Source organism: Streptomyces sp. NPDC020362 (genome assembly GCF_040642095.1).
Taxonomy (GTDB): Bacteria; Actinomycetota; Actinomycetes; order Streptomycetales; family Streptomycetaceae; genus Streptomyces.
Window position 1 is genome coordinate 1 of the sequence record NZ_JBFAET010000069.1, and the last position, 42,827, is coordinate 42,827.

Annotated in this window: 39 protein-coding genes and 3 tRNA genes; 15 read left to right on the forward strand and 27 right to left on the reverse strand. The window is 71.9% G+C overall.

The features are described 5' to 3' along the window. Positions 1-105: 105 nt before the first annotated feature. The 6 genes from AB0H32_RS23850 to ehuB form a co-directional block, all read right to left on the reverse strand. Positions 106-179 (reverse strand) — tRNA-Lys (locus tag AB0H32_RS23850). A gap of 88 nt (positions 180-267) precedes the next feature. Continuing rightward, positions 268-1,026 (reverse strand): IclR family transcriptional regulator C-terminal domain-containing protein, encoded by a 759-nt coding sequence (locus tag AB0H32_RS23855; RefSeq protein ID WP_361124061.1) that lies wholly within the window; start codon positions 1,024-1,026, stop codon positions 268-270. Positions 1,027-1,248: 222 nt separating this feature from the next. Then, complete coding sequence (gene ehuA, locus AB0H32_RS23860; RefSeq protein WP_361124063.1) at positions 1,249-2,031, reverse strand: ectoine/hydroxyectoine ABC transporter ATP-binding protein EhuA; 783 nt, start codon at positions 2,029-2,031, stop codon at positions 1,249-1,251. Further along, positions 2,021-2,671, reverse strand: a complete 651-nt coding sequence (gene ehuD / locus AB0H32_RS23865; RefSeq protein WP_361124065.1) for an ectoine/hydroxyectoine ABC transporter permease subunit EhuD — start codon at positions 2,669-2,671, stop codon at positions 2,021-2,023. The genes ehuA and ehuD overlap by 11 nt, the downstream gene beginning before the upstream one ends. After that, positions 2,668-3,390, reverse strand: coding sequence for an ectoine/hydroxyectoine ABC transporter permease subunit EhuC (gene ehuC / locus AB0H32_RS23870; protein WP_361124067.1), 723 nt, complete (start codon positions 3,388-3,390; stop codon positions 2,668-2,670). Before ehuC ends, ehuD begins: the two co-directional genes overlap by 4 nt. Continuing rightward, a complete protein-coding gene (gene ehuB, locus AB0H32_RS23875) occupies positions 3,387-4,313 on the reverse strand; it encodes an ectoine/hydroxyectoine ABC transporter substrate-binding protein EhuB (RefSeq protein WP_361124069.1) in 927 nt (308 codons plus the stop codon). The genes ehuC and ehuB overlap by 4 nt, the downstream gene beginning before the upstream one ends. 46 nt (positions 4,314-4,359) lie before the next feature. On the opposite strand from ehuB, the gene AB0H32_RS23880 reads away from it, so the two are divergent. After that, positions 4,360-4,854 (forward strand): DUF3830 family protein, encoded by a 495-nt coding sequence (locus AB0H32_RS23880; protein ID WP_361124071.1) that lies wholly within the window; start codon positions 4,360-4,362, stop codon positions 4,852-4,854. A 147-nt stretch (positions 4,855-5,001) separates the two neighbouring features. On the opposite strand, the gene AB0H32_RS23885 is transcribed toward AB0H32_RS23880, so the two are convergent. Continuing rightward, a complete protein-coding gene (locus AB0H32_RS23885; protein ID WP_361124073.1) occupies positions 5,002-6,408 on the reverse strand; it encodes an amidase in 1,407 nt (468 codons plus the stop codon). Positions 6,409-6,424: 16 nt separating this feature from the next. Further along, positions 6,425-7,372 (reverse strand): D-2-hydroxyacid dehydrogenase, encoded by a 948-nt coding sequence (locus AB0H32_RS23890; protein WP_361124133.1) that lies wholly within the window; start codon positions 7,370-7,372, stop codon positions 6,425-6,427. Between the two features lie 135 nt (positions 7,373-7,507). Between AB0H32_RS23890 and AB0H32_RS23895 the strand changes: the two genes are divergently transcribed. From AB0H32_RS23895 to AB0H32_RS23905, 3 genes are all read left to right on the forward strand, one after another. Then, positions 7,508-8,314: a decarboxylase gene (locus AB0H32_RS23895; protein WP_361124075.1), complete on the forward strand. Its 807-nt coding sequence runs from the start codon at positions 7,508-7,510 to the stop codon at positions 8,312-8,314. After that, positions 8,311-9,042 carry a decarboxylase gene (locus tag AB0H32_RS23900; RefSeq protein ID WP_361124077.1) on the forward strand — a complete coding sequence of 244 codons (732 nt, stop codon included), beginning with the start codon at positions 8,311-8,313 and terminating at the stop codon, positions 9,040-9,042. Before AB0H32_RS23895 ends, AB0H32_RS23900 begins: the two co-directional genes overlap by 4 nt. Positions 9,043-9,606: 564 nt before the next feature. Beyond that, the gene (locus AB0H32_RS23905) at positions 9,607-10,695 is read left to right on the forward strand and encodes an LLM class flavin-dependent oxidoreductase (RefSeq protein WP_361124079.1); all 1,089 of its coding nucleotides are present in this window, start codon (positions 9,607-9,609) and stop codon (positions 10,693-10,695) included. Here the strand turns inward: AB0H32_RS23905 and AB0H32_RS23910 are convergent. Next, positions 10,674-12,488, reverse strand: a complete 1,815-nt coding sequence (locus AB0H32_RS23910; RefSeq protein ID WP_361124080.1) for a bifunctional diguanylate cyclase/phosphodiesterase — start codon at positions 12,486-12,488, stop codon at positions 10,674-10,676. The two genes, AB0H32_RS23905 and AB0H32_RS23910, sit on opposite strands and share 22 nt — an antisense overlap. A 327-nt stretch (positions 12,489-12,815) precedes the next feature. Between AB0H32_RS23910 and AB0H32_RS23915 the strand changes: the two genes are divergently transcribed. Further along, positions 12,816-14,069, forward strand: coding sequence for a M6 family metalloprotease domain-containing protein (locus tag AB0H32_RS23915; RefSeq protein WP_361124082.1), 1,254 nt, complete (start codon positions 12,816-12,818; stop codon positions 14,067-14,069). Between the two features lie 146 nt (positions 14,070-14,215). Here the strand turns inward: AB0H32_RS23915 and AB0H32_RS23920 are convergent. The 7 genes from AB0H32_RS23920 to AB0H32_RS23950 form a co-directional block, all read right to left on the reverse strand. Further along, positions 14,216-14,289 (reverse strand) — tRNA-Lys (locus AB0H32_RS23920). Then, positions 14,280-14,864: a hypothetical protein gene (locus tag AB0H32_RS23925; protein ID WP_361124084.1), complete on the reverse strand. Its 585-nt coding sequence runs from the start codon at positions 14,862-14,864 to the stop codon at positions 14,280-14,282. Before AB0H32_RS23925 ends, AB0H32_RS23920 begins: the two co-directional genes overlap by 10 nt. Positions 14,865-15,159: 295 nt before the next feature. Next, positions 15,160-15,531, reverse strand: a complete 372-nt coding sequence (locus AB0H32_RS23930) for a hypothetical protein (protein ID WP_361124086.1) — start codon at positions 15,529-15,531, stop codon at positions 15,160-15,162. Positions 15,532-15,688: 157 nt separating this feature from the next. Then, entirely contained in the window at positions 15,689-17,026 is a 1,338-nt protein-coding gene (locus tag AB0H32_RS23935; protein ID WP_361124088.1) for an AAA domain-containing protein, read from the reverse strand. Then, positions 17,023-18,657: a hypothetical protein gene (locus AB0H32_RS23940; protein ID WP_361124090.1), complete on the reverse strand. Its 1,635-nt coding sequence runs from the start codon at positions 18,655-18,657 to the stop codon at positions 17,023-17,025. Before AB0H32_RS23940 ends, AB0H32_RS23935 begins: the two co-directional genes overlap by 4 nt. Further along, complete coding sequence (locus AB0H32_RS23945) at positions 18,648-19,745, reverse strand: hypothetical protein (protein ID WP_361124135.1); 1,098 nt, start codon at positions 19,743-19,745, stop codon at positions 18,648-18,650. The genes AB0H32_RS23940 and AB0H32_RS23945 overlap by 10 nt, the downstream gene beginning before the upstream one ends. A gap of 1 nt (position 19,746) precedes the next feature. Further along, positions 19,747-20,691 carry a phosphatase PAP2 family protein gene (locus AB0H32_RS23950; protein WP_361124092.1) on the reverse strand — a complete coding sequence of 315 codons (945 nt, stop codon included), beginning with the start codon at positions 20,689-20,691 and terminating at the stop codon, positions 19,747-19,749. Between the two features lie 235 nt (positions 20,692-20,926). Between AB0H32_RS23950 and AB0H32_RS23955 the strand changes: the two genes are divergently transcribed. After that, positions 20,927-21,532 carry a histidine phosphatase family protein gene (locus AB0H32_RS23955; protein ID WP_361124094.1) on the forward strand — a complete coding sequence of 202 codons (606 nt, stop codon included), beginning with the start codon at positions 20,927-20,929 and terminating at the stop codon, positions 21,530-21,532. Between the two features lie 208 nt (positions 21,533-21,740). On the opposite strand, the gene AB0H32_RS23960 is transcribed toward AB0H32_RS23955, so the two are convergent. Continuing rightward, positions 21,741-23,201, reverse strand: a complete 1,461-nt coding sequence (locus tag AB0H32_RS23960) for a hypothetical protein (protein ID WP_361124096.1) — start codon at positions 23,199-23,201, stop codon at positions 21,741-21,743. Between the two features lie 246 nt (positions 23,202-23,447). Here AB0H32_RS23960 and AB0H32_RS23965 point away from each other — a divergent pair, with 246 nt between their 5' ends. Both AB0H32_RS23965 and AB0H32_RS23970 read left to right on the forward strand, forming a co-directional pair. Beyond that, a complete protein-coding gene (locus AB0H32_RS23965; RefSeq protein ID WP_361124098.1) occupies positions 23,448-23,903 on the forward strand; it encodes a hypothetical protein in 456 nt (151 codons plus the stop codon). A 34-nt stretch (positions 23,904-23,937) separates the two neighbouring features. Continuing rightward, on the forward strand, positions 23,938-24,807 hold the full coding sequence (locus AB0H32_RS23970; RefSeq protein ID WP_361124099.1) for a fused MFS/spermidine synthase: 870 nt from the start codon (positions 23,938-23,940) through the stop codon (positions 24,805-24,807). A gap of 48 nt (positions 24,808-24,855) precedes the next feature. On the opposite strand, the gene AB0H32_RS23975 is transcribed toward AB0H32_RS23970, so the two are convergent. From AB0H32_RS23975 to AB0H32_RS23985, 3 genes are all read right to left on the reverse strand, one after another. Beyond that, complete coding sequence (locus AB0H32_RS23975; RefSeq protein ID WP_361124101.1) at positions 24,856-25,464, reverse strand: TetR family transcriptional regulator; 609 nt, start codon at positions 25,462-25,464, stop codon at positions 24,856-24,858. Beyond that, positions 25,461-27,044: an MFS transporter gene (locus AB0H32_RS23980; RefSeq protein WP_361124103.1), complete on the reverse strand. Its 1,584-nt coding sequence runs from the start codon at positions 27,042-27,044 to the stop codon at positions 25,461-25,463. Before AB0H32_RS23980 ends, AB0H32_RS23975 begins: the two co-directional genes overlap by 4 nt. Before the next feature lie 137 nt (positions 27,045-27,181). Next, the gene (locus AB0H32_RS23985) at positions 27,182-27,682 is read right to left on the reverse strand and encodes a hypothetical protein (protein ID WP_361124105.1); all 501 of its coding nucleotides are present in this window, start codon (positions 27,680-27,682) and stop codon (positions 27,182-27,184) included. Positions 27,683-27,821: 139 nt separating this feature from the next. Here AB0H32_RS23985 and AB0H32_RS23990 point away from each other — a divergent pair, with 139 nt between their 5' ends. The 5 genes from AB0H32_RS23990 (at position 27,822) to AB0H32_RS24010 (ending at position 33,570) form a co-directional block, all read left to right on the forward strand. Continuing rightward, positions 27,822-28,541 (forward strand): response regulator transcription factor, encoded by a 720-nt coding sequence (locus AB0H32_RS23990; RefSeq protein ID WP_361124107.1) that lies wholly within the window; start codon positions 27,822-27,824, stop codon positions 28,539-28,541. Continuing rightward, entirely contained in the window at positions 28,538-29,926 is a 1,389-nt protein-coding gene (locus AB0H32_RS23995) for a HAMP domain-containing sensor histidine kinase (RefSeq protein WP_361124109.1), read from the forward strand. Before AB0H32_RS23990 ends, AB0H32_RS23995 begins: the two co-directional genes overlap by 4 nt. A 109-nt stretch (positions 29,927-30,035) precedes the next feature. Next, positions 30,036-31,514 (forward strand): cellulose binding domain-containing protein, encoded by a 1,479-nt coding sequence (locus tag AB0H32_RS24000; protein WP_361124111.1) that lies wholly within the window; start codon positions 30,036-30,038, stop codon positions 31,512-31,514. Between the two features lie 170 nt (positions 31,515-31,684). Further along, the gene (locus AB0H32_RS24005; protein ID WP_361124113.1) at positions 31,685-32,881 is read left to right on the forward strand and encodes a hypothetical protein; all 1,197 of its coding nucleotides are present in this window, start codon (positions 31,685-31,687) and stop codon (positions 32,879-32,881) included. A 128-nt stretch (positions 32,882-33,009) separates the two neighbouring features. Beyond that, a complete protein-coding gene (locus AB0H32_RS24010) occupies positions 33,010-33,570 on the forward strand; it encodes a hypothetical protein (protein WP_361124115.1) in 561 nt (186 codons plus the stop codon). A 70-nt stretch (positions 33,571-33,640) separates the two neighbouring features. On the opposite strand, the gene AB0H32_RS24015 is transcribed toward AB0H32_RS24010, so the two are convergent. The 4 genes from AB0H32_RS24015 to AB0H32_RS24030 all read right to left on the reverse strand — a co-directional run bounded on the left by AB0H32_RS24015 (position 33,641) and on the right by AB0H32_RS24030 (position 38,403). After that, positions 33,641-35,074 carry a GH1 family beta-glucosidase gene (locus tag AB0H32_RS24015; protein ID WP_361124117.1) on the reverse strand — a complete coding sequence of 478 codons (1,434 nt, stop codon included), beginning with the start codon at positions 35,072-35,074 and terminating at the stop codon, positions 33,641-33,643. A gap of 97 nt (positions 35,075-35,171) precedes the next feature. Then, a complete protein-coding gene (locus AB0H32_RS24020) occupies positions 35,172-36,056 on the reverse strand; it encodes a carbohydrate ABC transporter permease (protein WP_361124119.1) in 885 nt (294 codons plus the stop codon). Further along, on the reverse strand, positions 36,053-37,078 hold the full coding sequence (locus AB0H32_RS24025; protein WP_361124121.1) for a sugar ABC transporter permease: 1,026 nt from the start codon (positions 37,076-37,078) through the stop codon (positions 36,053-36,055). The genes AB0H32_RS24020 and AB0H32_RS24025 overlap by 4 nt, the downstream gene beginning before the upstream one ends. Continuing rightward, positions 37,075-38,403 (reverse strand): ABC transporter substrate-binding protein, encoded by a 1,329-nt coding sequence (locus AB0H32_RS24030; RefSeq protein WP_361124123.1) that lies wholly within the window; start codon positions 38,401-38,403, stop codon positions 37,075-37,077. Before AB0H32_RS24030 ends, AB0H32_RS24025 begins: the two co-directional genes overlap by 4 nt. Before the next feature lie 302 nt (positions 38,404-38,705). Between AB0H32_RS24030 and AB0H32_RS24035 the strand changes: the two genes are divergently transcribed. Then, positions 38,706-39,761, forward strand: coding sequence for a LacI family DNA-binding transcriptional regulator (locus tag AB0H32_RS24035; protein WP_361124125.1), 1,056 nt, complete (start codon positions 38,706-38,708; stop codon positions 39,759-39,761). A 17-nt stretch (positions 39,762-39,778) separates the two neighbouring features. On the opposite strand, the gene AB0H32_RS24040 is transcribed toward AB0H32_RS24035, so the two are convergent. Next, a complete protein-coding gene (locus tag AB0H32_RS24040) occupies positions 39,779-40,366 on the reverse strand; it encodes a TetR family transcriptional regulator (protein ID WP_361124127.1) in 588 nt (195 codons plus the stop codon). 82 nt (positions 40,367-40,448) lie between these two features. On the opposite strand from AB0H32_RS24040, the gene AB0H32_RS24045 reads away from it, so the two are divergent. Beyond that, positions 40,449-41,948 carry an MFS transporter gene (locus tag AB0H32_RS24045; RefSeq protein WP_361124129.1) on the forward strand — a complete coding sequence of 500 codons (1,500 nt, stop codon included), beginning with the start codon at positions 40,449-40,451 and terminating at the stop codon, positions 41,946-41,948. Here AB0H32_RS24045 and AB0H32_RS24050 read toward each other — a convergent pair. Together AB0H32_RS24050 and orn are read right to left on the reverse strand one after the other, a co-directional pair. Further along, positions 41,944-42,016: transfer RNA gene (locus AB0H32_RS24050), tRNA-His, on the reverse strand. The two genes, AB0H32_RS24045 and AB0H32_RS24050, sit on opposite strands and share 5 nt — an antisense overlap. Positions 42,017-42,131: 115 nt before the next feature. Then, the gene (gene orn, locus AB0H32_RS24055; RefSeq protein WP_361124131.1) at positions 42,132-42,734 is read right to left on the reverse strand and encodes an oligoribonuclease; all 603 of its coding nucleotides are present in this window, start codon (positions 42,732-42,734) and stop codon (positions 42,132-42,134) included. Positions 42,735-42,827: the final 93 nt, after the last annotated feature.

A 42,827-nucleotide genomic window follows, 5' to 3' on the forward strand; every position in this document is an offset into this window, starting at 1 on the left:
GGCGGTGCGGGTGGCGGAGCCCCCACCGCGCGCGGCACAGCCGCGCAATAACAGCGATGGCGAGCCGGATCCGCGTGATGCGGACGTGGCTCGCCATCGTCATTGTGCGCCGCCAGGGACTCGAACCCCGGACCCGCTGATTAAGAGTCAGCTGCTCTAACCAACTGAGCTAGCGGCGCGTGACTCTCGCCTTCCGCTCTTCGCGGCCGGCGACGAAGAAAATACTACCCGGTCCCCGGGGGTGCTCGTGACCACCCGCGGTGGCTCCTAGATCGTCAGGGACAGCAGCACCGGTGCGGCGCTGCGGTTGAGGGTGTCCGCGGCCTGGCGGAGGCGGTGGGCGTGCTCCACCGGTAGGGACAGGGCCAGGCAGCCCACCGACGCACCCGCGGTGATCGGGACGGCCGCGCAGACCGTGCCGATCGCGTACTCCTGCAGGTCCAGGACGGGCACCGTCGGCGGCTGGGACTCCAGACGGGAGAGCAGCAGCTTGTCGCTGGTGATGGTGCGCGAGGTGAGGCGGGCCATCTTGTGCCGGGAGAGGTGGTCGCGGCGGGCGTTGTGGTCCAGCTGGGTCAGCAGGCTCTTGCCCACGGCGGTGGCGTGGGCGGAGTAGCGGAAGTCGACCCACTCGTTGACCGCGGGGGTGGCCGGTCCGGCGGCGTACTGGGTGACCCTGACCTCGCCGTCCACGTACCGGCTCATGTAGACGGCTGCGCCGACCGAGTCCCGCAGCCGGTCCAGGGTGTGCTGGAGCTTGTCGCGCATGGCCCGCTCGCGGTCGTGCGTCGAGGTGAGGCGGCGCAGGGTGTCGCCGGTGACGTACGCCCCGTCGGTGATCTGCTCGACGTAGCCCTCGCGGCGCAGCATGCGCAGCAGCGCGGTCAGCCGCTCGGGGAGCAGGCCAGTGCGGCGGGCCAGCTGGGTGTCCGTGACGCCGGCGGGGTGACGGGCCACGGTCTCCAATATGCGCAGCGCGTCCTGGGCGGAGTGGTACGGGGCGGTCGGCTCGTGCATCAGCGCCACGGTGTCCCCCTGCGCTCGCCTGTGTGTGGCCGCGAGATCCGGTCGTGGATCCCTATCACGATAACGGGCAAAGGGCCGTTGGGGAGAGGGGGTTGGCGAGATTGTGGTGCCCGCCGCGCCCTTCCCAGCTGCGGTGAAGACCCTCTGGCATATGCCACAGTCATCATCCACCGCCCGGACCTCGGCTCTTCCCGTCCTTGCTTTCGTCCCCCCTTCCCGGTGTCACAGCACCGCGCCGAGGAATTCCCGGGTGCGGTCCTGCTCCGGCTCGCTGAAGATCTTCTCCGGCGGTCCCGACTCGATGACCCGCCCGGAGTCGAACATCAGCACCTGGTCGGAGATGTCCCGGGCGAAACCCATCTCGTGGGTCACGCACAGCATCGTGATGTCGGTGCTGCGTGCGATGTCCCTGAGCAGATCGAGGACGCCCGCGACCAGCTCGGGGTCGAGCGCGGAGGTCACCTCGTCCAGCAGCAGCACGCGCGGCCGCATCGCCAGCGCCCGGGCGATCGCCACCCGCTGCTGCTGGCCGCCGGAGAGCCGGGTGGGCCGCGCGTCGCACTTGTCGGCGAGCCCCACCAGCTCCAGCAGCTCCCGGGCGCGCGCCTCGGCCTCGTCCCTGGACAGGCCGAGCACCTGCACGGGCGCCTCGGTGATGTTCCGCAGCACGCTCATGTTCGGGAACAGGTTGAACTGCTGGAACACCATCCCGATCTTCTTGCGGACCTCCCGGACCTGCTTCTCCGGCGCAGGGAAGAGAGGCTCCCCGTCGACGGTGATCGTGCCCTCGTCCGGCCTGGTGAGCGTCATCAGCAGTCTGAGGATCGTGGTCTTGCCGGAACCGGAGGGGCCGATCAGGGTCACGTGCTTGCCGGACTCGACGGAGAAGTCCAGGTGGTCGAGGACGGTGTTCGCGCCGAAGCGCTTGGTGACGCCGTCCAGCCGGATCAGCTCGGCCGGCCGGGCGTCGGTGACGGACGACTTCGTACGGGTCTCAACGGACAAGGCGTCGCTCCAGGGCTCGCAGAAGAAGGGAGGCCAGGTAGGAGATGAGGATGAAGGCCACCCCGATCACGGTCAGGGGCTCGGTGAACTGGAAGTGCTGCTGGGAGAAGAGCCGGGCACGCCCGAGCATCTCCAGCACGGTGATCACCATCAGCATCGGCGTGTCCTTGAGCATCGCGATCACGTAGTTGCCGAGGGCGGGGATCACCCTGCGGATCGCCTGCGGCAGGATCACCGCGGTCCAGGTCCGGCGCCGGGGCAGGTTCAGCGCCGTCGCCGCCTCCCACTGACCGACCGGAACCGCCTCGATACCGGCCCGGTAGACCTGCATCGTGTACGTCGAGTAGTGCAGGCCGATCGCGAAGACGCCGGTGGCCAGCGCAGAGAAGGTCAGGCCCCACTCGGGCAGCACATAGAACAGGAAGAACAGCTGGACCAGCAGCGGAGTGTTGCGCACGAACTCCGTGACCACCCCGACGGGCCAGCGCACGAATCGGCTCGGCGTCCGCATCAGCAGCGTCCACACCAGTCCCAGGGTGAACGACAGCAGCGAACCCAGGACCAGGATCTGCAGGGTGACCAGCAGCCCGTGCCAGAACTCCGGCATGAAGTCGCTCACGGCGTTCCAGTCCCACTTCATGCGATCCCACCTCCGCCGACACCGGTCGTCTGTGCGCGCTTGAGTTCACGCGCCGCCGAGAACGTGCCGGCGTCCCTGCCGACCCCTGCCTTCAGACGCTTCTCCAGAGCGCGCATCAGCCGCGTGAGCACGAAGGCGATCGCGAAGTAGATCAGCAGCACGTACGTGTAGATCTCCGCGCTCTGCTGCAGGGCCAGCCGCACCAGGTTGGCGCTGAACGTCAGATCGCCCATGCCCATGACCGACACCAGCGCGGTGCCCTTGAGCAGCTCGATCAGCAGGTTGCAGAAGGACGGGACCATCTCCGGCACCGCCTGCGGCAGCAGGATCAGCCTCAGCCGTTGCCAGGGCGTGAAGCCGAGCGCGATGCCGCCCTCCTTCTGCGCCGGGTCGACCGCGTTGAGCGCGCCGCGCACGATCTCCGAGCCGTACGCGCCGTACGTCAGCCCGAGCGCCAGCGCGCCCGCCCACATCGGCACCAGCTGCCAGCCGAAGGCGACGGGTACCACGAAGTACACCCAGAAGATCATCACCAGCGCAGAGGTGCCGCGGAACACCTCGGTGTAGAAGCCGGCGACGAAGCGCACGACCCACAGCCGGTGGGTGCGCGCGATGCCGACGACGAAGGACACCGCCGCGGCCAGCAGCGCGCCGGACACCAGCAGCTGGACAGTGGTCCAGACGCCCTTCAGTACGAGTTCCCACAGTCCCGAGGTCATCCGCCGCACAGCTCCTTCGCGGTGAGGTCGGTCATCTCGGACTTCGTGAAGCCGAAGGGCCTGAGGATCCGGAACAGTTCGCCGCTCTTCTTCAGCTTGCGCAGCTCCACGTTGAAGGCGTCCCGCAGCTTCGTCTCGGACGACCGGAACGCGAACGCACCGCCGTCGACGTGCGGTTTGCCCTTGACCAGCGGCGCGAACGGCCCGGTGGCCTCCGCCTCGGCGGACTTCTTCACCACCTCGCGGGTGGTCAGCGCCGTACCGGCGAAGACGTCGACGCGCCCGGCCTCGACGGCGTTCAGCCCGGCCACCTGGTCCGGGACGATCAGGATGTCGCTCTCCTTGTACCCGGCCTCCACCGCGTACTGGATCTCGGCATAGCCGGTGCCGGTGGCGAACTTCGCCTTCTTCTCCACCACGTCGCGGTAGGTGTGCAGCCCCTTCGGATTACCCTTCCGGACGATGAACGAATCCAGCATCTGGTAGTCCGGATCCGCGAAGATCACCTGCTCGCAGCGCTCGGGATTGACGTACATCCCGGCGGCGACGACATCGAACTGCTGGGAGTTCAGCCCGGGTATCAGCGAGCCGAACTCGGTCGGCACCGGCTGCACCCGGTCCACGCCGAGCCGCTTGAACACCGCCTTCGCCAGCTCCGGCGCCTCCCCGGTGAGACGGCCGTCCTTGTCGATGTACCCGAAGGGGATCTCACCGGCGATCCCGAGCCGTACGACGCCCTGTGCGCGCAGCCGTTCGAGCAGGTCGCCGCCCTTGACGCCGGACGCCGAGGCCACCCGTGTGCAGCCCGTGGCACCCAGCGCGCCCACCGCACCGAGTGCCGCGACCCCCGCGAGCACCGAGCGTCTGCTGTGTCTTTGATCCGACCGGATCGTGTGCACGTCGTTCCCAAGTGGTGGAGCCATGGCGGCGCGGCTACCCAAGCGCACCGGTCGTATGCACCCTGGATTCATGGCCGATCGATTCGTCACCGTCTCGCTCGACAAGCGGGACGTGCACTGCACGGCACGACTGCTGGACGACCGCGCGCCCCTGACCTGCACGGCGGTGTGGGAGGCGCTGCCGCTCGCGGGGGACGTCTTCCACGCCAAGTACGCGCGCAACGAGATCTACGCCCTCTTCCCGCCCTTCGCCTCCACGGAACCCCCACTGGAAAACCCGACGGTCACCCCGATCCCGGGCGACCTCTGCTACTTCTCCTTCGCCGGCACCGAACTGGGCACCAAGGCCTACGGCTACGACCACGAGCTGCGCCCCGGCACCACCGTGGTCGACCTGGCCCTGTTCTACGAACGCAACAACCTGCTGCTCAACGGGGACGTGGGCTGGGTGCCCGGGACCGTCTGGGGCCAGGTCGTGGACGGTCTGGAGCAGATGGCCGAGGCCTGCAACGACCTGTGGCGGACGGGTGCGGCGGGCGAGACGCTGTCCTTCCGGAGGGCGTGACCCGGCCGCCGCCCCCAGGGGCTGCCGCGACGCCACGATGGCGTGACGGCGTGACGGCGTGACGGCGTGACGGCGTGACGCGGTGACGGCGTGACGGCGTGACGGAGTGACGGCGTGACGGAGTGACGCCACGACGGAGTGGCGCCGCTACGCCACGACGGCCGTGACCGGCGGGGCCGAGACCGCCTCGGCCCCGTACAGCGCATGAGCGGCCCGCAGCACGAGATCGTCCCGGTGCCGGGCCGCGACGATCTGCATGCCCACCGGCAACCCGTCGCCGTCGGTGCCCACGGGGACCGTCGCCGCGGGCTGCTGGGTGAGGTTGAACGGATAGGTGAACGGCGTCCAGCCGGTCCAGCGCCGCAGGCCGGACCCCCCGGGCACCTCCTCGCCCGCCTCGAACGCCGTCAGCGGCAGCGTGGGCGTCACCAGCAGGTCGTACCGCTCGTGGAAGCGGCCCATCCGGCGGCCGAGGTCCATACGGACGTCCACCGCGGCCAGATGGTCCAGCGCGCTCGACCTCGCGCCCTGGACGCAGATCTCCCGCAGGCCGGGGTCGAGCAGCTGCCGCCGGTGCGGCGAGAAGCTCTGGGTGAGCCGGGCCGCGCCGCTGAACCACAGGGCGTGGAAGGCCTCCACCGGGTCGCAGAAGTCCGGGTCGGTCTCCTCGACGTAGGCGCCGAGGTCCGCGAGCGACGCCACCGCCCGCCGCACGGCCGCGGCGACCGCCGGGCGGACCGCCACCTGCCCGCCCAGGGACGGTGAGTACGCCACCCGCAGTCCGTGCACGCCCCTGGCCAGCCCCGCCGTGAACGGCTCCGGCGCCGGGGGCAGCGCCGACCAGTCGCGGGCGTCGGGCGCGCCGATGACGTCCATCAGCAGCGCCGCGTCCGCCGCGTCGCGGGTCATCGGGCCCACGTGCGACAGCGTGCCGAAGGGGCTCGCCGGATACAGGGGCACCCTGCCGTACGTCGGCTTCAGCCCGAAGATCCCGCAGAACGCGGCAGGGATGCGGATGCTGCCGCCGCCGTCCGTGCCCAGCGACAGCGGGCCCGCGCCGAGCGCGACGGCCGCCGCGCTGCCGCCGCTGGAGCCGCCCGCGGTGCGGGACGGGTCGTGCGGGTTGCGGGTCACCCCGGACAGCGGTGAGTCGGTGACGCCCTTCCAGCCGTACTCGGGCGTCGTCGTCTTGCCGAGGAACACCGCGCCGTGCTCGCGCAGCCGGGCCACCGCGGGTGCGTCCTCGTCCCAACGGCCCTGCTCCGCAACCGCCTTCGAGCCGCGCAGAGTGGGATGGCCACGCAGCAGCAGAACGTCCTTCACGGTCACCGGCACCCCGTCCAGCAGCCCGGCCGGCTCGCCTCGCCGCCACCGCTCCTGCGACTCACGGGCCCGCGCCAGCGCGTCCTCCTCGGTGAGCCGCACGAACGCGTTCACCACCGGCTGGATCCGCCGCGCCCGCTCCAGGGCCTGTCCGGTCGCCTCCACCGGACTGAACTCGCCCTTGCGGTAGCCGTCGAGGAGCTGTACGGCGGTCAAGTCGGTGAGCTGCATGCACCCTCCTGGTGGGTCAGTGGCCCGGTACGTAACCACGCTTCTTGTCGACCACGTTCACCAGTGATCTGCCCGCCGCCCACCGCTCGTACAACTCCACGAACTGGACACCCAGTTCATCGCGCCATCCGACCGTGTCCCCGCTCATGTGCGGCGACACGATCAGCCCCGGCAGCCCCCACAGCGGGCTGTCCTCGGGCAGGGGCTCGGCGGCGAACACGTCCAGGGCCGCGGCCGCGATCCAGCGCCTGCGCAGGGCCTCGGCGAGCGCGTCCTCGTCGACCAGCTGTCCGCGGCCGACGTTCACGAAGACCGCCGAGGGCTGCATCACGCCGAACCGGCGGGCGTCGAACATGCCGGAGGTCTGCTCGGTCAGCGGTGCGGCGGCGATCACCCAGTCCGCGCGGGCGATCAGCCGGTCCAGATCGCCCGGTCCGTGGATGCCGGTGCGCGGGACCCGCCCGACCAGCGCCGTCGTCACGTCCAGGGCCTTGAGCGTGTGCGCGATCGCCCGGCCGATCGGCCCGGACCCGACCACGCACGCGCGCGTGCCGGCCACCCGCCGGGTCTCCCGGTGCCGCCAGGTCCGCTCCCGCTGCAGCTCCAGCGTGCGCGGCAGATCCTTGGCGACCGCCAGCACCAGGGCGGCCACGTACTCGGCGATCGGCCGGTCGAAGATCCCGCGCGCGTTGGTCACCAACGTGTCCGACGCCGCCAGCTCCGGGCTCATCAGATGGTCCACGCCCGCGCTCGCCGTGTGCACCCAGCGCGGCCGCGGCCCGTTGCCGGGCCAGGCCTCGCGCACGGCGTGCGAGGTGAAGTCCCACACGAGCAGCACATCGGCCTCCGGCAGCCGCCCGGCGAGGCCGGCCGCGTCGGTGTGCACGATCCGGGCCCGGCCGGTGAGGCGGCCGAGCCGCGGGGGCGGGTCGGCGTCCAGGACGAGGAGGGTGGGCAGGGTCAGCGTCGTCATTCGGGGCCGCTCCGAGCGTCTGACATGCGCGGATTGACCACGCTCGCACCGGAACCTACCTTCGTCAACACGGGCGTACCCACCGACCGTTCTGCCTTGTCTCCCAGTGTGAGGCCGGTGCCTGCGATGGACGTCTCCTTTCTCGGCGGCCCCCGCCCCCAGCGCGGTGTCGGCGTGGTGGCCCCCTTCGACTTCGCCCTCGACCGCGAGCTGTGGCGCTGGGTGCCCGACGAGGTGTCGCTGCACCTGACCCGGACCCCGTTCGTGCCGGTCGAGGTGAGTCTGGACCTGGCCCGGCTGGTCAGCGAGCACGAGACCCTCGGCGAGGCGGTGCGCGCGCTGATCGCCGTCGCTCCCGAGGTCGTCGCCTACGCCTGCACCTCGGGCAGCTTCGTCGGCGGGATAGCGGGCGAGCAGGCGATGTGCACGGCCATGAGCCGGGCCGGCGGCGCGCTGCCCTCGGTCACCACCTCGGGGGCGCTGCTGGAGGCACTGGCGGAACTGCGGATACGACGGGTCGCCCTGGTCACCCCGTACACGGTGTCCGTCACCCGAGCCCTGGAGGAGTACGTCGCCGAGGCCGGCGTACAGGTCACCGGCTGCGCCTTCATGGGGCTGACCCGGCATATCTGGCAGGTGCCGTACCGGGACGTGGTCACCATGGCCCGCGCCGCGGTGCGCCCCGGCGGCGCCGACGCGCTCTTCATCTCCTGCACCAACCTTCCGACCTACGACGTCATCCCCCAGCTGGAGGCCGAGCTGCGCATCCCCGTGCTGTCGGCCAACCAGGTCACGATGTGGGCGGCGCTGCGCCGGCTGGGTACCCGAGCGGTGGGGCCCTATCAGGCGCTGCTGGACGAGGCGGCGCGCGACTGGCCCGCACTGCCGGAACAGACACAGGACCGACAGGAACACGGAGAAGGGCTGACATGACGGCACTCGGATTCCTCTACCCGGGCCACTCCGGCGAGGACGACTATCCGCGCATCGAGCAGCTCCTGGGCAGCGACATCCGGGTGGACCTGGTGCACACCGACATCGGCGAGGACGCGCACCGGGCGGACGCACTGCGCGAGATGGGCTCGGCCGCGCGGCTGGCCGCGGGCGTGGAGGAGCTGCGGCTGATCGGCGTCGAGACGGTGGTGTGGGCGTGCACCAGCGGCAGCTTCGTGTACGGCTGGGAGGGCGCCCAGGAGCAGGTGCGGGCGCTCGCCCGGGTGGCCGGGATGCCGGCTTCCTCGACGGCGTTCGCCTTCGTGCACGCGGCCCGGGAGATCGGCGTACGACGGGTCGCCGTGGGCGCGACCTACCCGCAGGACGTGGCCGCGATGTTCGCGGACTTCCTGCGGGCCGGGGGACTGGAGGTGGTGGCGGTGCGGTCGTCCGGCATCGTCACGGCCGCCGAGGTGGGTACGTGGGGCGAGGAGGAGGTGCTGACTCTGGCGCGGGCGGCCGACGGTTCCGGGGCGCAGGCGGTGCTTCTGCCGGACACGGCGCTGCACACGGCGGCGCACCTTCCCCTGCTGGAGAAGGCGCTGTCCAAGCCGGTGCTCACGGCGAACCAGGTGTCGGTGTGGGAGGGGCTCAGGCTCGCCGACCGGCGGGTGAATGCTCCCGGGCTCGGCGCGCTGTTCACCAGGGAGCCGATCGTGCAGGTCTGACCGGCCGGCCCCGGGGCTCCGCCCCGGCCCCCGATCTCCCACCCACCCACCCGACTCGGTCGGCAAAGAGCTTGCCCCCCAGCCTCAGCCTCTGCCCCCCGTCGGACTCGTTCGGTCGGGAGGCTGCTGGCCCGGCCCGTCGTCGGACCCGATCTGCCGGCCGACTGTCCCCAGCCTCGGCTCCGCCACCGGACCCGCCCGCCGGGCGACGGTCCCAGCCTCAGCCTCGGCTCCGCCACCGGACCCGCCCGCCGGGCGACGGTCCCAGCCTCAGCCTCGGCTCCGTCACCGGACCCGCCCGCCGGGCGACGGTCCCCAGGCCCGGGCCTGCCGCCGGATTCGCCCGGCCGGGCAACTGCCCCAGCCCCGGAGCCGCCGCCGGACTGGGTCGGTCGGGCGGTTGTCCATGGCCCTGGCCTCGCCACCCCACTCGGTCAACCGGGCGGCTGCCCCTGGCCCCTGCCCCGTCGTCGGACTCGGTGGGTGGGTGGGTGGAATAAGCGGGGACTGCCTCCTGTTAGAGGGGGAAGACAGCTCACAGCCGGACAACAGGAGGCATGGACCGTGTCGGCAGACGAGATACGGGGCACGACGCACGGGACCGCCCCCGTCCCCCTCTCCGTACTGGACCTGGTGACCGTCGGCTCGGGCCGGACCGCCACCGACGCGCTGCGCACCAGCGTGGAGCTGTCCCGGTTCGCCGAGTCGCGCGGCTTCCACCGGTACTGGGTGGCCGAACACCACTCCATGCCCGGCGTCGCCTCCTCCTCGCCCGCCGTGATCCTCGCCCACCTCGCCGCTCACACCGACCGCATCCGGCTCGGCTCGGGCGGCGTCATGCTGCCCAACCACGCGCCCCTGGTGATCGCCGAGCAGTTCGGCACGCTGGAGGCGATGGCCCCCGGGCGGATCGACCTGGGCCTGGGCCGGGCCCCCGGCACCGACGGGGCCACCGCCGCCGCGCTGCGCCGCACCGACACCCTCGACGAGGGCGCCGACGACTTCCCGGAGCAGCTGGCCGAGCTCACCCGCTTCCTGGACGACGACTTCCCCGACGGGCACCCGTACCGGAGGATCCACGCGATCCCCGGCCCGGTGCAGGCCAGTACCCCCGGCGGCGTCCAGTCGCCGCACCGCCCCCCGATCTGGCTGCTCGGCTCCTCCGGCTTCAGCGCCCGCCTGGCCGGCCTGCTCGGGCTGCCCTTCGCCTTCGCGCACCACTTCTCCGCGCAGAACACCGTCCCTGCCCTCGACCTGTACCGGCAGACCTTCCGGCCCTCCACGGTGCTCGACGAGCCGTACGCCCTCATCGGCGTCTCCGCCCTCGCCACGGACGACGAGCGCGAGGCACGCCGCCAGGTGAGGGCCACCGCGCTGAACATGATCCGGCTGCGCACCGGCCGCCCGGGCCTCTTCCCGGACCCCGACGAGGCCGAGCGGTACGCGTTCAGCCCGATGGAGGAGGAGTTCGTCGCCTCCTGGAGCGCCAACATCGTGCACGGCACGGCGGACGAGGTCCGCACCGGCCTGGACGAGCTGCACAAGCGCACCGGCGCCGACGAGCTGATGCTCACCTCGCACGCCCACCGCGGCGAACTGCGGCTGCGCTCCTACGAACTGATCGCCGACGCCTACGGCTTGCCCACCGCGTAGGCCTCCTGCTCGCCCAGCAGCTCGGAGATACGATCCGGCGGCACCGGGCGTGAGTACAGCCAGCCCTGCCCGGTGTCGCAGCCGATCCGGCGCAGCCGCGTGGCCTGCGCCGAGGTCTCCACGCACTCCGCGGTCACGGTCAGGCCGAGCCGGTGGGCCAGCTGGATCATCGCCTCCACGATCACCTCGTCGGCCCCGTTGGGCGGCGCGGCCACCGTGCTCTTGTCGCCCTCGTACTGGAAGCCGCGCACGAAGGAGCCGTCCAGCTTCAGCACCGACACGGGCAGCCTGCTCAGATACGCCAGGTTGGAGTAGCCGGTGCCGAAGTCGTCGATGGCGATGCGCACGCCCATGTCGCTGAGGGCCTGGAGGGCCTGCAGCGGGCGGCCCCCCGAGCCCATCACGGCGGACTCGGTCAGCTCCAGCTGGAGCAGGTGCGGGGCGAGTCCGGTCTCGGCGAGGGTCTGCGCCACGTCCGCCACCAGGTCCGAGTCCCACACCTGACGGACCGCCACATTGACGCTCACGAAGATCGGCGGCTCACCGGGGTTGTCCAGCTGCCAGCGGCGGGCCTGCCGGCAGGCGGTCTCCAGTGCCCAGCGGCCGAGCTGCACGATCGAGCCGTCCTCCTCGGCCAATCCGATGAACCGATTCGGCGTCAGTGTGCCGAACTGAGGATGATTCCAGCGGATCAACGCCTCCACCCCGCTCAGCCGCCCGTCCTCCATGCCCACCAACGGCTGGTACTCAAGGGCGAATTCACCGCGCTCGATGGCCGGGCGGAGGGTGGATGAGAGGGCCTGGCGGGTCATGCGGTGCGCGTTGCGCTCGGGGTCGAACAGCGTCCAGCGGGCCTTGCCGTCGGCCTTCGCCCAGTACAGGGTCGTGTCGGCCGCCTGCATCAGCCCGGTGGCGGTCGTGCCGGCCGCGTGCCGCTCCACGACACCGATGGAGGCCGTCAGCGACAGCCGCTGCCCTGCCAGGTCGAAGGGCGCCTCCAGGGCCTTCAGCGCGGACTCGGCGAGGTCGGCGAGCTGTTCGGTGCCGGTGGAGTCCTCGACGAGCAGGGCGAATTCGTCGCCGCCGAGCCGGGCCACCAGGTGGGTGCCGGCGCGGCCGTACCCGGCCTCGTCGGCGACCCGGGTCAGCCGCTCGGCGACGGCGGCGAGCAGCCGGTCGCCGACCCGGTGTCCGAGGGTGTCGTTGACGGCCTTGAAGCCGTCCAGGTCCAGGTAGCACAGGCCGATCCGGCCGGTGCCGCTCAGCTCGTACGACTCCGCCTCCAGGGCGCCCGTCAGACGCTCGAAGAACAGGGTGCGGTTGGGCAGCCGGGTCACCGGGTCGTGCATCTGCAAGTGCCGCAGCCGGGCCTGGAGTTCGCGGCGGGCGCTGATGTCGGCGACCGACACGAGGACGCCGGGCCCGGCGTCCGCGAGCGGGGCCACGGTGACCTGCACCCACACCGAGTGCCCCTCGGGATGTTTCAGTCGGCGGGTGCAGCGCAGCCTGGCCTGCCGGCCGCGCAGGACCTCGCGGTAGGCGTGCCAGGTGCGGGCGTCCGAGGCCAGGTCCACCAGATCCGCGGCGACCCGTCCGGGCAGGCCGTCCGGGTCGGTGCCGAGCAGCTCGCCGAGGGCTGCGTTGGCGCTGACGACCAGGCCTTCGCGATCGACGACAGCCATGGAGAGCGGGGCGGTCGCGAAGACACCGTGATAGGTGTTGTGATCACTGTCTGTGACGGCTGACCGGTCGAGGTCTGCCGCGGGCGTCGGCCCTTCGGACGTTCCGCTCACCGCTCGCTCCCGCAGTGCACTCGATCTCTGTCCGTGCCGGAAAGTGTGCCGATCATAGAGGCTGGCCCCGGGCCCTTCCAGCCACTCTCCAGTGTCCATGACGGAGCACAGGTTCTGACAGATCGTTTCTGCCCGCACCTGGGCGGGTTCTTCAGGCCCCCGACCAGTTGTGACGTTCCGTGAGTGTTTCGGGGTGTCGACCGCCGGTGCACGCCGGGCGCCCGAATGGGCGTACTCACCCTTCTGGTTCAGGCAAACAGGACGAACATCATCAAACATGCACAGTCTGGATGAGGTGTCCCGTGAACCGCATCCGGAGGTCCTTCCGTGCCCAAGCTGCGCAGCACCGCCGCCGTGTTCACCACGATGTCGGCGCTGGCCGCGACCTCGATCCTCACCGGCCCGTCCGTCGCCGAGCCCTTCTCGCCGGCCCCATGTGCCCTGCACCGGACCGAGGCCCACCATTCGGAGGGCGTGGACACCTGGAACTCCGACTACTCCCGCCCCACCGGCACGCTCGACGCCGTGATGATCTTCCTCTCCTTTCCGGACGCCGCCCCGCGCACCACCCCGGCCGAGCTGACGGCCGACCACTTCCCGGCCACCAGTCGCTTCTTCGAACAGGCTTCCTACGGCAGGTTCACCCTGCGCCCGCATCCGCTGGGGCACTGGCTGCGCATGCCCCGGCCGTCGGCCTCGTACGCCATGAAGCGCGACTGGAGCGCCGCCGACCGGGCCGCCTACCTGCGCGATGCGTTCGCCGTGGCCGACAAGGAGGTCGACTTCTCCCGCTACGGCGTCGTCTACTTCGTCGCAGATCCGGACGCGCCCGGCGTGGACTCCGATGCGACCAAGGTCGTCAATCTGGACACCCCCATGCACGTGGATGGCACGGATGTGCGCAGGGTGGTCACGGTCTTCGAGAAGCACCCGCCCGACCGTCTGGTCCTCGCCCATGAGACGGGCCACGTCTTTGATCTCCCCGACCTCTACCACCGACCGGTCGACGGCAAGGGGGACTGGGACACCTACGTCGGCGACTGGGACCTGATGGGCAGCCAGTTCGGGCTGTCCCCGGACCTGTTCGCCTGGCACAAGTGGAAGCTGGGCTGGCTGGATCCGCGCCAGGTGGTGTGTGTGCGCGGGGCCGGCCCGACCCGTCTCACCCTGGAGCCGCTGGAGGCCGGGCCGGGCGTCCCGGCGCAGGGCGCGGCGGGCGCTCCCGCCTTCGGCCTCGGCCATGGCGCGAAGCTGGCGGTCGTGCGCACCGGGCCGGACAGCGCGCTGGCCTTCGAGGCGCGCGGCTCGGCCGGGAGCGACCGTGCGGTCTGCCGGCAGGGGGTCCTGGTCTACCGGGTACGCGGCGGCGCGGAGTCCGGCGGCGGACCGGTCGAGGTGGTGGACGCCCATCCGCACACCGAGGCGTGCTGGGAGAACTCGGTCTATCCACCCCTGGCCGACGCCCCGGTCTCCCTCGGGGAGAGCTTCACGGTGCCCGGGGAGGACGTGAAGGTGGAGGTGGAGGACCGGACGGCGTCCGGCGCGTGGACCGTGAAGATCACGCCTGGGGTGGTCGGCTGACTTCTCGGGCCGGGGTGTCCGGCCGACCGTGCGGGTCGTGTGTCGGGCCGGCCTTGAGGGGTGCGGTGTCCGGCCGCCCGTGCGGGGCGCACATGTATACGAAAACGGCGGGCCGGATTCTTTCGAACCGACCCGCCGTCGTCATGTGCGCCGCCAGGGACTCGAACCCCGGACCCGCTGATTAAGAGTCAGCTGCTCTAACCAACTGAGCTAGCGGCGCCTGCTGACGTCGTAGACCTTAGCATCCTGGTCGGCGGGAGGAAAAATCGATATCCGCACGGCTGCGCGGGCCGCCCGCACGGCCGCCCACAGCACCACCTCGGGGCCGGGCAGCCAGGGGTGACGGGTGTCGGGAGCGACCAGCCAGCGGGAGCCGCCAGGGGTGGGGGAGGCGCCGCCCGACAGGGCGGGGACGGTCACCGCGTCCCCCGTGCCGTGGCACAGCAGCGGCGGCACGGCCGCGGTCCGGCTGCCGTGGCCGCCGCCCCATTCCTCCCAGGTCAGCAGCGAGGGCAGGCGCTGGGCCGTGGCCGGGGCGGCGAACAGCAGCATGCGGCCCCGGAACACCGCGACCGGTCCGGATCCCGGGCCCTCGTCCCATAACCGGTCCAGCATGCGGCGCCCGAAGACCACGGGGGCGCTCACCACGTCGAAGACGGTGCCGCAGGGCAGGACCAGGGGGGCGTCGGGGTGCTCCTGCCAGTTCGCGAGCGTGCTGCGCGGATACGTTCCTGTCGAGGCGAGCCAGGCAGCTCCGTCGGGGGTGGCACAGGTGACATTCGGCGTACTGCTCATGCCAACAAGATGTACCGGCTGTGAGTGCGCGGTTCTCCTGAGTTGCGGAAACTCGGGACAGGGGAGGGTGGGGAGGAGTATCTTGCCCGCCTGGCATATGCCAGACGGGCTGGGCCCCGACCCGGACCGACGACCGCATGCGCTCGACGGGCCGGGTGGGCTCGACGAGCCGGCCGAGCCGGCCGAGCCGGCCGAGCCGCACGGGCTGGACGGGCCGGGTGGGCTCGACGGGCCGGCCGAGCCGCACGGGCTGGACGGGGCTGACGGGCTGGAAAGGCTGGACGGGGTCGACGGGCTAGACGGGGTCGACGGGCGTCCGGCCCTCCGTGTCGGCACCCCGCATCAGATCCTGCCCGAACTCCACCATCCGCTTCGCGTAGTCCTCGGTCCACTCCGCCTGCTCGGCGATGTCCGCCGGGGTCAGCCGGTCGAACCGGCGCGGGTCGGCGAGCTGGGCCGCCGCGACGGCCTGGAACTCCACGGCCCGGTCGGCCGCCGCCCGGAACGCCTGGGCCAGCTCCGTCGCCCGGGCCAGCAGCGCCCGCGGATCCTCGATCGACTCCAGGTCGAAGAAGTGCTCGGGATCGGCAGCCGCCTGAGCAGGCTCGAAGATCAGGGGCGCGGGGCGTAGCCGCGGTTCGTTCCGACGCGGCGTGGGCTCCGCCATGTCTTCTCTCCTCCTCGTTCGATCCGGTGGGCACCGCCTTCCGGTGGCCATCGTCCATTGTCTCGCGTGCGGGCAAGGGCACCTCGGCGTCGCCCCGAAGCCCTGCCCGGACACCCGGCCGGCCCGCAGGCCGATGGGCCCGGCGCCGGCGGTCCGGTCATGGCCGCCAGGTCACGCGGTGTTCTCCCAGGTGTGCCAGCACCGCGTGGTTCGCCTCCCATCCGTCCGGGAACTTCACCAGCGTGCCCAGCTGGACCGGTTCCGTGGACGGGTAGTCGTCCAGGAGGTCACCCACTCCGGCGCGGCACACCACGATGCAGGCGTGCCGGTGGCGGGATGCAAGGACGCACAGGCGGCCGGTCTCCAGGTGGAAGGCGGTCGCGTCGGGGCGGCCGGAGAGCGGGTGGAGGACGACCGTGACGTCGTACTCACGGCCCTGGAGGCGGTTCGCGGTGTCGACCGTGACGTCGGCCACGCCCAGCTCGGCGAGCGCCGAGCGGACCGCCGCCGCCTGGTCGCGGTGGGCCGTGCCGACGGCGACGCGGTCGGCGGTGAGGGGGGAAGGGGCCGTGGAGCGCTCCGAGACGGCCGCGCCGTCCCGGTCCAGCAGGCGTCGTACGACCGTCGCCACCGCCCGTACCGCCTCCGGATCCGTGCGCGGGGTGTGCCGGGCGGGCAGCTCCAGCAGGCCCCAGCCGGACTGCGCCGCCTCGTCGATCACCCGGTCCGGGCCCGAGCCGTCGGAGGGGACGGCGAAGGAGAGCCGCCGGTCGCCGTGACCGGTGCCGCTGCGGAACGGGGTGTAGGGGTAGAAGGCGTCCGAGACCAGCGGGGCCGCCGAGGCCGGGAGGCGCCAGGAGACCGGCAGACGGTGCTGCGGCAGCTCCGGGTTGTGCGCCAGCAGCGTCGTCACGGCCGAGGCCGACGGGTCGTAGGACAGGCCCGCCCACTGCTCGCTGCCCACGATCGCGAACGGATCCAACTGGCCCGGGTCGCCCACGAACAGCGCCCGCTCGAACAGACCGGCCACGGCCAGCAGGGAGTCCGAGCGCATCTGGTACGCCTCGTCCACGATCGCGTGCCGCCACGGCTCGTCCGCCGTGACGTGCGCCCACTTCGCGGCGGTGGACAGGACGACCGGCAGGCCCTGCAGGTCGGCCGCCTTCGCCGACGTACGAACGGCCGGCAGGTCGTCCAGTGCCTTGTCGTACGGGTCGGAGTCGCTGCTGTGCAGCCGGCCCACCGGCAGCTCGGGGTTCTTCTCGGCGAGCCGCAGCACCAGGTCGTCCACCTGGGCGTTGGTCTGGGCGACCACCATCAACGGGCGCCCGGCGTCGGCGAGTTCCAGGGCCGCCCGGACCACCAGGGTGGACTTGCCGGCGCCGGGCGGGGAGTCGACGACCACGCCCCGCTCGGTGCCGTGCAGGGTGTCGTGGAGGATCGCGTCGGTGGCGCGTGCCGCCGCGGCCGAGGGATCGAAGTCGACGGTCGTCACAGCACGTCCTCCGCGGTCACGGCGTCGGGCGCCTCCTGCACGGCCTCACCCGGCGGGCCGCCGTGCGTCCACGGGGTCTCCTCCGGGTCGGGCAGCTTCGCGCCGCCGCGCTGCTCGTGCTCGAAGAGGGTGAAGCACACCGCGTCGCCCTTCTCCGGCACCGAACCGGGCTCGGGCTCCTTGCCCCGGCCCATCTTGTCCACGATCCGCAGCACCAGCAGCCCCTCCTCAGCGGCGCCGTCGTACCCGACGAACTCCGCCGCCTGCGGCTTGCCGCCCAGCGAGCGGTACACCTTCGCCCGCTCCGCCAGATGCGGCCGGTCCTCGGTGCGGACGGTCACCAGCGGGCGCGGGCTGGGCCGCCTGCCCTCGCTGTGGGTGAGGACGACATCGGTGACCTGGCCCGCGAACGCCTCCCCGGCCAGCCGCCGCCCCGCCATCACCAGCGGGTCGTCCAGCGCCTCCTGCGCTTCGAGGCGGGCCTGTTCGCGCTCCCGCGTGGCCAGCTTGTTCGCGGCCGTCACCGCGTCGTCGCGGCGCGGCTGCGGGGGTTCGCCGGCCAGGACCCGGTCGCGGTGGCCGGTGAACGACCAGCGGTCGCGGGTCCAGCGCTCCTCGACGTGCGCCCCCTCCGGCAGCGCCCGCAGCAGGTCCAGACCCCGCCACACCGCGTCCCAGGTGGGCCGGGTGCGGCTTTCGACCAGGTCGCGGATCTCCTGCTCGGCGGCGGTGAGCGCGGCCAGCCGGTCGTCGGCCTCCAGGGCGTCCTCGGCGGCGGCCAGCGCGGCGCGGGCGCGGTCGTGGCGCTCGATGGCCGGGGCGAGCAGCTTGTTGTCGAACGCCGGGTCGGTGGCCGGGCCGGCCGGCGGGCACAGCAGCTGGCCGTCTGCGTCGCGGGCCAGCTCGGCCCGGCGGGCGGCCTCGGCGCCGGTCCCCGTCCGCCCGGGGTCCGCCGGGCCGGGCGAAACAGGGGCCGGGGGAGAGTCGATCCAGGCGAGCAGCGCGCCCAGGTGCTGGTCCTCCAGGCCGGACTGGCCGGTCGCCCAGTGCCGGGACAGCACGTCGGTGAGGGCCAGCAGGAGCGAGGAACCGGGTACGCGGGCCCGCTCGCCGTAATGGGTCAGCCACCGGCCGAGCAGGGGGATGCGCGGCGGTGCGGGGTGGGGCGTCTCCGGGTCCTGCTCGGCGGTGCGGCGAAAGCGCATGGACCGGCCGAGCAGCCGCACGAAGTCCAGGCCCGCCCGGCTCGGCACGATCAGCTGGGGCGCGTCCGCGCACAGCTCGACCTCGACCTTGACCCGCTTGCCGGTCTCCGGGTCGGTCTCGGTGCGCTCGGCCGCCTCGACGGCCTCCTGGTAGGAGTCGAGGTACGGCAGGACGACATCGGCCAGGTCGGCGAGGAACGCGAAGCGCAGATCGCGGTCGCGGGGCTGCGGTACGACCAGCAGGCGCGGCGCGTCCCGGTCGGTGCCGACCAGCGCGCCCAGCGGGGCACCGGTCTCACCGGCGGTGGTGAGGGGCACGAAGACCAGGGGGTGGTCGGACAGACGGCGGTGGCGGACGGTCGCGGCGGGCTGGGCGCGTCCGGTGCTGACGGCCTCCAGCCGGGCCAGGGTGGCGATCAGGGACAAGGGGCCACCTCCCGGCCGGCCGTGGCGAGTGCCTCCGCGCGCAGGGCCGCAGCCCGGCGCAGGGCCGCCACCGTCGGGTCGTCGGGGTCGCCGCTCTGCCCGCGGGCCGCCGCGAGGACGTCCGCGACCGTCGTCAGGCCGCCCAGCTCCGCGCGCAGGGGGCGGCCCAGACGGGTGACGGCATCCGCCGCGCGGGAGCGTTCCCGGCAGTGGAAGGCCAGTTCGCAGGCGGACAGGCACTCGGGCGCGTAGGTCGCCGGGACCGCCTCCACGGCCGCCGTCAGCTCCTCGGCCGGCCGGTCCGGGGCGAAACAGGTGCCCTCGGGCAGCGCGTCGGTGATCTCCTCGATGCGGGTGAGCCGGGCCAGCTGGCGGGCGGTGACCGCGCGCTGCTTGCGCACGTCGACGGCGGAGCCGGTGGCCAGGTTGGAGAAGTCCTTGGGACACACCAGCAGCACCCGGTGCCGCACCCGGGGAGCAGGGGTGCCGTCCTGGCCGAGCCGGGCCGCGACCTCCTCCAGGGCCAGCACGTACACCGCCGCCTGCCGGGCGGCCGCGCCCACCTTCGCCGGGTCGGCCGAACCGTCCAGCATCGGGAAGGACTTGATCTCCACGACCGTCCAGCTGCCGTCCGGGTGCACCACCACCGCGTCCGGCTCCAGGAACGCGAGCGAGCCCGCCACGTCCAGGGCCAGCATCGGATGGTCGAGGAGTGTCCAGCCGCCCGCGGCCACGGCCTCGCGCAGCGCCAGCGCCGTACGGGCCGTACGCCCCTCGGGGCCGGGCGCGGACAGATCGGGGACGGCGGCCCCGGCGGGCGGCTCGGCGCCCGCGTCGAGCCGGGAGTGGACCAGGCGCAGCAGCTCCGCGCCGCCGTCCGCCTTCACCCGGGCCTCGAAGGCGTTGCCCCGGGTCAGCGCGAACTGCGACTGGCCGAAACCGGAGGGCGCGCCCAACGCGCTCGCCAGCGCCGCCTTGTCCACCCCGGCGCCGTCCAGGACGGCCCGCCTGCGGCACCCGGGGTTGGCGGCCAGCGCCGCGAGGGCGCGCGCGTCCAGCGCCTTCGCCGGTACGTCGGGACCGCGCAGCTCAGCGAGTCGGTGCCGGAGCCCCTTCGCCCGCGTCGCTGGGGGAGGCGTCCGGGTCGGCTGCGGATGCGCGCTGCGACTCGCGCTGCCGTGGAATTCGCTCACCCGCGGAAGTCTGGCATCCGGCACTGACAATCGGGGAACCAGTGCCTGCCGGGACCGGTGGGGTACGACGGACCAGACGGGCCCGGAGCAGGTCCGCGCCGCGCATCACGCGCGGTGCGAGCAGCAGGCCCACGCCCATCACCGCGACGCCCGCGACCGCGTCCAGGGAGTAGTGGTTGGCGGTGCCCATGACGACGATCGCGGTCAGCAGCGGGTAGGCGACGCCGAAGATCTTCGCCAGGCGCGTGCCGCCGTGGCGCCACAGCATGACCCCGCACCACAGCGCCCAGCCCACGTGCAGGCTCGGCATCGCCGCGTACTGGTTGGTCATGGCGCCCATGCCGCGCGGGGCGCTGGCCTCGCCGCCCCACCAGCCGTACGAGCTGTAGTGGGCCATCGTGTCGACGAAGCCGTGGCTCCCGGACAGCAGACGCGGAGGGCAGGTGGGCAGCAGGGTGAAGCCGATCAGGCCTATGAACGTGGACGTCATCAGCCAGGTGCGGGCCGCGCGGTAGTGCTCGGTGCGGGCCCGGAACAGCCATATCAGGATGGCGGGCGTGATCAGGTAGTGCAGTGAGGCGTACCAGAAGTCGGCCGGCACGCCGAGCCAGGGCTCACGCGTGAACAGCCGGTTGAGCGGGTGCTCCGCGTTGAGGCGCAGGGCCTTCTCGATGCGCAGGATCGCCAGGCCGTGGTCGACGGCCGAGGAGACGTCGCCGCGGGCGAGGAGCCGTCCGGCCGAGTAGCAGCCGTAGACCAGCAGGATCAGCGGAAGCTCGGTCCACCACCGCAACCGGGTTCGCGGGACCGCCCCGGTGCCCGGTGTGTCCGTTTGCGGCATCGGATCGCCCTCCCCCTTCTGCTGTGGTCCGCCCCGGCGGGCGACCGTGCCACTTTACGGTGTCCATATCCCGGCCATGCGGGCGCTCTCCCGGTCATCCGGGCGCTTCAGCCCTCAAAGACGCCGGGACCGCCCGCCGGGTTGCCCCCGCCCGGGGTGAGCGATGATGGAGGGACACCGCTTCCTGTCGTTCTCGTGGCGTCCGTTCGGCGTCGCCCTCCCGGAAAGGTCCCCCATGGCACCACGCATCCTGCTGGCCCGGCACGGACAGACGGAATGGTCGCTGTCCGGCAAGCACACCGGCAGGACCGACGTGCCTCTCCTGGAGGAGGGCCGGCGCGGGGCCAAGCTGCTGGGCGAACGGCTGCACCGGGCGCCGCTCGACGGGCTGCCCGGGGTCGAGGTGCGGACCAGCCCGCTGGCACGCGCGCGTGAGACGTGCGAGCTGGCCGGGTTCGGTGAACGTGCCGAGTCCTGGGACACGCTGATGGAATGGGACTACGGCGCGTACGAGGGCATGACCCCCGCCGAGATCCACGCCGTCCGGCCGGGCTGGCTGATCTGGCGGGACGGCGTCCCGGAGGGGGAGAGCATCGCCGAGGTCACCGCGCGCGCGGACGAGGTCGTCGCGTGGGCCCGCTCGGCCGACCGCGACGACCGCGACGTCCTGGTCTTCGCCCACGGGCACATTCTGCGGTCCATCGGTGCGCGGTGGCTGGGGCTGCCGCTGGAGTTCGCGGCGCGGATACGGCTGAATCCGACGTCGCTGTCGGTGCTGGGCTGGGCGTACGGGGAGCCGGCGATCGAGACCTGGAACGATGTGGGGCACTTGGCCGGGTGATGTGTGGCCATGACTGCCCGCCGCTGGGGAGTGTCGCACAGGAGCGCGCCAAAGGGGCGCGGGGAACTGCGCGACCAGCCCCCACCGGCCCGCAGGGGCAGAGCCCTGCCCGGCCGGCCCCCACGCACCCGCAGCCGGATGACGACCCGCAGTTGAAGAGGCGGTCCGCAGTCCCCTTCGTCAAAGAGGCGGTCCGCGGCCCCCTTCGCTAGGCCCGCCCGGCCCTCGGGCGCGAGGCATGCCGGTCGAGGAACTCCGAGACACCCGAGGCCCGCCGGTGCGGGAGCAGCACCCGCGCCGTTCCCGCCAACATCGTCTGGATGCGGGAGGACTGGACCTGGTCCAGCAGATCCAGCACCCGAAGCGCTGCTGCCGCCGCTTCGTCGGGACGGCCTTCGCGGGCCAGGTCGTCGGCCAGTTCGGCGGTGTAGAGGGCGATGTTGCGGGTGAAGTGGGGGTCCTGGAGCCAGGCCGCGCGGCCGGCGTGGCGCGACGCCCGACGCCAGTCGCCCAGCGTCGACCAGCACTGCGCCTCCAGTCCCTCCAGCTCGGCCTCTCCGTAGAAGCTCATCCACTCGGGGTCGGCCTCGCAGCGGCCCCGCTCGAAGAGGGCCTGCGCGCGGGCCAGTGCCTGCTCGCAGCCGGTGCGGTCGGCGAGGCCCGCCCAGCCGCCCGCCTCGCGCAGCGCGAGCAGGGACAGCAGGCGCGGCGAGCCCAGGTGGCGGGCGGCGCGCTGGGCGGCCTGCGCCGCGCGTACCGCCTCGCGGGGGCGGCCCGCGTCGCGGGCCAGGAACGCCGTGTTGCAGAAGGCGTGGGCCTCCAGGCCCGGGTCGCCGGTCATACGGGCGGTGGCCAGAGCCTCCGCGTAGTGCGAGCGTGCGTCGTCGAAGCGGCCGGAGTCGTGGGCCAGCCAGCCCACGGAGATGGCGAGTTCACCCGCGCCCGAGTGCAGCCTCTCGGCGGTCGTCTGCCGGGTCGCGCCGGCGTCGAGCAGCGCGTAGGCGGCGCGCAGGGGAGCCGCCGCGCGCCGGTACAGACCGTCTGCGCCGTGCCGGTCGTCGAGCAGCCGGATGCGGCGGACGGCCTCCTCCAGGGCGGTGGCCTCCGGGGTTCCGGCGCGGCGCAGCGGCCGGGCAGCCGCCGCGGCACCGGTGGTGAGCCCCAGCGGGCTCAGCGTGGCGGCGGCCATCGTGACGCCCCCGCCGGTCATGAATGCGCGACGCAGCACGTCGCTCTCCTCGTGGTTCAGTGGGTCGTTCTCGTGCGGTTCGTGCGGGTTCTGCGGGTCGTACCGGTCCTGCGTGTCATACGGCTCGTGGGCCCCTTGCGTCTCAGCGGTGGCGAGCGCCGGGGGCGCGTCCGCGGCCGTACGGGCCGCTCGTCCGCGGACGGACGAGCGCGGCGCGAAGCCGAGGTCGGTGAGCGTGCGACCGGGGAACATATGGAGGAACACCCGTTCGTACGCGTAGTTCGGGCAGCGGATCTCACCCGCCTCGACCCTGCCGACGTAACGCGCGTCACAGCTCACCCGCTCGCCGATCTCGCGCGCGGCCCGCCGCACCAGCGCCGCGAACTCGGCCGGTGAGCGCCGCCCGCGCAGCTGCCGGAAGGCGAGGTTCGGCCGTACTGGCCGTTCGGGCTGTGACGAGGTCTCGGTTGACGACGCCATGGCCGGTCCTCTCGTGCGAACCGTCGAACCATGCCGGATCCGGGGTGGATTCGGGCTGAGTTGTCCGCGTGACACCCTGGTTCCGGCGAGCAAGAACGTACCTGCTGTGATGGGTCCGCCACGCAGGGTTTAGCTACAAACCGGATATCTCATCCACGATCTGCCATGAACTGCCATCCTTTGCGGCGCACTTGTGCCGTAGCCGTTGACGTGCTCGCGCGTTGAGCACCATGGACTGCAACAGGCGTGGTGGAGGCCGGCATGGAGACCAGCCAGAGCAACGATCCTTGTACATCGGGCACATCCGTTGTGCCGGGCGTGTCGCCGTCGCCGGGTGTGTCGCCGACGGCCGGTGGCGCGGCGTGCGACCTCGTGACGGTGCCGGCCCGGCAGGGGCTGGAGGCGGTCGACATCCTGCGACGCGGGGTCGGCGAGACGGTGGGACCCGTGCTGCACGACGGCGGCTGCGACACCCTCGGCTTCCTGGTGCCGGCCGGCACCGCCGCCTGCTGGGACGTGCCGGGCAGCATCTGCACCGAGACGAACGGGCAGGGGCTGCGGCTGGACCCGGCGCCGCCGGTGGAGGGCTCGGACTGGCTGCTGCCGCCCGGCGAGGCCCACCTCGCGACCGACCCCGTGGTGCTGCGCCGGGCCCTCGGGGAGGCGGCCCGGCTGATCGAGGCCGCCGACAGCCGCCGGTGAAGCACGTGCCCCCGGCAGCTGCGAAAATGGACCGATGGGCAGGTCCAGGAACAACCGGCGCAGGTCGGCCGCCGTCGAGGCCGTGGTGGAAGCGGTCGACGGCGGGCTCGCGGAACTCATACCCGACCCGGACCGCTCCCGGGCCTGGACGCTGCTGATCGACGGGGCGCCCCAGTCGCACGTCGACCTGGACGACCCGGCCCACCTCTCCTTCGAGTACCAGCGCCGCCTCGGTCATGTCATCGACCTCGCCGCCCCGCCCGGCAGGCCGGTGCAGGCCGTGCACCTGGGAGGCGGCGCGTTCACCCTCGCCCGGTACGTCGCCGCCACCCGGCCCCGCTCCACCCAGCAGATCGTCGAGCGGGACGCGGCCCTCGTCCAACTGGTCCGCCGTGAGCTGCCGTTGGACCCGAACGCCCGGATCCGGGTGCGGTCGGCGGACGCCCGTCAGGGGCTGGCCAAGGTGCCGGACGGCTGGGCCGACCTGGTCGTCGTCGATGTCTTCAGCGGCGCCCGGACCCCCGCCCACCTCACCTCCACCGAGTTCCTTGACGAGGTCCGCCGGGCCCTGAAGCCCTCCGGTGTCTACGCAGCCAACCTCGCCGACGGCCCGCCGCTCGCCCATCTGCGCGGTCAGATCGCCACCGCCGCGGCCCGCTTCCCGGAGGTCGCCCTGGTCGCGGACCCGGCCGTGCTGCGCGGCAAGCGCTTCGGCAATGCCGTCCTGGTCGCCTGCGACCTCCCGCTCCCGCTCGCCGAACTCACCCGCCGGGCGGCCTCCGACCCCCACCCCGCGCGGGTCGAACACGGCAAGCAGCTCTCCGACTTCACCGGCGGCGCCCTGCCGGTGACGGACGAGGCGGCGGTGGCCTCCCCGGCCCCGCCGCCCTCGGTGTTCCGCTAGGACCTCTCCGTCGGATCGTGCCGGGACCGAAAGAAGGGCCCTGGCCGTTCAGAAGCTCAACCCCCGGGACAGCAGCGGCAGGTGGCGTTCGTACAGACCCGCCAGGTCCTCCTTCCCGTCGCCCTCCACCCAGTGCCGTACCAGTGCGGTGAAGACCGCGATGATCGCGGCGGCCGCGCACTTGATCTCCAGGTCCGAGGCGTCGCGGCCGGTGCGTTCGGCGATGATCTCGGCGATGGCGCGCTCGCTGCGTTCCTGTTCGGCGACAGAGCGGGCACGGATGGCCGGGTCGGTGAAGGAGATCCGGGTGCGCAACAGGAGATCCTCGCGGTCCTGCTGGAGCAGCTCGCGCATGGGGCCCTTCAGGGAGTTGAGGACCGCGTCGACGATGGGCTCGTCGGCGGGACGGGCCCTGAGGGCCTGGGCGAGTGCGGGGTCGTACTCGTCCTGGACGACCACGTCCTCCTTGGTGGGGAAGTAGCGGAAGAACGTGCTGGGCGAGATCTCCGCCGCCTCCGCGATCTGGTCGACCGTGGTGTTCTCGTACCCGTGCTCGGCGAAGAGGCGGTAGGCCTCGCGGCGGATGCGCTCACGGGTCTTCTGCTTCTTGCGTTCGCGCAGGCCGAGGGGGGCGGCAGAGGTCTCGTGCGTCGTCATGCGATCGATTCTGCGTGCTGGGCGGCGGACCGGGCCACCGTACGGGAGCACGTACGGGAGCAGGGGGCCCGCTCGGGCAGGAAGGCGGCTGCCAGGACCGCGCCGAGGACGGCGATCGCCCCGCAGGCCAGCAGCACCAGGTGCATGCCGTGCAGGAAGGAGGCGTGCGCGGTCGCGGCGAGGCCGGCGTCGTGCAGACGGGCCGCGACGGCGTCGGCGCCGGAGACCGAGTCACGGGCCGTGTCCGCCGCCCCGGCGGGCAGCCGCCCGGTGTGCAGGCGCGCCAGGTAGCCGGAGCTGAGCAGGCTGCCGAGGGCGGCGACGCCCAGGACCGAGCCGAGCTGCTGCACGGTCTCCAGCAGGCTGGTGCCCGAGCCCGTGTTGTCCTGCGGGAGCGTGGCCATGACGAGGCTGGTGGCGGGGACGACCGCGAGTCCGAAGCCGAGGCCGGTCAGGGCGAGCCACAGTGCGGTGAAGCCGTAGCCGTCGCCGGTTGCGGTCGTCGCGCCGAGGAACACCCCGGTGGCGAGCACCAGCAGGCCCAGGGGCGCGACCGTACGGGCGCCGAGTCGCGGGACCAGCGGTTCGCTCGCGGCGGCCGCAGCCATCAGGCCGCCGATCAGCGGCAGGACGCGCAGGCCGGTGCCGAAGGCGTCGTTGCCGAGGACGGACTGCAGGTACTGCGGGACGACGAACAGGATGCCCATCACAGCGAAGTTGACGAAGACGGCGATCAGCGTGCCCCACAGGAAGCGGCGGTCGGCGAACAGCGTCAGGTCGACGAGAGGGTGGGCGTGGCGGCGCTCGCGGACGGCGAACGCGGTGAGCAGGACGGCTGCCACGATCAGCGAGGCCAGTACCCGGGGGCCGGTCCAGCCGTCCGCGGGGATCAGGATGGTGCCGTGGACGAGGGCGGTGATGCCGAGGCCCCCGAGGACGGCGCCGAGGGTGTCGAAGGGTGCCTTGTGCTCCGCTGCGTGGTCACGGGGCAGCAGCCACAGGCCGGCGAGTACGGCCAGGGCGGCGACGGGCACGTTGAACAGGAACACCGAGCCCCACCAGAAGTGGTCGAGGAGCCAGCCGCCGACGACGGGTCCGACGGGCATGCCGAGTGCGGTGGCGGCCGTCCACACGGCGATCGCCCTGGGCAGTTCCTCCTTGGCGAAGACGCGGGGCAGGATCGCCATGGACAGCGGCATGATCGCGGCGGCGCCGAGGCCGAGCACGGCCCGGGCGGCGATGACCGTCGCCGGTGAGCCGGCCAGGGTGCCGGCGAGTGAGGCGAGGCCGAAGAGCGTGATGCCGGACAGCAGCAGCTTCTTGTGGCCGAGGCGGTCGCCGAGCAGGCCGACCGGGAGCATCGCGACGGACAGGGCGAGCAGGTAGCCGCCGCCGATCCACTGCAACTGGGCGCTGTCGGCGTGCAGTTGGCCGGCGATGGTCGGCAGGGCGACGTTGATGACCGTTCCGTCGAGGCCGACGATCAGCACGCTCAGGGTGAGGGCGGCGAGGGCGAGCCAGCGGCGCGGGGATGTGGAGAGAGGGGCCGTGGGGTGGGGCATGGGGTGGTGCGTGGACATGGGGACCTCCCATTCGAAGCAACCTAATGAGAGGCTACTCCTAAATGGAAGTCGACTGTCAATATCTAGTTGTCTATCACTGTCTAGTTGTCTCTCACTTTCGTGAGCGTGGTCCGTGCGTCCGCGCGGACGCGGGATCAGTACGTGCCCACCTCCACGTGCGGCGGCCCGTCGTGCCAGGTGCAGAAGACCGACACCCGGTCCGCGCCCCTGCTGAACTCGACCCGGATCCACGCCTGCGTCTTCCACACCTGCATCGACCAGCCCGCCCCCGGGGTCGCCGAGACGAGCGTGGCGCTCGCCGGTCCCAGGTCGAAGACCGCCCGGCCGCCGTCGGTGTCGTAGGCCTTGACCCGGCCGGACGAGGTGGCGGTGGAGCCGGTGCCCGGGGCCGGCGTCCGGGACGGGGCGGGGGCGGTCGGCTCGGCCGACGGGCTCTTCGACGGGGTGGGTTCAGGGCTCGGCGGATCCAGCGGCTTCGAGCGCTGCGTGGTCGTGTCCGCCGCCGTGATCGGCAACGCGCGCGGCGGGTCGTACGCCGTCCCGGCCATCACCGTGTGCACACCCCACCACGACAGCGTGACCGCCGCTCCCGTCGCGAGCAGCCACGCCAGTACGTGTACGAGTCCTCTGCGCATCGGGGCCATACTGCACCAGGGGCACCGCCGTGCGCACTTGCTCCAGGTTGTGCGCCCCCGCTCTCGGCTTCGCTCGAGCGGGGGAGGGGGATCCCCGGGCGCCGGACCCCTCGGTGCCGCATGGCGTACGGTGCGGCGCATGGCAAGTGTGCTCGTGGTCGAGGACGACCAGTTCGTCCGCTCGGCGCTCATCCGGCATCTGACCGACGCCTCGCACACCGTACGCAGCGTCGGTACGGCACTGGAGGCGCTGCGTGAAGTCGCCCATTTCCACTTCGACGTGGTCATCCTGGACCTCGGACTGCCCGATCTGGACGGCTCCGAGGCGCTGAAGATGCTGCGCGGCATCACCGACGTCCCCGTCATCATCGCCACCGCCCGGGACGACGAGACGGAGATCGTCCGGCTGCTGAACGACGGGGCGGACGACTATCTGACCAAGCCGTTCTCGGTCGAGCACCTGTCGGCGCGGATCGCGGCCGTACTGCGCCGGGCCCGCTCCAGCGGCGCCGAGGCCCCGCCGTCCACCGTCATCCGGGTCGGTGGCCTGACCGTCGATCCGCTGCGCCGCCAGGCCGAGCTGGACGGCGCCCGGCTGGACCTCACCCGCCGGGAGTTCGACCTGCTCGCCTTCCTCGCCGGCCGGCCCGGCGTCGTCGTGCCGCGCAAGGAACTCCTCGCCGAGGTCTGGCAGCAGTCCTACGGCGACGACCAGACCATCGACGTCCATCTGTCCTGGCTGCGCCGGAAATTGGGGGAGACCGCCGCCCGGCCGCGGTATCTGCACACCCTGAGGGGCGTCGGAGTGAAGCTGGAACCGCCGGTGCCGGCCGACGGGGGAGGAGAGCCGCTGCGATGAGATGGGCCCTGGTCAAGGTCTGCCTGGCGGTCACCACGATGGTCGTGGTCGCCTTCGCGGTGCCGCTCGGTCTCGTCGTCAAGGAGATGGCCCGCGACCGCGCCTTCTCCAACGCCGAGCGGGAGGCGGCCGCGGTCGCCCCCGCGCTGTCCATCACCACCGACCGGGACAAGCTGGAGCGGGTGGTGGTCTCCGCCGGCGCCGACTCCGGGATGGCCGTGCACCTGCCCGCCGACGGCACCCGCTCCGCGCTCGACCTCGGCCGGCAGCGCGCCGCCGGCCGCGACATCGAGGCCGTACGGAAAATGGGCCGCGCCTCCACCACCTCGGTCGCGGGCGGCTCCACCCTGCTGCAGCCGGTCGCGCTCGGCTCCGGGATCGCGGTCGTCGAGGTCTACGTCCCCGAGTCCGAGACGAGCAACGGCGTCGGCACGGCCTGGGCGGTGCTCGCCGCCGTCGGCCTCGCGCTGATCGTCGGCTCGGTCGCGGTCGCCGACCGGCTCGGGGTGCGCATGGTGCGCCCGGCGCAGCGGCTGGTCGAGGGCGCGCACGAACTGGGCGAGGGCAAGCTGGGCGCCCGGGTGCCGGAGGAGGGGCCGACCGAACTGCGGCTCGCCGCCGTCGCGTTCAACTCCATGGCCGACCAGGTCGTCCAACTGCTCGCGAACGAGAGAGAGCTGGCGGCCGACCTCTCGCACCGGCTGCGCACCCCGCTGACCGTGCTCCGGCTGAACGCCGCCTCCCTGGGCGCCGGGCCCGCCGCCGAGCAGACCCGCACCGCCGTCGCACAGCTGGAGCGCGAGGTCGACACCATCATCCGCACCGCGCGCGAGGCCAAGCCGCAGACCGCGGCGGCCGGCCCCGGTGCCGGGTGCGATGCGGCGGAAGTGGTCCGCGAACGCATGGAGTTCTGGTCGGCGCTCGCCGAGGACGAGGACCGCAAGTGGCGGGTGGCCGGGGTCGAGCGGCCGGTGCGCACACCCGTGGCCCGCGCCGACCTGGCCGCCGCCCTCGACGCGCTGCTCGGCAACGTCTTCCGGCACACCGCCGAGGGCACCGCCTTCGCGGTCGACCTTCACAACGGCGAGGACGCGGTGATCGTGCTGGTCTCCGACGCGGGCCCGGGCATACCCGACCCCGAGGCGGCGATGGCCCGCGGCCGCGGCTCCGGCAGCGCGGGCTCGACCGGCCTCGGCCTCGACATCGTGCGCCGCCTCGCCGAGTCCACCGGCGGAGACGTCCGCATCGGCGCGTCGGTGCTGGGCGGGACCGAGGTGCGGATCTGGTTCCAGCTCGACGGGCGGGGACCGGCGCGGGGACGGGTGCGCAGGAGACGGCCCCGCAAATTGGTCTCGACCATTAACCGTCCCCGATCCCTTCCTTAAGCGCACCCTAAGGTCTTCAACGGCCGTCCCGATCAAGCCGTTTGTCCGATTCCGTATCGCTAGCGTGCTGCCGCACCACACCCCGTGACGAACGAAGGCAGGCACGCGCATGAGCACGCACCGGCGCAGGATCAGTGGCAGGAACAAGGCGATCGGCGGCCTGGTGGCCGCGGCCGCGGTCGGTGGCGGCGCCGTCCTGCTGACCGGCACCGCACACGCGGCCGGTGTCGGCGCCGCGTACACCAGGACCAGTGACTGGTCGACGGGCTACACCGCGCAGTACGTCGTCACCAACAACACCGGCCAGACGGAGAAGACCTGGACACTGGAGTTCGACCTCCCCGCGGGCGCGAAGCTCAGCTCGCTGTGGAACGGGGAGCCGGGCGTGAGCGGTCAGCACGTCACCGTGAAGCCCGCCAAGTGGGACACGGCGGGCCTCGCGCCCGGCAAGTCGGTCACCGTGGGCTTCGTGGTCAACGGCACCGGCGCCCCGACGGGCTGCCGGATCGACGGCGCGCAGTGTTCCGCGGACGACGGTGCCACCCCCGAGCCGAGCGGCCGCCCGACGCAGACCCAGTCGCCCGCCCCCACCCCGAGTGCGACCGCCACCAAGAGCCCGGCCCCGACGCAGAGCGCCACCCCCACCCAGAGCGCGACGCCCACCCCCACCGGGAGCACCGGCAGCGGCACCACCGCCTCCGCCGGCTTCGCGCCCTACGTCGACACCTCCCTCTACCCGGCCTTCGATCTCCTGGCTGCCGCGGACGCGACCGGCGTCAAGAACTTCAACCTGGCCTTCATCACCGACGGCGGGGGCTGCACCCCCAAGTGGGGCGGTGTCACGGACCTCACCGGTGACGGCGTCGCCGCCCAGATCGGCTCCCTGCGCGCCAAGGGCGGTGACGTCCGGGTCTCCTTCGGCGGCGCCTCCGGTTCGGAACTGGCCACCACCTGCTCCTCCGCCGACGCGCTGGCGGCGGCCTACGGCAAGGCCGTCGACGCCTTCAAGCTGACCAAGGTCGACTTCGACGTCGAGGGCGGCGCGCTGCCCAACGCGGCCGCCAACACCCGCCGGGCCCAGGCCATAGCCAAGCTCGAGGCCCAGCACCCGAACCTGGACGTCTCCTTCACCCTCCCCGTGATGCCCGAGGGCCTGACCCAGGACGGCGTGAACCTCCTCGCCAACGCCAAGTCCAACGGCGTGAAGATCAACGCCGTCAACATCATGGCGATGGACTACGGCGCCTCCTACAACGGCGACATGGGCACCTACGCCGAGCAGGCGGCCACCGCCACCCAGGCCCAGGTCAAGAGCGTGCTGGGCCTGTCCGACTCCGCCGCCTGGAAGACGGTCGCGGTCACCCCGATGATCGGCGTCAACGACGTCTCCTCCGAGGTGTTCAAGGTCGACGACGCCACCCAGCTGGTGAACTTCGCCAAGTCCAAGGGCCTCGGCTGGCTCTCGATGTGGTCCGCGACCCGTGACAAGCAGTGCGACGGCGGCACCAAGCCCACCGCCGACGCCACGTGCAGCTCGATCTCCCAGGACAAGTTCGCGTTCTCGAAGGCGTTCGGGGCGTACAACTAGTCGCGCGTTCTACCGATGCGTGCATAACGGGCCCGGCGGATCGTATTCGCCGGGCCTCACCCCAATTACCACTGCCGTCGCAATCGGCCAATTCCAGTGGCAACGCCTCGAATTGCGTGGCTACGATGCCCGAGCCGTTGTGCGCCGGCAGGGAATCGGGGGAGAGCGCCATGGGTTCGATACGCACGCGTGTGACCGCCCTGCTTGTGGCGGGGATATCCATATTCGCTCTGGCGGGTGCGGGGGGCTGCGACAATCAGGATCCGTCCGTCTCCTTCACCCCCGATTTCGTGCCGGTGACCTTCACGATCGATGCATCGGGAAAGATCAGCGTCTCCGCCGGGAAGAACTTCGTGACACCGATCGGGACTTTCAGTGTGAACACCGGTGTCGAGCATCAGTTCGGGGTCAGTCCCAAGGGATACCTCACCACCGTCATCCGATACATCGACAGGAAACTCGGACTGGTCGAATCCGGTTATCTGGTCCATACCGACCACAAGGTGGAGCCGGCGCTCGACGGAGTCGCGCTGGCCCCGGCGAAAGGCATTCTCCGCGCCGACTTCACGCACCGGAAAACCGGCGGGAGCCTGAAGATCTCCGACATCCGGCAGAACTCGCCGGTCCCCACCGCCTCGGCGTCCTCGTGCCCGGACGGCGGGACCGTCCCGGTCACCCTGCCCAAGGTGTCGGCCGGCGACTCCGTCGCGGACACGGTGGCCAAGCTGTCCGCCGTCTGCCTCACGGTCCAGTACGCCACCGAGACGGCCGACCAGTCCGAGGGCACGCTGTCCCGCGTCGTGATCCCCACTGCGCCCGAGGGCTCCGTGCAACTGCCCCCGGCCGCCGTCGGGGACCCGGGCCCCGGTGACAAGGTCACCGCGAGCACCCGGCAGGCGGCCACGGTCTACGTCGCCGGGCCCGCCGTCACGCCGAGCCCCTCGGTGACCGACAACTCTCCCTCCCCGGGCGACAACTCTGCCTCTCCGGGCGACAACTCTCCCTCTCCGGGCGACAACTCTCCCTCCCCGGGCGACGGCTCGCCCGACCCGACCGACAGCGGCCCCTCGCCCTCGGACACCTCCACCGGCACGCCGGACGTGCTCCCCACGGACACCGCCACCGTCCATGCCGCCGCCGACGCGCCCGTGCGCTCGGCACCGAGCATCACGGGCGCGCAGGTCAGCAGTGTCGTGGCGGGCAACGACTACCGGGCGCTCTGCGGCCGGCAGGGCGAGGAGGTCACCGCCCACGGCAGGACCAGCAGCATCTGGTTCCGGCTGCGCCGCGTCGACGGCAGCACGGCCTGGGTCACGGCCACCGCGTTCGACGGCGACCCCGAAACCCTCGTCCCCGCCTCCTGCTGACCCCGGGCGCGGCCCGCTCCCCACCGCAGGGCGCGAGGCTCGGCCCGTGTCGGCTTCGGATGGACATGCTCATGCCTCTATAGTTTCCCGCCGTACGATTCGATCTTGCTTTGAAACTCGGGGGAGTCATGACGTCCATCCGCCATGTCCTTGTCGCTGCCGTGCTGGGCTGCGCCGCGCTCACGCTGACCGCCTGTCAGCCCACCGACACCACCGCCGAAGCCGACGGCACCGCCGGCCCTTCGGCATCCGCGAGCCCCACCGCCAAGGGGGACGGCAAGGGCCACACCAAGGGGGACTGCCCGACCCTCGCCAAGGGCCACAAGGTCGTCCTGGTCGAGAGCGTCTCCGGCGCCATGAACACCCTCACCACCAAGGACGCCACGATGGCCTGCGACCCGTCCTCGGACGAGGGCGCCTCCTACCAGGCGACCGGTAAGGAGAGGGAGTACACCGTCGCCTCCGACGACACCCCCATCACGGTCCTCCACGTGAAGGACAAGGGGCCGGCGAAGATGACCGCCGCCAAGGGCGGCCTCGAGCACATCCGCATCTGCGTCAACGGCACCGCGCAGGACACCGCCACGGCCAAGGCCGACACCGGCGACTGCTACGGCGAGAACTTCTTCGACGTGGCCGTGAACAGCGCCGGCAAGTTCACCGAGATGACCGAGCTGTACGGCTCCTGACCGCAGGGGTGCGGCACTCCGCTCGGGGTGCCGCACCCCTGTGCGCCAGGGCGGATCGGCCGGAAAGGGGCTAGTCGGCCTGCACCGCCGGCAGCGAACCCGTCCGCGCCGCCTCGCCGTACCACCGAGCGCTCGACTTCGGCGTCCGTTCCAGCGTCGCGTAGTCCACGTAGACCGCCCCGAACCGCTTGCCGTAGCCGTATGCCCATTCGAAGTTGTCCAGCAGGGACCACAGGTAGTAGCCGCGGACGTCCGCGCCGTCGCTGAGGGCGCGGTGGACCGCCGAGAGGTGGCCGTGCAGGTAGGCGATGCGCTCGGGGTCGTGCACACGGCCGTCGGGGTCGGGCTTGTCGTCGTAGGCCGCGCCGTTCTCGGTCACGTACAGCGGCAGGCCCGGCGCCTCCCGCGTGTACCGCATGATCAGCTCGTGCAGGCCCGTCGGGTCGATCGTCCAGCCCATCTCCGTGCGCTCGCCCGGCGTCTGGTGGAACAGCACGGTGTCGGCGCCCGGCCAGGGGGAGTGCTCGCTCGCGCCGTGACCGTCCCGGCGCGGCCCCTCGACCTCGCCGGGCGACGCCGAGACGAGCGTCGGGGTGTAGTAGTTCAGGCCCAGCGCGTCCAGCGGCGCGTTGCTGGTGCGGACGTCGCCGTCCAGGACGTACGACCAGTCGGTGACCGAGGCCGTCGCCGCGACGAGCGAGTCGGGGTACGACCCGTGCAGCATCGGGCCGTGGAAGACGCCGTTGGCCAGGTCGTCGATCCGGCGGGCCGCCGCCAGGTCGGCCGGGTCCTGCGAAAGGGGCCGCACCACCGAGGAGTTGAGGCTGACGGCGATCTGGTTGCGGGCCGGCATCACCGAGCGCAGGGCCGCCGTGCCCAGGCCGTGCGCCAGGTTGAGGTGGTGGGCGGCCCTGAGCGATGCCGCCGGGTCGGTGCGGCCGGGCGCGTGGACGCCGGAGCCGTAGCCCAGAAACGCGCTGCACCAGGGCTCGTTGAGGGTGATCCACTGCTCCACCCGGTCGCCCAGCGCCTCGCCGACCAGCTGGGCGTACTCGGCGAACCGGAGGGCGGTGTCCCGCTCCGGCCAGCCGCCCGCGTCCTCCAGCTCCTGCGGCAGGTCCCAGTGGTAGAGGGTGAGCGCGGGTTTGATGCCGTGCGCGAGCAGCTCGTCCACCAGGCGGCGGTAGAAGTCGAGGCCCACCTGGACCGCCGGGCCCCGGCCCGTCGGCTGCACCCGGGACCAGGAGACGGAGAAGCGGTAGGCGCTCAGGCCCAGCTCGGCCATCAGCGCCACGTCGTCGCGGTAGCGGTGGTAGTGGTCGACGGCGATGTCACCGGTCTCGCCGCCCGCCGTCCTGCCCGGCGTATGGCTGAAGGTGTCCCAGATCGAGGGGGTGCGGCCGCCCTCGCGCACGGCTCCCTCGATCTGGTACGCGGAGGTGGCGGCGCCCCAGAGGAAGGCGGAGGGGAAGGTCACGGGGGAAGGGGAAACGGAGTCGGGCATGGAAGCGCTCCCATTGACGTCGTAGGTGACCGGTGAGGCGGAGGGAAAGGGGGGAGAGGGGCTGGGCGGCGGGGACCCGGCCCCTGGGGAGGGAAGGTCAGCCCTTGATCGCGCCCTGCATGATCCCGCCCACGATCTGCTTGCCGAACAGCAGGAAGGCGAACAGCAGCGGCAGCGTGCCGAGCAGCGCGCCCGCCATGATGACCGCCTGGTCCGGGACATAGCCGGTGCCGAGCGAGTTCAGGGCCACCTGCACGGTCGGGTTCTGCTGGTTCAGGGCGATGATCGGCCACAGGAAGTCGTTCCAGGCGAACACGAAGGTCAGCAGGCCGAGCACGGCCATCGCGGGCCGGGCGGCGGGGAACACCACGTGCCAGACGACCCTGAGGCTGCTCGCCCCGTCCACCCGGGCCGCCTCGATCAGCTCCGACGGCAGCGCCTGCACCAGGTACTGCCGCATGAAGAACGTGCCGAACGCGGTCACCAGGCTCGGCAGGATCACCGTCTGCAGCTGGTTCGACCAGCCCAGGTCCGACATCCACAGGTACAGCGGGACGACGGCCAGCTGCGGCGGGATCATCATCGTGCCGATGGTCAGCAGCAACAGCAGGCCGGAGAACCGGAACCGCAGCTTGGCGAAGGCGAAGCCGGCCAGCGTGGAGAACAGCACCGTGCTCACCGTGATCGTGCCCGCCACGACCACCGAGTTGAACATCGCGGTGCCGAGCCCCGCCTGGTCCCAGGCCGTCTGCAGGTTCTTGAACAGGTTGCCGCCGAACCACAGCGGCGGCGGAGTCTGCGCGAGCCGCCGGTCGGTGCGCGAGGCCGCGATCGCCGTCCACACCAGCGGGGCCAGCGAGGCAAGCGCGAACACGGTCAGCACGACATAGGTCACCGGGCCCGCGTGCAGCTGCTTGCCCGCGCCCATCACCCGGCGGCGCTTCACCTTCGCCGCGGGCAGAGTCACTTCACCGGTCGTCATGTGGACTTCCTCAACCGTCGGGTGAACAGCAGGTTGACCGCGGCGACGATCAGCAGGATCAGGAACATCGACCAGGCGATCGCGGACGCCTTGCCGAGGTTGCCGATGATCCAGCCCTGGTCGTACATGTACAGACCGAGCGTCTGGTACTGGTGCTCGGAGCCGCCCTTGGACCCGCTGACCCCGCCGAACAGCAGTGGCTCGCCGAAGAGCTGGGTGGCACCGATGGTCGAGACGACGACCGTGAACAGGATCGTGGGCCTGAGCTGCGGGATCGTCACATGCCGGAACTGCTGCCAGCGGTTGGCACCGTCGATCGCCGCCGACTCGTACAGATCGGTCGGGATCGCCTGCATCGCCGCCAGATAGATCAGCGCGTTGTACCCGGTCCACCGCCAGATCACGATCGAGGACACCGCGAACTGCGAACCCCAGTCGGACTCACGCCAGTTGACCGGCCCCACCCCGAAGAAGTGGAGGAGCCAGTTGACCATGCCGCCGTCCCACGAGTACAGCAGCGTGAACACCAGGGTCGCCGCCGCCACCGAGGTGGCGTACGGGGTCAGCATCACGACCCGCCACACGGTCGAGCCGCGCAGCCGGTAGTTCAGCAGGTGGGCGAGGCCGAGCGCGGCCATCAGCTGCGGAACCGTGGAGATCAGACCGATGGTGAAGGTGTTCTCCAGGGCGTTCCAGAAGAAGTCCGAGGAGAGCAGGTTCTGGTAGTTGTCCAGGCCCGCCCAGGTCTGGTGGTCGAGGGCCGACAGCTGCACGTGGTGCAGCGAGTACCAGGCCGTGTAGAGCAGCGGGACCAGTGTGAAGGCCCCGAACAGGACGAAGAAGGGGGCCACGAACGCGTACGGCGACGCCTTCATGTCCCAGCGGTACAGCCGGCTGCGCCAGGAGTCGGCGCCCGCCGGCGCACCGCGACCGTGCGCGCCCCTGGCCGCGCCCGGCGGGCTGCCGGACGCGGCCTCGGCGCTCGACGCGGAGTGCGTGAGGGCCTCGTCGGGGCTGGTCACTGGCCGAGCACGTCCTTGATCTCCTTGGCCGCCGCGTCCCAGCCCTCGGAAGGCGACTTGCCCTTCTGCTCGACCTGCAGGATGCCGATGTCGCTGATCGCGTTGTCGATCGGCTTGTCCTTGGGGCCGAGGGGCTGCGCGGGGATGGTCTTCGCCGCATCGGAGAAGATCTGGGTGAGCGGCGCGTTCGAGAAGTACGCCGTGGTGTCGGCCTGCGGCTTCAGGTCCGCGTACGCCGACGGGGTCGACGGGAAGCTGGCCTGCTTGGCGAAGACCTTGGCCTGCTGCTCGGGCGCGGTCAGCCACTTGGCCAGCGCGACGGCTTCCTTCTGGTGCTTGGTCGCGGTCGGCACGCCGAGGAAGGAGCCGCCCCAGTTGGACGCCGCCGGCGCCGCCGCCACGTCCCACTTGCCCTTGCCGGAGTCACCGGACTTCTGCTCGATGTAGCCGACCATCCAGGCCGGGCAGGCGATGCTGGCGAAGGTGCCGTTGGCGAAGCCCTGGTCCCAGGTCGGATCGAACTGCTTCAGCTTCGCCGACATGTTGCTGGTGGCGACGGTCATGGCGGCGTCCCAGGCCTTCTTCACCCCCTCGGACTTGTCCCAGACGACGTTGCCGTCCTTGTCGTAGTACCGCTCGCTCGCGCCGCCCACCGCCGCGTTGTAGACCGAGGCGGCCGAGTCCACGAACCTGGTGCCCTTGGGCGCCTTCTTCATGTACTGCTTTCCGACATCGACGTACTTGCTCCAGTCGCCCTTCCACAGGTCGGCGAGCTTGGTCCGGTCGGTCGGCAGCCCGGCCTTCTGGAACAGGTCCTTGCGGTAGCAGATGGCCATCGGGCCGGTGTCGGTGCCGAGCCCGATGAGCTTGCCGTCCTTGGTGGTGGCCTGGGCGTTCTTCCAGTCCAGCCACTGTGACTCGTCGACGTCCTTGCCGAGGTCGACGAACTTGTCGCCCTGGGTCTGGACGGCCTCGGTGATGTTGCCGATCTCGATGGCCTCGATGTCGTCGGTGCCGGACCCGGCCTGCAGGCGGGTGAGCACCTTCGGCCAGTAAACGTCGGTACGAGTGGTGACGTTCTCCTTGATGCTGATGTTCTTGTGGAGCTTCATGTACTCGTCGTAGAGGCCGGCCTGCTTGTAGCCGAAGACGCCGAAGGTGCCGATGGTCAGAGTGATCTTGCCCTTGCCGCTGCCGTTGCCGCCGTCCGCGTTCGACGAGCCGTCGTCCGAGTCCTTGGCGCAACCGGCCAGCAGCCCGGTGGTCAGCGCGGCGACGGTCACGAAGGCCCCCAGCCTGCGGGACCGGCGGATGCTCGTGCGCATTACGTCCTCCTGTTGCCTGACGTGCCGACCCCCCGGCCAACTGCATGGGTTGGGCCCGTTCGTACTCGCTGCGGCTCGGGCGGGGAACGTGCGGGATGTGTAGGTGTCAGGTACTGTGGGAGCGCTCCCAGCTGTGATGTGTTGAAGAGTCGTCGGTTGACGGCGGGGTGTCAAGGGAACGGGCAACGACATCCGCCCCCAGTTATCGGGCCGTTGGCCGGACCCGCCGGGGCCGGCGGAGGCGACGGACGGGCCTGTTACATTCCAGGCCGGCCGGATCTGGTGTCGAGAAGGGCGGAGCCATGGCAAGCCACGGAGCGCGGAGCCGGAGCGGGGGGCGGCCCACGCTCGAGGAGGTTGCCGCCCGGGCCGGGGTCGGCCGGGGCACGGTCTCGCGCGTGATCAACGGCTCGCCCCGGGTCAGTGACGCAACCCGCGCGGCGGTCGAGGCGGCGGTCGCCGAACTCGGCTACGTCCCCAACACCGCGGCCCGCGCCCTCGCGGCCAACCGCACCGACGCCATCGCGCTCGTCGTCCCCGAGCCCGAGACCCGCTTCTTCGCGGAGCCGTACTTCTCGGACATGCTGCGCGGTGTCGGCAGCGAACTCTCCGAGACGGAGATGCAGTTGCTGCTGATCTTCGCAGGCAGCGACCGGGAGCGGCAGCGCCTCGCGCAGTATCTGGCGGCCCACCGGGTGGACGGCGTGCTGCTGGTCTCGGTGCACGCCGACGACCCGTTGCCCGATCTGCTCACCCAGCTGGAGATCCCGGCGGTGATCAGCGGCCCGCGCTCGGCCGCGGAGGCGCTCACCTCGGTGGACTCGGACAACTACGGCGGCGGCCGTTCGGCGGTGGAGCACCTGATGGCCCGGGGCCGCCGCAGGATCGCCCACATCACCGGCCGCCTCGACGTCTACGGCGCCCAGCGCCGCGTCGACGGCTACCGCGACGCCCTGCGGGACGCGGGCCGGGAGGTGGACGAACTCCTCGTCGAGCCGGGCGACTTCACCGAGGAGGGCGGCCGGCGGGCGATGACGACGCTGCTGGAGCGGTACCCCGATCTGGACGCGGTCTTCGCCGGCTCCGACGTCATGGCGGCGGGCGCCCGGCAGGTGCTGCGCGAGGCGGGGCGCCGGATCCCCGACGACGTGGCCCTGGTCGGGTACGACGACTCGGCCATCGCCCGCCACATGGACCCGCCGCTGACCAGCGTGCGCCAGCCCATCGTGGAGATGGGCCGCGCGATGATCGACCTGCTGCTCGCGGAGATCGCCGACCGCCGCCCGGCGGTGTCCCGGGTGCTGGAGCGGCGGCAGGCGGTGCTGGCGACCGAGCTGGTGGTGCGGGCGTCGTCGTAGTGACGGCCCGGTGACGGCTAGGGGGTCGGCCCTACGGCGTCCCAGCCCCTCTCCAGCAGGTCGAACGCGGTGTTGACGGTGGCTTCCGGATCGGCCGAGGTGCCGCCGAGGGCGCGGGCCTCCAGGGCGAAGTGGGCCAGGGCCGCGCAGGCGCCGTCGTCGGCGGGTGCGCCGAGGTCGGCGGCGATCGCTTCGGCCAGGGCGCGCTCGTGCCGCATCCACATGCGCCGGTGATACTCGATCAGCGCCGGGGTGCTGTTGATGAGCCGGTGGAACGTGGTGATCTGCTCCTCGTGCTCGGCCTTGAAGGCGCGCGCGCCCAGCACGTGGTCGCGCAGGGCCCGTAGCAGCGGGGTTCCCGGCGCCCGGTCGCGCACCGCCGAGACCAGCGCCGCCTCCCGGTCCGCGTCCATGTCGAAGAGCAGCGCCTCCTTGCTCGGGAAGTGCTTGAAGAGGGTCGTGGTGGAGACGTCCGCGGCCTCGGCCACGTCCCTGATGCTCACCGCGTCGAAGCCGCGCTCCAGGAACAGCTCCAGTGCCGCGTCCGCCAGTGCCTGGCGGGTCGCGGCCTTCTTGCGTTCGCGGCGGCCCATGGTCTCGGTCATGTCCGTAGGGTACCCCGTTCGATTGCCTCGATTTAAAAGTTGTCTCGTTGCACTTATTTAGCGAGTGTGTTTTTCTGCTCGCATGACCACACACACCCAAAACGTCCGCTGGACGCTGCTCGGCGTCATGCTCGCGATGCTGCTGGGCATGCTCGACAACAACATCGTCGGGACGGCGATGCCGACGATCGTCCGTGATCTCGGGGGATTCGAGCACCTGTCCTGGGTCGTCACCGCCTACACCCTGGCCACCGCCGTGGCCACCCCGATCTGGGGCAAGCTCGGCGATCTCTACGGCCGCAAAACCGTCTTCCAGTCGTCGATCGTGGTGTTCCTGCTCGGCTCGCTGCTCGCGGGCGCGGCCCACTCGATGGTCCAGCTGATCGAGTTCCGCGCCCTGCAGGGCATCGGCGCGGGCGGACTGGCCGCCGGGGCGTTCGCCCTGATCGGCACCCTGGTCTCGCCCCGGGAACGCGGCCGGTACCAGGGCATGACGGCCACCGTGATGGCGGTCGGCGTGGTCGGCGGCCCGCTGGTCGGCGGCTTCGTCACCGGCCACCTCGGCTGGCGCTGGGCGTTCTACGTCAATCTGCCCCTCGGCCTGGTCGCACTGGTCTGGATCCAGTTGCTGCTGCGCCTGCCCGCTCGGGCGCCGAAGAGCCGGCCGCGGATCGACTGGGCGGGCATCGCCGTCCTGACGGTCACCATCGTCGCGGCGGTCCTCGCGGCGACCTGGGCCGGTACGACGTACGCGTGGACGTCCTGGCAGATCCTGGTCCTGTGGGCGGTGGCCGTTCTGGGGGCCGGCCTCTTCGCCGCCGTGGAGCGGCGGGCCGCCGAACCCCTGCTGCCGCCCCGCGTCTTCACCGGCCACCGCAACTTCCCGCTCGCCGTCGGCCTGCTGCTCGCGACCGGCGTGGTGATGTTCGGCTCGGCGCTCTATCTGCCCCTGTTCCAGCAGACGGTCCAGGGCGCGACGGCGACCGGCTCCGGCCTGCTCCTGCTGCCGCTGATGATCCCGGTGGTGATCGCCTCCAACCTCGCCGGGAAGGTCATGTCCCGCACCGGGCGGTACAAGATCTTCCCGGTGCTGGGCGCCCTGCTGCTCACGGCGGGCACGCTGCTGCTGGCCACGATGGACACCGGCACCTCCCGCGTCGCGGCCGGCTGCTTCATGGCCCTGGTCGGCCTCGGGCTGGGCTTCACGATGCAGATGGGGGCGACGATCGCGCAGAACAGCGTGGAGCTGCGGGACATGGGAGCGGCCTCGGCGGCGACGAACCTGTTCCGCACCCTGGGCGGCTCCCTCGGCGTGGCCGTCTTCGGCTCGCTGTTCACCCGGGCGGTGCCGCCCGCGGCCACGGGGGAGGCGTACCGGACGGCGGTGGCCACCGGCACGCAGCACATCTTCCTGACGGCGGCCGCGGTGTGCGCCCTGGCGTCCATGGCGGCGGCGCTGCTGATCGAGGTGCCGCTGCGGGGCGGCCCCGGTGCGGGCGGGAAGGCGGGGCGGAAGGCCCCGGAAACGACTCAGCCGGTGACCCGTCTTACGACGGAGTCACCGGCTGATCACTCAGGGTGAGTGACGGGACTCGAACCCGCGGCATCCTGGACCACAACCAGGTGCTCTACCAGCTGAGCTACACCCACCATGCCCGGCGGTCGAACTTGTCGTTTCCCCGACCGGCCGAGAAGAAGTCTACAGGGTCCGAAGGGGTGCTCGCGCACAGGTTTTACGACGCCCGTGCGCGGTCCCCTGCAAGCCCTACTGAGCAGGCAGGACGTGCTTGGCGGCGATCGCCTTGGCGGTCTCGGAGTCGGGGCCGGGCTGCGGGACGAAGACGGCCTCGCGGTAGTACCTCAGTTCGGCGATCGACTCGCGGATGTCGGCGAGGGCGCGGTGGTTGCCGTTCTTCTCCGGGCTGTTGAAGTAGGCCCGCGGATACCAGCGCCGCGCCAGTTCCTTGATGCTGGAGACGTCCACGATCCGGTAGTGGAGGTAGTCCTCCAGGGTCGGCATGTCCCGCACCAGGAAACCCCTGTCGGTGCCCACGGAGTTGCCGCACAACGGGGCCTTGCCGGGCTCCTTCACATGCTCCCGGACGTAGGCGAGGACCTGCTCCTCGGCGTCGGCCAGCGTGGTGCCGCCGGCCAGCTCGGCCAGCAGCCCGGACGCGGTGTGCATCTGACGCACCACCTCCGGCATCGTCTCCAGCGCCGAGTCCGGCGGGCGGATGACGATGTCCACCCCCTCGCCGAGTACGTTCAGCTCGGAGTCGGTGACGAGGGCGGCCACCTCGATGAGAGCGTCGTCGGACAGCGAGAGGCCGGTCATCTCGCAGTCGATCCACACCATGCGATCGTTCATGCGACCACCCTAAAGCGGGCTCCGGCATTTGGGTGCCCCGCGTCGGGCGGAAGCGGCCGCGCACGGAGAGGGGGGCGGGTGCACACCCGCCCC

Coding starts and splice junctions, on each gene's coding strand:
- ehuD (WP_361124065.1), bottom strand. CDS start 2,671: ATGAAGTGGGACTGGAACGCCGTGAGCGACTTCATGCCGGAGTTCTGG.
- ehuC (WP_361124067.1), bottom strand. CDS start 3,390: ATGACCTCGGGACTGTGGGAACTCGTACTGAAGGGCGTCTGGACCACT.
- ehuB (WP_361124069.1), bottom strand. CDS start 4,313: ATGGCTCCACCACTTGGGAACGACGTGCACACGATCCGGTCGGATCAA.
- AB0H32_RS23880 (WP_361124071.1), top strand. CDS start 4,360: ATGGCCGATCGATTCGTCACCGTCTCGCTCGACAAGCGGGACGTGCAC.
- AB0H32_RS23885 (WP_361124073.1), bottom strand. CDS start 6,408: ATGCAGCTCACCGACTTGACCGCCGTACAGCTCCTCGACGGCTACCGC.
- AB0H32_RS23895 (WP_361124075.1), top strand. CDS start 7,508: ATGGACGTCTCCTTTCTCGGCGGCCCCCGCCCCCAGCGCGGTGTCGGC.
- AB0H32_RS23900 (WP_361124077.1), top strand. CDS start 8,311: ATGACGGCACTCGGATTCCTCTACCCGGGCCACTCCGGCGAGGACGAC.
- AB0H32_RS23925 (WP_361124084.1), bottom strand. CDS start 14,864: ATGAGCAGTACGCCGAATGTCACCTGTGCCACCCCCGACGGAGCTGCC.
- AB0H32_RS23930 (WP_361124086.1), bottom strand. CDS start 15,531: ATGGCGGAGCCCACGCCGCGTCGGAACGAACCGCGGCTACGCCCCGCG.
- AB0H32_RS23950 (WP_361124092.1), bottom strand. CDS start 20,691: ATGCCGCAAACGGACACACCGGGCACCGGGGCGGTCCCGCGAACCCGG.
- AB0H32_RS23955 (WP_361124094.1), top strand. CDS start 20,927: ATGGCACCACGCATCCTGCTGGCCCGGCACGGACAGACGGAATGGTCG.
- AB0H32_RS23960 (WP_361124096.1), bottom strand. CDS start 23,201: ATGGCGTCGTCAACCGAGACCTCGTCACAGCCCGAACGGCCAGTACGG.
- AB0H32_RS23970 (WP_361124099.1), top strand. CDS start 23,938: ATGGGCAGGTCCAGGAACAACCGGCGCAGGTCGGCCGCCGTCGAGGCC.
- AB0H32_RS23975 (WP_361124101.1), bottom strand. CDS start 25,464: ATGACGACGCACGAGACCTCTGCCGCCCCCCTCGGCCTGCGCGAACGC.
- AB0H32_RS23980 (WP_361124103.1), bottom strand. CDS start 27,044: ATGTCCACGCACCACCCCATGCCCCACCCCACGGCCCCTCTCTCCACA.
- AB0H32_RS23985 (WP_361124105.1), bottom strand. CDS start 27,682: ATGCGCAGAGGACTCGTACACGTACTGGCGTGGCTGCTCGCGACGGGA.
- AB0H32_RS23990 (WP_361124107.1), top strand. CDS start 27,822: ATGGCAAGTGTGCTCGTGGTCGAGGACGACCAGTTCGTCCGCTCGGCG.
- AB0H32_RS23995 (WP_361124109.1), top strand. CDS start 28,538: ATGAGATGGGCCCTGGTCAAGGTCTGCCTGGCGGTCACCACGATGGTC.
- AB0H32_RS24000 (WP_361124111.1), top strand. CDS start 30,036: ATGAGCACGCACCGGCGCAGGATCAGTGGCAGGAACAAGGCGATCGGC.
- AB0H32_RS24005 (WP_361124113.1), top strand. CDS start 31,685: ATGGGTTCGATACGCACGCGTGTGACCGCCCTGCTTGTGGCGGGGATA.
- AB0H32_RS24010 (WP_361124115.1), top strand. CDS start 33,010: ATGACGTCCATCCGCCATGTCCTTGTCGCTGCCGTGCTGGGCTGCGCC.
- AB0H32_RS24015 (WP_361124117.1), bottom strand. CDS start 35,074: ATGCCCGACTCCGTTTCCCCTTCCCCCGTGACCTTCCCCTCCGCCTTC.
- AB0H32_RS24020 (WP_361124119.1), bottom strand. CDS start 36,056: ATGACGACCGGTGAAGTGACTCTGCCCGCGGCGAAGGTGAAGCGCCGC.
- AB0H32_RS24030 (WP_361124123.1), bottom strand. CDS start 38,403: ATGCGCACGAGCATCCGCCGGTCCCGCAGGCTGGGGGCCTTCGTGACC.
- AB0H32_RS24035 (WP_361124125.1), top strand. CDS start 38,706: ATGGCAAGCCACGGAGCGCGGAGCCGGAGCGGGGGGCGGCCCACGCTC.
- AB0H32_RS24040 (WP_361124127.1), bottom strand. CDS start 40,366: ATGACCGAGACCATGGGCCGCCGCGAACGCAAGAAGGCCGCGACCCGC.
- AB0H32_RS24045 (WP_361124129.1), top strand. CDS start 40,449: ATGACCACACACACCCAAAACGTCCGCTGGACGCTGCTCGGCGTCATG.
- orn (WP_361124131.1), bottom strand. CDS start 42,734: ATGAACGATCGCATGGTGTGGATCGACTGCGAGATGACCGGCCTCTCG.